Origin of the sequence: Catellatospora tritici (assembly GCF_019083965.1) — a bacterium.
Classification (GTDB): domain Bacteria; phylum Actinomycetota; class Actinomycetes; order Mycobacteriales; family Micromonosporaceae; genus Catellatospora; species Catellatospora tritici.
On record NZ_JAHRCY010000023.1, the window covers coordinates 57,446 to 113,704 of the forward strand.

Annotated in this window: 53 protein-coding genes (2 of these 53 only partly in view); 25 read left to right on the forward strand and 28 right to left on the reverse strand. The window is 70.7% G+C overall.

Translation table 11 applies throughout. From position 1 onward, the window contains the following. The 5 genes from KUA19_RS45105 to KUA19_RS34655 all read right to left on the reverse strand — a co-directional run. On the reverse strand, positions 1-61 hold the 5' end (the start) of the coding sequence (locus KUA19_RS45105) for a peptidase associated/transthyretin-like domain-containing protein (RefSeq protein ID WP_372451953.1). 740 nt of this gene lie to the left of the window's left edge; 61 of the gene's 801 nt are visible here — the first part of the coding sequence; its start codon is at positions 59-61; its stop codon lies beyond the left edge, outside the window. A 154-nt stretch (positions 62-215) separates the two neighbouring features. Next, positions 216-1,619, reverse strand: coding sequence for a Si-specific NAD(P)(+) transhydrogenase (sthA, locus tag KUA19_RS34640; protein ID WP_217403033.1), 1,404 nt, complete (start codon positions 1,617-1,619; stop codon positions 216-218). 204 nt (positions 1,620-1,823) lie between these two features. Next, complete coding sequence (locus tag KUA19_RS34645) at positions 1,824-3,140, reverse strand: L,D-transpeptidase (protein ID WP_217403034.1); 1,317 nt, start codon at positions 3,138-3,140, stop codon at positions 1,824-1,826. A gap of 150 nt (positions 3,141-3,290) precedes the next feature. After that, positions 3,291-4,895: a glycosyltransferase 87 family protein gene (locus tag KUA19_RS34650; protein WP_217403035.1), complete on the reverse strand. Its 1,605-nt coding sequence runs from the start codon at positions 4,893-4,895 to the stop codon at positions 3,291-3,293. 146 nt (positions 4,896-5,041) lie between these two features. After that, a complete protein-coding gene (locus KUA19_RS34655; protein ID WP_217403037.1) occupies positions 5,042-6,328 on the reverse strand; it encodes a hemolysin family protein in 1,287 nt (428 codons plus the stop codon). Between the two features lie 127 nt (positions 6,329-6,455). Here KUA19_RS34655 and KUA19_RS34660 point away from each other — a divergent pair, with 127 nt between their 5' ends. The 5 genes from KUA19_RS34660 (at position 6,456) to KUA19_RS34680 (ending at position 12,568) form a co-directional block, all read left to right on the forward strand. Beyond that, a complete protein-coding gene (locus KUA19_RS34660; protein WP_217403039.1) occupies positions 6,456-7,031 on the forward strand; it encodes a class I SAM-dependent methyltransferase in 576 nt (191 codons plus the stop codon). Between the two features lie 436 nt (positions 7,032-7,467). Further along, positions 7,468-7,830, forward strand: a complete 363-nt coding sequence (locus KUA19_RS34665) for a hypothetical protein (RefSeq protein WP_217403040.1) — start codon at positions 7,468-7,470, stop codon at positions 7,828-7,830. Beyond that, positions 7,827-9,059 (forward strand): hypothetical protein, encoded by a 1,233-nt coding sequence (locus KUA19_RS34670; RefSeq protein WP_217403041.1) that lies wholly within the window; start codon positions 7,827-7,829, stop codon positions 9,057-9,059. The genes KUA19_RS34665 and KUA19_RS34670 overlap by 4 nt, the downstream gene beginning before the upstream one ends. Before the next feature lie 7 nt (positions 9,060-9,066). Beyond that, positions 9,067-10,179 (forward strand): S8 family serine peptidase, encoded by a 1,113-nt coding sequence (locus tag KUA19_RS34675; RefSeq protein WP_254550581.1) that lies wholly within the window; start codon positions 9,067-9,069, stop codon positions 10,177-10,179. A gap of 295 nt (positions 10,180-10,474) precedes the next feature. Further along, a complete protein-coding gene (locus tag KUA19_RS34680) occupies positions 10,475-12,568 on the forward strand; it encodes a PQQ-dependent sugar dehydrogenase (RefSeq protein WP_217403043.1) in 2,094 nt (697 codons plus the stop codon). A gap of 96 nt (positions 12,569-12,664) precedes the next feature. On the opposite strand, the gene KUA19_RS34685 is transcribed toward KUA19_RS34680, so the two are convergent. From KUA19_RS34685 to KUA19_RS34695, 3 genes are all read right to left on the reverse strand, one after another. Then, positions 12,665-12,934: a hypothetical protein gene (locus tag KUA19_RS34685; RefSeq protein WP_217403044.1), complete on the reverse strand. Its 270-nt coding sequence runs from the start codon at positions 12,932-12,934 to the stop codon at positions 12,665-12,667. A 265-nt stretch (positions 12,935-13,199) separates the two neighbouring features. Continuing rightward, the gene (locus KUA19_RS34690; RefSeq protein ID WP_217403045.1) at positions 13,200-14,105 is read right to left on the reverse strand and encodes a metallophosphoesterase family protein; all 906 of its coding nucleotides are present in this window, start codon (positions 14,103-14,105) and stop codon (positions 13,200-13,202) included. Between the two features lie 208 nt (positions 14,106-14,313). Beyond that, the gene (locus KUA19_RS34695; RefSeq protein ID WP_217403046.1) at positions 14,314-14,736 is read right to left on the reverse strand and encodes a DUF350 domain-containing protein; all 423 of its coding nucleotides are present in this window, start codon (positions 14,734-14,736) and stop codon (positions 14,314-14,316) included. Positions 14,737-14,794: 58 nt separating this feature from the next. Between KUA19_RS34695 and KUA19_RS34700 the strand changes: the two genes are divergently transcribed. Next, complete coding sequence (locus KUA19_RS34700; protein WP_217403048.1) at positions 14,795-15,145, forward strand: hypothetical protein; 351 nt, start codon at positions 14,795-14,797, stop codon at positions 15,143-15,145. Next, entirely contained in the window at positions 15,145-16,317 is a 1,173-nt protein-coding gene (locus KUA19_RS34705; protein WP_217403049.1) for a glutathionylspermidine synthase family protein, read from the forward strand. Before KUA19_RS34700 ends, KUA19_RS34705 begins: the two co-directional genes overlap by 1 nt. Here KUA19_RS34705 and KUA19_RS34710 read toward each other — a convergent pair. Beyond that, positions 16,314-17,015: a DJ-1/PfpI family protein gene (locus KUA19_RS34710; protein WP_217403050.1), complete on the reverse strand. Its 702-nt coding sequence runs from the start codon at positions 17,013-17,015 to the stop codon at positions 16,314-16,316. The genes KUA19_RS34705 and KUA19_RS34710 overlap by 4 nt on opposite strands. Before the next feature lie 146 nt (positions 17,016-17,161). Here KUA19_RS34710 and KUA19_RS34715 point away from each other — a divergent pair, with 146 nt between their 5' ends. Together KUA19_RS34715 and KUA19_RS34720 are read left to right on the forward strand one after the other, a co-directional pair. Beyond that, a complete protein-coding gene (locus KUA19_RS34715) occupies positions 17,162-17,746 on the forward strand; it encodes a TetR/AcrR family transcriptional regulator (RefSeq protein ID WP_217403051.1) in 585 nt (194 codons plus the stop codon). Next, on the forward strand, positions 17,743-18,195 hold the full coding sequence (locus tag KUA19_RS34720; RefSeq protein ID WP_217403052.1) for a GNAT family N-acetyltransferase: 453 nt from the start codon (positions 17,743-17,745) through the stop codon (positions 18,193-18,195). The genes KUA19_RS34715 and KUA19_RS34720 overlap by 4 nt, the downstream gene beginning before the upstream one ends. A gap of 3 nt (positions 18,196-18,198) precedes the next feature. On the opposite strand, the gene KUA19_RS34725 is transcribed toward KUA19_RS34720, so the two are convergent. The 5 genes from KUA19_RS34725 to KUA19_RS34745 all read right to left on the reverse strand — a co-directional run bounded on the left by KUA19_RS34725 (position 18,199) and on the right by KUA19_RS34745 (position 22,456). Next, complete coding sequence (locus tag KUA19_RS34725) at positions 18,199-19,002, reverse strand: hypothetical protein (RefSeq protein ID WP_217403053.1); 804 nt, start codon at positions 19,000-19,002, stop codon at positions 18,199-18,201. Positions 19,003-19,079: 77 nt separating this feature from the next. Next, positions 19,080-19,613 carry a GNAT family N-acetyltransferase gene (locus KUA19_RS34730; RefSeq protein ID WP_308167823.1) on the reverse strand — a complete coding sequence of 178 codons (534 nt, stop codon included), beginning with the start codon at positions 19,611-19,613 and terminating at the stop codon, positions 19,080-19,082. A gap of 17 nt (positions 19,614-19,630) precedes the next feature. Further along, the gene (locus KUA19_RS34735) at positions 19,631-20,770 is read right to left on the reverse strand and encodes an LCP family protein (RefSeq protein ID WP_254550567.1); all 1,140 of its coding nucleotides are present in this window, start codon (positions 20,768-20,770) and stop codon (positions 19,631-19,633) included. Between the two features lie 57 nt (positions 20,771-20,827). Continuing rightward, positions 20,828-21,466, reverse strand: coding sequence for an FMN-binding negative transcriptional regulator (locus KUA19_RS34740; RefSeq protein WP_217403055.1), 639 nt, complete (start codon positions 21,464-21,466; stop codon positions 20,828-20,830). 12 nt (positions 21,467-21,478) lie between these two features. Beyond that, complete coding sequence (locus tag KUA19_RS34745; RefSeq protein ID WP_217403057.1) at positions 21,479-22,456, reverse strand: DMT family transporter; 978 nt, start codon at positions 22,454-22,456, stop codon at positions 21,479-21,481. On the opposite strand from KUA19_RS34745, the gene KUA19_RS34750 reads away from it, so the two are divergent. Next, positions 22,455-23,843 (forward strand): aminotransferase-like domain-containing protein, encoded by a 1,389-nt coding sequence (locus tag KUA19_RS34750; RefSeq protein ID WP_217403059.1) that lies wholly within the window; start codon positions 22,455-22,457, stop codon positions 23,841-23,843. The two genes, KUA19_RS34745 and KUA19_RS34750, sit on opposite strands and share 2 nt — an antisense overlap. Positions 23,844-24,061: 218 nt before the next feature. Here KUA19_RS34750 and KUA19_RS34755 read toward each other — a convergent pair whose 3' ends face one another. From KUA19_RS34755 to KUA19_RS34765, 3 genes are read right to left on the reverse strand one after another with little or no spacing between them, the layout of a single operon-like run. Continuing rightward, positions 24,062-24,532 carry an aminoacyl-tRNA deacylase gene (locus KUA19_RS34755; RefSeq protein ID WP_217403060.1) on the reverse strand — a complete coding sequence of 157 codons (471 nt, stop codon included), beginning with the start codon at positions 24,530-24,532 and terminating at the stop codon, positions 24,062-24,064. 23 nt (positions 24,533-24,555) lie between these two features. Further along, entirely contained in the window at positions 24,556-25,473 is a 918-nt protein-coding gene (locus tag KUA19_RS34760) for a GlxA family transcriptional regulator (protein WP_217403061.1), read from the reverse strand. Beyond that, positions 25,470-26,069: a cysteine hydrolase family protein gene (locus tag KUA19_RS34765; RefSeq protein WP_217403062.1), complete on the reverse strand. Its 600-nt coding sequence runs from the start codon at positions 26,067-26,069 to the stop codon at positions 25,470-25,472. Before KUA19_RS34765 ends, KUA19_RS34760 begins: the two co-directional genes overlap by 4 nt. An 87-nt stretch (positions 26,070-26,156) precedes the next feature. On the opposite strand from KUA19_RS34765, the gene KUA19_RS34770 reads away from it, so the two are divergent. After that, positions 26,157-26,960 carry a GNAT family N-acetyltransferase gene (locus KUA19_RS34770; protein ID WP_217403063.1) on the forward strand — a complete coding sequence of 268 codons (804 nt, stop codon included), beginning with the start codon at positions 26,157-26,159 and terminating at the stop codon, positions 26,958-26,960. Here the strand turns inward: KUA19_RS34770 and KUA19_RS34775 are convergent. Then, the gene (locus tag KUA19_RS34775; protein ID WP_217403064.1) at positions 26,957-27,190 is read right to left on the reverse strand and encodes a hypothetical protein; all 234 of its coding nucleotides are present in this window, start codon (positions 27,188-27,190) and stop codon (positions 26,957-26,959) included. The two genes, KUA19_RS34770 and KUA19_RS34775, sit on opposite strands and share 4 nt — an antisense overlap. A gap of 143 nt (positions 27,191-27,333) precedes the next feature. On the opposite strand from KUA19_RS34775, the gene KUA19_RS34780 reads away from it, so the two are divergent. Continuing rightward, a complete protein-coding gene (locus KUA19_RS34780; protein ID WP_217403065.1) occupies positions 27,334-27,579 on the forward strand; it encodes a DUF2630 family protein in 246 nt (81 codons plus the stop codon). 277 nt (positions 27,580-27,856) lie between these two features. Here KUA19_RS34780 and mctP read toward each other — a convergent pair whose 3' ends face one another. Together mctP and KUA19_RS34790 are read right to left on the reverse strand one after the other, a co-directional pair. Beyond that, positions 27,857-29,515 carry a monocarboxylate uptake permease MctP gene (gene mctP, locus KUA19_RS34785; protein ID WP_217403067.1) on the reverse strand — a complete coding sequence of 553 codons (1,659 nt, stop codon included), beginning with the start codon at positions 29,513-29,515 and terminating at the stop codon, positions 27,857-27,859. Between the two features lies 1 nt (position 29,516). Next, on the reverse strand, positions 29,517-29,744 hold the full coding sequence (locus tag KUA19_RS34790) for a DUF3311 domain-containing protein (RefSeq protein ID WP_217403070.1): 228 nt from the start codon (positions 29,742-29,744) through the stop codon (positions 29,517-29,519). 241 nt (positions 29,745-29,985) lie between these two features. Here KUA19_RS34790 and KUA19_RS34795 point away from each other — a divergent pair, with 241 nt between their 5' ends. Then, positions 29,986-30,762, forward strand: a complete 777-nt coding sequence (locus tag KUA19_RS34795; protein ID WP_217403072.1) for a DUF11 domain-containing protein — start codon at positions 29,986-29,988, stop codon at positions 30,760-30,762. A gap of 55 nt (positions 30,763-30,817) precedes the next feature. Next, positions 30,818-31,510: a GAP family protein gene (locus KUA19_RS34800; protein WP_217403074.1), complete on the forward strand. Its 693-nt coding sequence runs from the start codon at positions 30,818-30,820 to the stop codon at positions 31,508-31,510. Between the two features lie 63 nt (positions 31,511-31,573). Here KUA19_RS34800 and KUA19_RS34805 read toward each other — a convergent pair whose 3' ends face one another. After that, complete coding sequence (locus KUA19_RS34805; protein WP_217403075.1) at positions 31,574-32,389, reverse strand: glycosyltransferase family 8 protein; 816 nt, start codon at positions 32,387-32,389, stop codon at positions 31,574-31,576. A gap of 100 nt (positions 32,390-32,489) precedes the next feature. Then, a complete protein-coding gene (locus KUA19_RS34810) occupies positions 32,490-33,407 on the reverse strand; it encodes an SPFH domain-containing protein (protein WP_217403076.1) in 918 nt (305 codons plus the stop codon). Positions 33,408-33,638: 231 nt separating this feature from the next. On the opposite strand from KUA19_RS34810, the gene KUA19_RS34815 reads away from it, so the two are divergent. After that, positions 33,639-34,967 carry a glycosyltransferase family 2 protein gene (locus KUA19_RS34815; protein WP_217403077.1) on the forward strand — a complete coding sequence of 443 codons (1,329 nt, stop codon included), beginning with the start codon at positions 33,639-33,641 and terminating at the stop codon, positions 34,965-34,967. Positions 34,968-35,057: 90 nt separating this feature from the next. Here the strand turns inward: KUA19_RS34815 and KUA19_RS34820 are convergent, their stop codons facing one another. Further along, positions 35,058-38,444, reverse strand: a complete 3,387-nt coding sequence (locus tag KUA19_RS34820; RefSeq protein ID WP_254550569.1) for a glycosyl hydrolase — start codon at positions 38,442-38,444, stop codon at positions 35,058-35,060. Positions 38,445-39,072: 628 nt separating this feature from the next. After that, positions 39,073-39,810 carry a dienelactone hydrolase family protein gene (locus KUA19_RS34825; RefSeq protein ID WP_217403078.1) on the reverse strand — a complete coding sequence of 246 codons (738 nt, stop codon included), beginning with the start codon at positions 39,808-39,810 and terminating at the stop codon, positions 39,073-39,075. A 356-nt stretch (positions 39,811-40,166) separates the two neighbouring features. Between KUA19_RS34825 and KUA19_RS34830 the strand changes: the two genes are divergently transcribed. The 10 genes from KUA19_RS34830 (at position 40,167) to KUA19_RS34875 (ending at position 51,145) form a co-directional block, all read left to right on the forward strand. Further along, complete coding sequence (locus tag KUA19_RS34830; protein WP_217403079.1) at positions 40,167-40,313, forward strand: hypothetical protein; 147 nt, start codon at positions 40,167-40,169, stop codon at positions 40,311-40,313. 175 nt (positions 40,314-40,488) lie between these two features. Then, positions 40,489-41,904: a glycosyltransferase family protein gene (locus KUA19_RS34835; RefSeq protein WP_217403080.1), complete on the forward strand. Its 1,416-nt coding sequence runs from the start codon at positions 40,489-40,491 to the stop codon at positions 41,902-41,904. Positions 41,905-42,262: 358 nt separating this feature from the next. Further along, positions 42,263-43,162, forward strand: coding sequence for a MurR/RpiR family transcriptional regulator (locus KUA19_RS34840; RefSeq protein ID WP_254550570.1), 900 nt, complete (start codon positions 42,263-42,265; stop codon positions 43,160-43,162). Further along, on the forward strand, positions 43,159-43,893 hold the full coding sequence (locus KUA19_RS34845; RefSeq protein ID WP_217403082.1) for a sugar isomerase domain-containing protein: 735 nt from the start codon (positions 43,159-43,161) through the stop codon (positions 43,891-43,893). The genes KUA19_RS34840 and KUA19_RS34845 overlap by 4 nt, the downstream gene beginning before the upstream one ends. Before the next feature lie 28 nt (positions 43,894-43,921). Continuing rightward, positions 43,922-45,310 (forward strand): N-acetylglucosamine/diacetylchitobiose ABC transporter substrate-binding protein, encoded by a 1,389-nt coding sequence (gene ngcE / locus KUA19_RS34850; protein ID WP_217403083.1) that lies wholly within the window; start codon positions 43,922-43,924, stop codon positions 45,308-45,310. Positions 45,311-45,315: 5 nt separating this feature from the next. Continuing rightward, a complete protein-coding gene (locus tag KUA19_RS34855; protein WP_217403108.1) occupies positions 45,316-46,191 on the forward strand; it encodes a carbohydrate ABC transporter permease in 876 nt (291 codons plus the stop codon). Continuing rightward, the gene (locus KUA19_RS34860; protein ID WP_217403085.1) at positions 46,188-47,000 is read left to right on the forward strand and encodes a carbohydrate ABC transporter permease; all 813 of its coding nucleotides are present in this window, start codon (positions 46,188-46,190) and stop codon (positions 46,998-47,000) included. The genes KUA19_RS34855 and KUA19_RS34860 overlap by 4 nt, the downstream gene beginning before the upstream one ends. 131 nt (positions 47,001-47,131) lie before the next feature. Beyond that, positions 47,132-48,364: a glycosyl hydrolase gene (locus KUA19_RS34865; RefSeq protein WP_217403088.1), complete on the forward strand. Its 1,233-nt coding sequence runs from the start codon at positions 47,132-47,134 to the stop codon at positions 48,362-48,364. A 40-nt stretch (positions 48,365-48,404) separates the two neighbouring features. Next, the gene (locus KUA19_RS34870; protein WP_217403089.1) at positions 48,405-49,418 is read left to right on the forward strand and encodes an N-acetylglucosamine kinase; all 1,014 of its coding nucleotides are present in this window, start codon (positions 48,405-48,407) and stop codon (positions 49,416-49,418) included. A 536-nt stretch (positions 49,419-49,954) separates the two neighbouring features. Continuing rightward, entirely contained in the window at positions 49,955-51,145 is a 1,191-nt protein-coding gene (locus tag KUA19_RS34875) for an alginate lyase family protein (protein ID WP_254550571.1), read from the forward strand. Positions 51,146-51,210: 65 nt separating this feature from the next. Here the strand turns inward: KUA19_RS34875 and KUA19_RS34880 are convergent, their stop codons facing one another. The 4 genes from KUA19_RS34880 to KUA19_RS34895 all read right to left on the reverse strand — a co-directional run. After that, a complete protein-coding gene (locus KUA19_RS34880; RefSeq protein ID WP_217403090.1) occupies positions 51,211-52,659 on the reverse strand; it encodes a SigE family RNA polymerase sigma factor in 1,449 nt (482 codons plus the stop codon). Positions 52,660-52,744: 85 nt separating this feature from the next. Beyond that, positions 52,745-53,245 carry a hypothetical protein gene (locus tag KUA19_RS34885; protein ID WP_217403091.1) on the reverse strand — a complete coding sequence of 167 codons (501 nt, stop codon included), beginning with the start codon at positions 53,243-53,245 and terminating at the stop codon, positions 52,745-52,747. Positions 53,246-53,394: 149 nt separating this feature from the next. After that, complete coding sequence (locus tag KUA19_RS34890; RefSeq protein WP_217403092.1) at positions 53,395-55,797, reverse strand: Tex family protein; 2,403 nt, start codon at positions 55,795-55,797, stop codon at positions 53,395-53,397. A 34-nt stretch (positions 55,798-55,831) separates the two neighbouring features. Continuing rightward, on the reverse strand, positions 55,832-56,259 hold the 3' portion of the coding sequence (locus KUA19_RS34895; protein WP_217403094.1) for an MFS transporter. Its footprint extends 760 nt past the window's final position; the window shows 428 of its 1,188 coding nt (coding positions 761-1,188); its start codon lies off the right edge, out of view — the gene reads right to left on this strand; it ends in the stop codon at positions 55,832-55,834.

The following is a 56,259-nucleotide window of genomic DNA, read 5'->3' on the forward strand; positions in this document are numbered from 1 at the left end:
GGTCGAACAGCAGACCCTTGTCGTGTACGGCGCGCACGTACGCGTCGTTGTCCTCGTGCATGAGGATCCCCTTCCATGGGAGCGGTTGTGCCGGTCTGGGCGACCGGCACCCATGAGCAGGAGAGCAATGCACCTGAAGCTCGAAATTCCATCGATACATCGTTGAAAATCGATGTAAGTGGACTGGTCGGCCGTAAAGCCGAGCGGACGGCGGATCAGTCGCGCAGGTTGGCGATGTGGCGCATCTTGTTGGTGGCGTCCAGCGCCGCGACCTTGTACGACTCCGCCAGCGTCGGGTAGTTGAACACCGCGTCGACCAGGTAGTCGACGGTGCCGCCGCAGCCCATCACCGACTGCCCGATGTGCAGCAGCTCGGTGGCGCCGGTGCCGAACACATGCACGCCCAGCAGCTTGCGGTCCTCCGGTGACACGAGGATCTTCAGCATGCCGTGCGAGTCGCCGATGATCTGTCCTCGGGCCAGCTCGCGGTAGCGGGAGACGCCGACCTCGAACGGGATCCGGTTGTCGGTCAGCTCGTCCTCGGTGCGTCCCACGTAGCTGATCTCCGGGATGGAGTAGATCCCGATGGGCTGCAGCGCGGCGATCGGCCCGACCGGCTCGCCGCACGCGTGGTGCGCGGCCAGGCGGCCCTGCTCCATCGAGGTCGCGGCCAGCGCCGGGAAGCCGATGATGTCGCCGACGGCGTAGATGTGCGCGACGGCGGTGCGGAAGTTCTCGTCGACCTTGATGCGGCCGCGCTCGTCGGCCGACAGCCCGGCGGCCTCCAGGTTCAGCGTGTCGCCCATACCCTGGCGGCCCGCCGAGTACATCACCGTGTCGGCGGCGATGGTCTTGCCGCTCTCCAGCACCGCGATCGCGCCCCGCGCGTGCCGTTCCACCGCCGCGACCGCCTCGCTGAACCGGAACGTCACGGCCAGGTCCCGCAGGTGGTACTTGAGCGCCTCCACGACCTCCAGGTCGCAGAACTCCAGCATCCGGGCGCGTTTCTCGACGACGGTCACCTTGGTGCCCAGCGCGGCGAACATCGAGGCGTACTCGATGCCGATGACGCCCGCGCCGACCACGACCATCGAGCGCGGCACCCGGTCGAGTTTCAGGATGCCGTCGGAGTCGATGACGGTCAGGTCGTCGAACTCGACGGTGGCGGGCCGGGCCGGGCGGCTGCCCGCGGCGATGACGATGTGCTCGGCGGAGATGCTGTAGTCGCGGTTGCGCTCCCCGGCCACCCGCACCGTGTGCGGGTCGGCGAACGTCGCCTTGCCCGCGTGCAGCCGGATGCCGTTGCGGGCGAGCTGGCTGCGCACCACGTCGACCTCGCGGCTGATCACGTGCTGGGTGCGGGCGGTGAGGTCGGCGACGGTGATGTCGTCCTTGAGGCGGTAGCTCTGGCCGTACAGCTCGCGCTGGCTCAGGCCGGTGAGGTACACGACGGCCTCACGCAGCGTCTTCGACGGGATGGTGCCGGTGTTGACGCTGACCCCGCCGACCATGTCGCCACGCTCCACGACCGCCACCCTGCGGCCGAGCTTGGCGGCGGCGACGGCGGCCTTCTGCCCGCCGGGGCCGGATCCGATCACGAGCATGTCGACGTCGCGCATGGGCGAAACTGTGGCACGCCAACGTTAACGCCAGGCACCTCCGCGGCGGTGGGATCGCTCGGCGATGGGTTGAGCCGCCCACCGCGCCGTTGCGGCGAGCGGTTCGAGACCCAGTCTGCCCGCCGCCGGGCCGTTTGAAACCCGGCACGAGTCAGGGGGTACGACCCGACGAAAGTCAGGCCGCACCCCCTGCGTGGAATCGGGTTACGCCGTGGGTGAGGCGGCCGGGGCCGGGCTGGCCGACGGCTCGGGCGACGGGCTCGCGCCACCGCCCGCCGTGGCGACGTCGGCGGGCACCGGTAGCGCGCTGCCCTTGACGTACTCGTCCCAGGTCAGGTCCCAGGCGGTGAAGCCGTTGCCCGACTTCAGCTGCCGCTCGGTGCCCTTGACGGTCACCGGGTCGCCGATGTGGGTCAGGTTGAACAGGTACTTGGCGTTGGCCATGGACACGTTCACGCAGCCGTGCGACACGTTGCGCTTGCCCTGGTTGGCCACCGACCACGGCGCGGCGTGGATGTACTCGCCGTTCCAGGTCAGGCGCTGGGCGTATTCGATGTCGACCCGGTAGTGGTCGACGCCGGGCTGGCCGGTGGTGTCGAACACCGTCTTGACCAGCTTGTCCATGATGACCATCGTGCCGGACGAGGACGGTGTGCTCGGCTTGCCCAGGCTCACCGGCAGCGTCTTGAGCAGGGTGCCGTTCTTCATCACCCGCATCTGCTTGTTGGCGTTGTCGACGAACAGCTCGACCTTGTCCTTGCTGATGTTGCCCTCGCCGAAGCGGTCCTGGTCGCCGTAGCGGCCGCCGCCCAGCGGCACGCCCTCGAACGCCACCCGCACCTTGATCTTCGTGCCGGGCTGCCAGTACTCCGGGGCGCGGTACATGACCTGCTGCGGGCCGGTCCAGTGCCAGACGCCGGGCTGCGGCGGGTCGGTGGTGACGAACAGCCGCTTCTCCACCGCCGCGCGCGCCGAGTCGGCGATCGGCTTGGTGAACTCGACCACCACCGGCATGGCCACGCCGTACTCGCGGTCGGCGAACAGGTACAGGCCGCTGCCGCCCCGCTTGCCGGGCTTGCCCATGGTGGTGAACGACGTCTGCTGGGTCACCGTCTGGCCGTCGGGCGCGGCGGCGACCACGGTCGCGGCGTACTTCTTGCCGTACTTGAGCGGCTTGTCCGGCACCCACGAGCTGCCGTCTGCGCGCATCTTCCCGGCGACCTTCGCGCCGCCGGACTCGGTCAGCGTCACCGACTGCACCTGACCACCGGTCAGCTTGGTGCCGATCTCGGTGCTCGCGGGCTGGTTCTTCGCGTCGACCGCCGGGCTCAACGCCAGCGACAGCGGCACCGGCGCGACCGACGGACTGGCCGAAGGCGCCGTCTGCACGAACGTCGGCGGTTTCTCGTCCTCCGCGCTGCAACCGGTCAGCAGCAGCGGCGCCGTCACCAGCAGCGCCAGGGCCGCCACCGCCCGGTGCGCCCACGGCCGGCGAGCCCGCCGTTTGAAACCACCCGTCATCACGTCAACCCCGTAACGCTCGTACCCCCACGACACAACCGCACATGGTGCCGTACGTGAGAGGCTCTCGGGAGGGCTGTTCGGGTCGTCTGCGCTGGCGGGCCGGTCGCCGCACCGTCGCCAGTGGAACTCCCGGCGTGTCGGCGCAGCTCACGGGGTCAGCTCGGCCGAGTAGGCGGCCAGGACGGTGCCGTCGACGGCGTACGCGGTGAGCTCGCCCGCGGCCAGGTTGGCGCTGCGGAACGAGAAGCCACGCTCGCCGAACATGTCCACGATCGGGATCGGGCGCGGGGCGCCGCCGGGAGCCGACCGGTACTCCAGCCGCGCCACGGACCCGTCGACCACCCCGTTGACCCGCACCTTCGTCTTCTCCCGGACGATGCCGAACCGCACCACCGCCCCGGTCGCCGCCGCCGTCTGGGCCGCGTCGGCGCAGGCCGCCTCGGTGCGGCAGAAGTAGAAGTAGCGCGGGTTGGCGGTGTCGCCCTGCGCGTACGCCTTGAAGGTCGGGTCGGCGCCCGCGGGCAGCGGCAGCACCGCGAAGCAGGCCAGCGCCGCCGCCGTCGCCGTCACCGCGCGCAGCCAAACCCGCCCGTGCCGCCGCGCGGTGCTCACCGCCAGCGCCGCCGCGCCGCCCAGCCCGGCCAGGCACGTCACCACCACGCCGAGCGTGCGGGCGTTCTCCAGCAGGAACTGCACCCCCGGGTACGTCGACACCTCACCCAACAGCACCCCCAGCGACAGCGTCATCACCACCGCCAACGCCACCCCGGCCGCCTTGCGCAGCGCGCCCTCGGCCGCCACCAGCAGCATCGCCGCCAGCACCGTCCACAGCTGGTGGTGCGTCCACGAGACCGGCGAGGCGGCCACCGTGGCGCAGCCGACCAGCACCGTCGCCCGCACCGGCTCGCCGTCGAGCTGCAACCGCCGCGCCCGCAGCAGCGCCGTGCCGCACACCAGCGTCACCAGGCCCGCCCACACCAGTGGCAACGTCTGCGGCGCCACCCCGATCCGCAGCAGCATCCCGTGCACCGACTGGTTGCCCAGCGACGCCAGATCCCCGATCCGCGACGTCTGCACCACCGTGCCCGACCAGTACGTCCAGCTGTCACCGGGCAGCAGCACCGCCGCGACCAGCGCACACGCCGCGAACGCCGCCCCGGCCCGCGCCGCGTCCCGCCACCGTCGGGCGAGCAGGAAGAACACCACGAACAGCAGCGGCGTCAGCTTGATCGCGGCGGCCACACCCACCAGCACGCCCCGCCACCGGGCCGGGGTGAGTCCGGCCGCGTCGACCAGCGCCAGCAGCACGATGAACACGCTGACCTGTCCGAAACGCAGATTGCTCTGCGCCGGGGCCGACAGCAGCACCGCGCAGGCCACCGCCGCCACGGCCAGGGCGCGCCGGTGCGCGGGCACCTGCAGCGCCCGACCCACCGACAGCGCCAGCGCGGCGACGGCGGCGCAGGTCAGCGCCAGCCACAGCAGTTGAAGGGCGGTCTCGGACAGGCCGGTCATCGGCCACATCGCCAGGGCGGCGAACGGCGGGTAGGTGAAGGGGCCGCCGTTCTCGGCGACGTAGGCGTACAGCGGGGCGCCGGACTGGGCGGACTTCACGGCGCCGTAGTAGATGTGCAGGTCGGACAGGCGGTCGGGGCGCAGCAGCACCAGGGCACAGGAGATTGCCGCGATCAGCCCGTACAGCACCCACGCCGCCCGCGCGGGCGTCCACCGGTCCGCCACCCACCGCTCCATGGCGCCAGGGTAGGGGACACCACGACCGCAGTCATTCCGTATGCGCCTACCTGGAGGATCGCATCGAGAACTGACGTGGATCCGCCGCCTACGGCCATACCCCGTGAGTTGGCACGGAAGCCTGGGCCGTAGGCGGCGGTCTTCGGTCAGGCGGCTTCGTGGCGGTCGCGGTCCACGGCGCGCAGGCGTATCCGCGTGATGGTGCGGCCCTCGACCTCGACGACCTCGGCGGTCAGGCCGGGCGCCTTGATGGTCTCGCCGGGGCCGGTCGGGATGTGGCCCAGCTTGTCCAGCACCAGCCCGGCGATGGTGGTGTAGTCGACCTCGCCGAGGCGTTCGTCGTCGATGCCGAGATCGGGCAGGTCGTGCAGCGGGAAGGAACCCGGCAGCAGGAACACCCCGTCGCCCTCGCGTACGACAGCCTCGACATCGCGGTCGGTCTCGTCGTAGATCTCGCCCACGACCTCCTCGACCAGGTCCTCCATCGTGATCATGCCGTCGATGGAGCCGTGCTCGTCCACCACCAGGGCGAACTGCTCGCGCTGGTGGCGCAGCTTGCGCATGGCGTCCGACACCGACTGGGTCTCGGGCAGGAACAGCGCCGGGCGGGCGGCCTCGGCGGCGGTGCCCTCGGCGTTGAGCAGGTCGCGCAGGTGCACCACGCCGACGATCGAGTCGAGACCGCCCTCGCCGACCACCGGTGCCCGGGTGTGGCCGGACTCGGCCAGCAGCCGCAGTGCCTCCTGCGTGCTGACGCGGCCCGGCAGGGTGAACACGTCCCGGCGCGGCACCATGATCTCGCGTACGTCCCGCTCGGTGATCTCGAACGCGCCGGAGATGATCTCGCGCTGCTGCGCGGTGAACCCGCGCTGCGCCACCACCAGGTCGCGGATCTCCTCGGCGGAGATCTCCTCTCGGCCCGCCTTGGGGTCACCGCCCGCGATCCGCACGATCAGGTCCGTCGACTTGCCCAGCAGCCACACGAACGGTCGGGACGCGGTCGCCATCCAGTCCAGCGGCCGGGCCGCCATCAGCGCCCAGCCCTCGGCCCGCTGCATGGCGATGCGCTTGGGCGCCAGCTCGCCGATGACCAGCGTAAGGAACGTCAGGATCAGCGTGACCACGATGATCGCGACCGGCTCGGCCGCCTCGCCGAGGAACGCCAACGGCTCGACCAGCGGCTTGGCCAGCGAGGTCGCCGCGAACGCCGAGGCGAGGAACCCCGCCAGGGTGATGCCGATCTGGATCGTCGCCAGGAACCGGTTCGGGTCCCGGGACAGGCGCGCCAGCACCCGACCGCCGCCGGAACTGCGCTCCAGGCGCTGGATCTGCGACTCGCGCAGCGAGATCAGCGCCATCTCGCTGCCCGACAACGCGCCGTTGATCAACATCAGGACAAGCACCAGCAGAATCTGGGTGCTGTAGCCGCCCACAGGCGTTCACTCCTCGGAACGTGAGTACGAAGCCTCAACCGTAGTCGGACCGCGCCACCAGGCCGCGTCGTGGGGTCACCAGGCGCACAGCCCGGCATTCATTGCCGCGACTATCTACCCTGCCGACATGTCCGCGGCAGGAAGTAGGGCCGAGTTCGCCGAGCTGCAGGAGCGGCTGCTGGGCGAACTCACCGGCACGGTGCTGGAGATCGGGGCGGGCCGGGGACGCAGCCTTCCGCTGTACCCGCGCGAAGTCCGCTGGCTCGGCCTGGAGCCGGACCCGCAACGGCGCGCACAGCTCACCCGGATCGCCGCCCGGCACGGGCGGCACGAGCCGGTGCTGGCCGGAGTCGCCGAGCGCATCCCGCTGCCCGATGCGAGCGTGGACGCCGTGGTCGGCCGGACCGTCCTGTGCTCGGTGGCCGACCAGGCGGCGGTGCTGGCCGAGGTGCGCCGGGTGCTGCGGCCCGGCGGCGTCTACGTCTTCTTCGAGCACGTCGCCGCCCCGCCCGGCAGTTGGCTACGCCGGTTACAGCAGCTGTTCGCGCCGCTGAGCCGACGGCTCTACCACGGCTGCGACCCCACCCGCGAGACCTGGCGCAGCCTGGAGACCGCCGACTTCAGCCACCTCGACCTGCGCTGGTACGCCGCCGTGCGCTGGGACCTCGACGCCCGCTACATCGGCGGCACCGCCCACCGCTGACCGGCAGCCCGAACCCGGCACCCCGTCATCTCAAAACAGGCGCTGCTCTGGCTGAGGATCCCGTGGAGTTGTAAGGCATCGATGGGGCCAGCCATGCGGACTCTACGGCCAGGGGGAGTGCGTCACTCCTGCGATGGAACGTTGGCAGCCTTCTACGCGAAGTACCTGCTGCCTGAGGGCTGCTGATCCCAGCGACCGCAAAAAGGGTGGACAGGACGCGAAACTAGGAGTGAGCTGAAGGTCCGGGCAGGACGGTTGAGCCGCCGTCCTGCCCTACTCGTGTCCGGTTCTGCCGGTGGACCGGATTCCTGCCTGTGGACAACATCGACGCTGCCGTCTGAGTTCGATACGCTCCGTGCTGATCCATGGAGGCGGGGAGGGTTTCATGGGCAGCGGGGGTAGTCCCAGGGTGTCCGTAGACCTCGGCGAACTACGGATGTTCGCCGAGTTGCTGAAGTCGGACGTCGAGCACGGGCTGCGGCCCGGAGTGGCGAAAGCCGAGAACGAAGTACACAACGGACTGCGGTTCGGTGCACATACGGTCGGCGGCGAGGTCGTGGCGAGCCGCCAGCAGATGGCGATGGCACTTGAACGTGCGAGAGTCAACAGCGCTCGCCAGGTCGAAGCGGCGCAGGTGTTGGCAGAGGCGATGCAGCAGGTGCTGCAGAACTACTCGACTGCCGACCTGCGCACTGCGGAGCAGATCGAGGCGATCGAGAAAACCCTGCTGGATGCGATCGTCACGGCGAAGCTGATCTTGCCCGCCGCCACGGAACCGCACCGGGGCGAATTCGCATGAGCGAGAAGAAACGACCAGTGATGGCACCGCTGAACCCCGCGGTGGTCAACGGTGAGTTCGTCGCTCCCGTGCGGACCGTCTTCACGACGCAGCCGGAGATCCAGGCAGTGTGCACATTCTGGGGTGCCTTCGATGTTCCGCGAATGTGGGATTCCGTGCGAACCGAGGACGATCCGCTCGCTTGGAAGCAAGCACAGGGCTGGGAGAGCCTCGGACAACTGCTCGCGGAGCATCACGATCGATTGGTGAGGATGCGCAACAGCCTCATCGACGTCTGGGATCCGGAACGTTCTCCAGCGGCAGACGAGTTCTTCAGTTTTCTGGATCGTCTGATTCTCGCGATGCGCGAGAACGCCTATGCCGCTGTGGGTACAGCGCGTGGTCTCGACGGGGTGCTTTCGGCGCTCAAGACGGCCAAGGAACAAGTCGCACCGCTCAAAGAACAATGGGACAGCGTAACGTCCGACTGGCTGCCGGAATGGTGGGATCACGCGGCGGAGAAACTGAATGACCAAGCCCGCCAGGCGATGACCGACGCCGAGGTCGCGGTCGCCGACCACCGCCGTCGGATCATCGTTCCCCAGATCTACGACTACCACGAAGCTCAGTCGGGACCCGAGAAAGAGGTCGACGAGGGCGACGGCGGTGACAAAGGACAGCGGACTGGCGGCCCAACACCGGTCCGGGTCAGCCGACCCAGCGGCCCGCCGCCGGTCCCTGGTTACGACCCCGTGACGCCTGGCGGTCCCGATCTGGAAGCACTTCCTCCACCTGTACCGGCAGTTCCGGGCTCACCGGTGTCGGTCCTCCCCGTTCCGCCTGGCAATCCGTACGCGCCGGGCGGCGGCGCCTATGTGCTGCCGGGGCCGGGAGTGGGCCAAGGGGGATGGATCGCCCCGATGCCGGTGCCCGGGGCAACGGGATTTGCCCAGTCCGCAGGCGGGTCGGGTAGGGGTGCCGCGAGTGCTGGAATGATGCCGTTCGCCAGTCCGGTTGGCGGCCCGAGCCCACAGGGCGGACGTGGTAGTGGCCGCGCTGGACGTCGGGACATGCTTTGGCACGTTGAGCAGGGAGTTCCTGCTGTCATCGAGGGCCTTCCGCCTGCCTCTGTTCCAGCGACTCGGGACGAGGTGGCTGCCCAGGACGAGGCATTTGTCGACTGGTTCGCCGACGTTGCGACACCCTGGAGCCAGGATCTCAAAGTAAAGATCACGAGAAGGACGGACTGAGATCGTGATGACACCGTTCCGTCGCCGGATGTGGGCAATGGCGACGACCTCGTTGATCGTGTGGGGATTCTCGACGATCACAGCGCCAGTGCAAGCGGCCGACGGTATCTCGGATGGCCAGTGGTACCTCAAGTATCTCAACATCGCCGCGGCGCAGAAGATCAGCCAGGGCGAAGGCGTCCGCGTTGCGCTCATCGATACTGGAGTGGACCCGAATCACCCGGACATCAAGGGCTCCGTGGAGCCCGGCATCGACGTGAGCTTTCTGCCGCTGTCTGATGATGGTCTGGTGGACGAGGACGGGCACGGAACCTCCATGGCCAGCCTGATCATCGGGCACGGTCGGATCCAGGGCATCGCCCCGAAGGCCAAGATCGTTTCACTGCGGTATGCGGATTCCGCATCGAGTTCGCCCACCGCCATGGGAACCGCCATCAAGTGGGCGATCGACCACGACATCAAGGTCATTTCTATTTCGGCGGCACACCAGGACCGTGACCTGGTTCTGGAGCAGGCGGTGGAGAAGGCGATTCTCCATGACATCGTCATCGTCGCGGCTGTGGGGAACAAGCCGAGGAAGTCCACGGTGGAGTATCCGGCAGCCTTCCCGGGCGTGGTCGCTGTGTCCGGGATCGGCGTGGACGGCAAGCTTTGGGCGGACTCGGTGACGGGTCCAGAGGTGCTCCTGTCGGCTCCGGCGGAGGCGATCAGCACCGCCTCCAGGAACAACAGGAGAGTCGTCACCGACGGCACGTCGAACTCGACAGCGATCGTCGCCGGGATGGTGGCACTGGTTCGGGCGAAGTACCCGACGATGCCTGCGGCGGAGGTTGTTCGGCGGCTGACCGGCACCGCGACCGACAAGGGCCCGGCCGGCCGCGATTCGATGTATGGATTCGGAGTGCCGAACCTGGTCGCCGCGCTCAGCGAGCCGTACGTCAACTCGCCGGGCACCACCAAGGCGGCCGCAACGCCGAGTGCGGCTGTGCCGACGTGGATCGCGGCGCCGGGTGCAGACTTCCCGGTGCGGACGGTGCTGATCGGCGGGGCGGGGTGCCTGGTGGTCATTCTGGCGGTCGGTCTCGCGATCATGGTGGTCCGGAGACGCAGGTTGGGCTGAACCCGCTGGCCTGAGCACTGACGAGCTCAGCATGACCCAATACCCGCCCCCTACCGCCCTGCGGGCGGCGCGGATGCGACTGGATCTCGCAGTTTCGGGGAAAGTGCACGAAAGAGGGCTTGGATTCGTGCACTTTCCCCGAAACTGCGGCTAGCGGGGCCGGGGTGGATCACGAGGCGGTCGGGGAACGGGGCGGCACGGGCCTTGCGGGCGTGTTATTCGGACAAGTCCGAATTGTGGCGTGTAGCCTGGCGCGGTTATCAGCACCCCCGCGCTGATGGAGATCACGCCGAACATGAATGCTCGAAAGGTCGCCCTCACTGGTGAGGGGGCCCTCCTCGCCCTGGTCATGGCTGTCACCGGGGTCGTGGCGCTGGTGCGCCCGGCCGCCCCGGCCGGGCCGGTGGATCTGTCGCCGCTCGCGCCGACCATCAGCGAGCCCAGCACCGACGGCCAGTTGGTCAGCGGCGCTGACCTGCACATGGAGGCGCAGCCGTTCGCCGATCCGGACGTACGTGACGAGCACCGGTGCACCGACTGGGAGGTGTGGACGGTGCCCCCGGCCCAGGTCGAGCGGGTCTGGGCGGCCGAGTGCATCACCGGCGCCCAGCGCCTGCACGCGCACCTGGGCGACGGCGTGTTCCAGGGCGCGCTGGCCGGGGCGGCGGAGCTGCCGCCGGAGACGGCGTTGCAGGTGCGCAGTCGGCACCGGGACAGCAGCGGTGACCCGCGCGCCGAGTGGGGCCCATGGTCGGTGCGTACGTTCCGCACGGACGCGCAGCTCAAGCCGCTGCCGGGGGCGCCGATCTGGCGTACGTTCCAGGACGGGTACGTGGTGGAGGAGGTGGCGTCGGGGTTCTCGCTGCCGGTGAACATCGCGATGGTGTCGGCGCACGCGAGCGCCCCGAGCAAACCGATGTTCTACGTGACCGAGCTGTACGGCCAGATCAAGGTGGTGCGCGGGGACTTCACCGTCGGGACGTACGCGAAGGATCTGTTGAACTTCGATCCGCGCGGCCGCAAGGTGCCCGGCGACGGCGAGATCGGCCTGACCGGCATCGTGGTGGAGCCGACCAGCGGTGACGTGTTCGCCTCGATGCTGTACCGGTCGGGTTCGGGCGCGCACTTCTACCCGAAGGTGGTGCGGTTCCACAGCGACGACGGCGGCTTCACGGCGGCGAAGGCGACGACGGTGCTCGACATGAAGGACGAGGCGCAGGAGGCCTCGCACCAGGTGTCGAACCTGACCATCGGCCCGGACGGCAAGCTGTACGTGCACATGGCCGACGGGTTCGAGCCGAAGACCGCGCGCAAGCTGGACTCGTTCCGGGGCAAGGTGCTGCGGTTGAACCTGGACGGCAGCGCCCCGGAGGACAACCCGTTCTACGACGCCAAGGACGGGATCAAGGCCAAGGACTACGTGTACGCGTCGGGCTTCCGCAACCCGTTCGGGGGCGCCTGGCGGGCCGCCGATGGGCAGCACTACTCGGTGGAGAACGGGCCGTCGGTGGACCGGTTCGCCCGGGTGACCCGGGGCGCGGACTACGGCTGGTATGCCGGTGACAGTGCGATGCGCAAGAAGGCGCTCTACAACTGGGGTGTCGCGCATGGGCCGGTGAACATCACGTTCGTACAGCAGGACGGTAACCAGACGGCCGGGTTCCCGAAGGACAAGTTCGACCACGCCTTCGTCTCCGAGAGCGGCCCGACGTACGCGACGGGGCCGCAGGTGCGCGGCAAGCGGATCGTCGAGTTCAGCTTCGACGCCGACGGCAAGGTGGGCGAGCCGAAGACGCTGGTGGAGTACAACGGCAACGGTAAGTCCAGTGTGGCGGGGTTGGCGGCGGGGGTGGACGGGCTGTACTTCACCGCGCTGTACCCCGACGACGCGGCCGCGGGGCCGTACGCGGCGAAGGCGAAGATCTACCGGGTGCGCTATGCCAGCGAGGCGGGGGCGGCGCCCAAGCCGGTCAAGCTCGACCCGAAGTTGTGCACCGACGGCGAGCTGACGGTGACCGCGGTGCCGGCACGGACCCGTCTCGATGCCGGGGCGCCGCTGACGATCGCGCTGAAGGTGAAGAACTCCTCGAAGCGGACCTGTTCGCGTGACGTGGGCGCGGATCTGCAGGAGCTGCGGCTGCTCCAGGATGAGCGCGGGGTCTGGTCCTCCGACGACTGCGGTGCGCTGCACGGCAGTCTGCTGGCCAAGTTCCCGCCCGGTTACGAGCGAGTCTTCCAGACGGTGTGGAACGGGAAGTCGAGCACCGATTGCGTGCGCAAAAACCACCACCGGATTCCCGATGGGCCGGTGCCCGACGAGGGGGATTACCAGCTCATCGGCCGGGTCGGCTCGGACCGTAGTAGGCCGGTGACCATCACCCTGAAGTAGTCGTCGCTATTGAAAAGGTGAGTGCTCAACTACATTGGAACGGTGCGGCCCTCGGACCCAGGATGTTCGAGGGCCGCACGCTTACTCACGGTCCGATCAGGCGGCGGCCAGTCGGCACGCGAGGTCGGCCGTCAGTGGGGGCACACCCAGCACGCCGAGGGGCGTGGCGCAGAGGGTGTACGAGATGTCGCCCAGGGTGCAGGCGAGCCCGTACTCGACGCCGCCGTAGCCCTGCGCGGCGAGGAGCGAGGTGCAGTCGGCCGGAGTGGCCTGGGCCGGGCTGGCGACGGCCAGCGAGGCTCCGGCCAGGGCCAGAGTGGCAGCGCCCGCGATTGCGAGACGACGTACGATGCTCTTACGACGCATCGTGACACCTCCATCACTAGTTGTAGCGGATGGATTGAATCTATCGACTGTTACCGAATTCGAACAAGAAGGTTGCGCGCTCGGCCGGGAGAATGAAACAGCGGTCCATTGTGGACCGAGACTGTCGCGTCGGATTCACCCCCGGTGGATTACCTGGTCATGGCAGGTGGCGGCCGAGGGCGGTGAATGGATAGCGCGAATCCGAGGAGGAACCCGGGTCACGGCCGGGCTACCTCGAACGGGGGACGCCGCAGGTGGTGGCCGGTCAGTGACAGCGGCCCGCGCCGGTGTCGGTGAAAGCCGCGCCGGGTTGGGCGACGAACTCCCAGTCGTACCCGTCCGGGTGCAGGGTCAGCTTCAGTACGCCGAACGTGCGGTCGTCGCGGACCTCGGAATTGGCGGCGGCGCGGTCGGGGAACCGGTACAGCGAGGCGCCGCCGGTGCCGACGACGAACTCGCGCACCCCGCCCGCGTCGTCGCGTACGCCGTCGGGGTTCTGCGGGGCAAACCGCTCGTAGTTGTGGTTGTGTGCGGTGAGCAGCAGGTCGACGCCGTGGTCGTACAGCTCGCGGAAGATCGGCAGCAGGCGCTGCTCCGGCTGGTGCATCCCGCCGGAGGTGAACACGGGGTGGTGCCACATCGCGACCGCGCAGCGCGCCTGCTCCCGCCGCAGGACCCGGTGCAGCCAGTGTGCCTGCGGCCCGTCGGCCGAGCAGTCGACGACGTCGCAACTGGAGTTGAGCACCAGCACCAGCCAGTCGGCGACCCGGTAGGAGTACCAGCCCTGACCGGCCGCCCCGGCCGCGGCGCCGAAGTAGTCGTAGTACGGCGCGCCCTGGTCGGTGAGCAGGTCGTGGTTGCCGACGGCGGGCCGGGTGCGATCGCGGTGGCGGCCCCAGTAGGGCGCGTAGCACTGCCGGAACTGACTGCGCGAGCCCGACATGTACGCGTTGTCGCCCAGGGTGAACACCGTGCCGGGGATGTCGTCCAGCAGCTTTGCGGTGATCTTGTCGCCTTCGCTGGTGCAACTGCCGATATCGCCCGCCCCGACCAGCATCGGCGGCTGCGGACCCCGGTCTGCTCCGGTCGTCACGACGAAGACCCCGGCGGCGAGCACGGCACACACGATCGGGGCGAGCCGCGCGACGAGCCGCGCATTCCAGGGCACCACCGCCCGATTATCCCGAAATGTCGGGCCGCACTTGTCGGACGACGCCCGATGGTGCGTGCAGTTTCGGGGAAACTGCACGAATCATGGCCGCCATTCGAGCACTTTCCCCGAAACTGCACGCAACCCGTGCGTCTCGCGCCCCGCCCCCCGTGCGTCCCGCGCTCCGCGCCCCGCGCGGGGGCGGGCCCGGGGCGCCGGGTGGCGGGGGTCAGGAGATCGATGCGCAGACGATCGCGGCTACCGCGACGTTCGTGGCGGCGCTGATCCACACCGCCGGGTGCGGTATGGCGTCGACCAGAATCTCGCCCAGCCTGCCGGGTGTGACGAGATCCACGATCAGGAACGCCACCGCCATCAGTACGAGCCCGAGCACGCCGAAGACGGCGGTCGAGAACAGGCCGACCATCAGGTCGTCGTACGTGGTGATGATCGAGGTGAAGCAGATCGCGCCGATGCCCAGCAGTGCGGAGCTCAGGAAGACCGCGGCGTTGGCGTTGCGCTCGGCCCAGATCTGGTGCCGTAGTCGACCCGGGGTCAGTAGATCGACCAGCAGGAATCCACCCAGCAGAAGCAGCACGCCCACGGCGGCGAAGGCGGTCGCGGCGACCAGTCCGTGCAGTACGTTCGTCACGGCCGCAGACCGTACATGATTACCGCCAGGTTGCGTCTACCTTGTAGCCTGCCCGCTCATGACATCGGGGAAGAAGAAGCGCAGGTCGAGGGCGGTGCGCCAGCGTCGCCAGATCGCGCTGCGCTCGACGTCCGCGTCGAGGCCGAAGCCGGGTCTCAAGCGTTCGCAGTACGTGGCGTTCGGGGTGGTCGGGGCGCTGGCGCTGGCCTGCTGCGGATTCGGGGCGTTCGGCCAGAACCGCCAGTGCGTGGACGCGACCAGGACGGTCGTGGACAACAGCCGGTGCGAGCGCGGGGGAACCGGCGCGCGCTGGTACTACGGCGGCTCCAGCAGTGGTAAGGGTACGAAGGCGACCGGCGGCTCGTACACGCGCGGCGGTTTCGGTGGTCGATTCTTCGGCGGCGGCTGATGCGTCGCGTCACCTGCGCGCCCCGCGAGGGCTGGCGCGAGATCGTCGAGTCGCAGGGGCTCGTTTACGCGATCCCGCGCGGACAGGACGACCTCTACTGGGATGAATCCGCCTATTACGAGTTCGGGCTCGCCGAGGTGGAGGCGCTGGAGGAGGCCGTCGCCGAGCTGCACGAGATGTGTGTCGAGGCGGCCGGGCACGTGGTCGAGTCCGGCCGGTACGCCGACCTCGGCATCACCGACCGGCGGGTGATCGAGCTGATCGAGCGGTCCTGGGCTCGGCGCGATACCGAGATCAGCCTCTACGGCCGGTTCGACCTGCGCTACGACGGCTCGGGTCCGGCGAAGATGCTGGAGTACAACGCCGACACCCCGACCTCGCTGCTGGAGGCGGCCGGGCCGCAGTGGTTCTGGCTGGAGCAGTTGCACCCAGGCTGCGACCAGTGGAACTCGCTGCACGAGCGGCTGGTCGAGGTGTGGCGGCGGCACGCGGGGTCGCTGCCGCGCGGGCCGGTGCATTTCGCGTACACGCTGGCCGACGAGATCGGCGAGGACCTGATGACCGCGGCGTACCTGCAGGAGTGCGCCGAGCAGGCGGGGCTGCACGGCACGCTGCTGCCGGTGGAGGAGATCGGCTGGGATCCGGTGCTGCGGCGCTTCGTCGACGAGCAGGACCGGACCATCAACACGATCTTCAAGCTGTACCCGTGGGAGTGGCTGGTCACCGACGACTTCGGCGGGCACGTGCTGGACCTGGCGCTGGCCGGGCAGGGGCCGAGATGGATCGAGCCCGCCTGGAAGCTGCTGCTGACCAACAAGGCGCTGCTGGCGATCCTGTGGGAGCGGCACCCGGGGCACCCGAACCTGCTCCCGGCGTACCTGGACGGGCCGCGGGAACTGGCGGTGTTCGGCTACGTGGAGAAGCCGCTGCTGGGGCGCGAGGGTGCGGGCGTGCGCATCGTGACCCCGGGCCACACGGTCGGCACGGCGGCGCAGCCGGGTGAGCGCCTGTGCTACCAGGCGTTCCACGCGCTGCCGGAGTTCGGCGGCAACCGTACGGTGCTCGGCGCGTGGGTCGTCGACGGCGAACCAGCCGGCCTCGGCATCCGCGAAACCGCGGGCCTGATCACCGACACCACCGCCCGCTTCCTGCCCCACCTGATCCGAGGTTAAGAAGGGGCCCTTTTACTACGGAAAGCGATAAGAAGGGGCCCTTCCTTGCGCCGGTCAGGGGAGGGTTTCGCTGCGGAGGAGGGTGGTGGCGTGGGCCATCGCCTCGGGTGAGGCGGTGGCGGGGGAGCCCGCCGGGAACGGCGGCTGGGGTCGTACTCGAGGGCGAGTTGGATGCTCTCGGCGACCTCCCGCCCGGCGACGAGGATGGCCAGTTCGAGGGCCATGTCGATGCCCGCGGAGACCCCGGCGGCGGTGATGATGCGCCCGGAGCGCACCACCCGGCGCGGCACGTAGGCGGCGCCGTAGACGGCCAGGGCGTCGTGGGCGGCCCAGTGGGTGGTGGCCTGCCTGCCGTCGAGCAGTCCGGCGGCCCCGAGCAGCAGCGCGCCGGTGCTTACCGAGGCGGTCCAGGTGCTGGTGGCGTGGGCGGTGCGCAGCCAGTCGAGCAGGACCGGGTCGTGGGCGGCGGGGAAGGTGCCGTGCAGGCCGCCGGGGACCACGACGATGTCGGGTTCGGGCAGGTCGGCCAGGGCGAGGTCGGCGGTCATCGTCAGCGAGCCGGTGTCGGCGACGACCGGCCCGGCCTGGTGGGCGAGGAAGACGACCCGGGAGTCGGGCAGGCGCGACAGCACCTCGTACGGACCGACCGCATCGAGGGCGGTGAATCCCGGGTAGAGCAGCACCCCGATCTTCGTCATGGCTCAACTATGGCCCCGTCTGGACAGGCTATGGCCCCGTCTGGACAGGCGCTGCCCGCGCTGTTAGCGTAACGTCTGTTACGTAACGGCTGTGATGTAACGGCCGTGAGGTGGTGTAACGGCTGTGATGTAACGGAGGTGCGCGGATGCCGCGGGTGGTCGACCACGAGCAGCGTCGGGCGGAGTTGTCGCTGGCGGTGTGGCAGGTGGTCGGCGAGCGCGGCCTCGACGGGCTGACCCTGCGGGCGGTCGCCGAGGCGGGCGGGTGCACCACCGGCCGGGTGGCGCACTACTTCGCCGACAAGGAGGCCCTGCTCGCGCATGCCCGCGACATCATGCACCGGCGGATGACCGAGCGCATCGAGGCGCTGCCGGTCGGCGTCGGGCCGCGCGAGCGGCTGCGGGCGGTGCTGCTGGAGGGACTGCCGCTCGACGCCGAGCGGCTGCTGCTGACGACGGTGTGGGCGTATTTCCTGATCGCCGCGCACAGCAGCGCGGTGCTGCGGGCCGAGCACGACCGGCGGCACGCCTCCTGGATCGAGCGGCTGACCGGGCTGCTGCGCGCGGCGTACCCGCGGCCCCCAGCCGATCTCGACCTGCGGGTGCGCGGCCTGGTCGCGCTGCTGGACGGCCTGGCCGTGTACGCGGTCACCACCCCGCACACCTACCCGCCCGAGCTGCTGGTGCGCACCCTGGACAATCACCTGGACCTGCTGGGAGTCATGCCATGACCGTGGACGAGTTGACCGTCGTCGAGACCGCGGGCACCGACCCGCGGGTGGCGCCGCTGGTGGCGGCGATGAAGGCCGAGATGGACCGGCGCTACCCCGAAGAGGTGGGGCTGGACCATCCGCAGGTGCTGACCGATGCGGTGTTCCTGCTGGTCCTGGCGGCCGACGAGCCGGTGGGCACCTGCGCGGTGCAGTTGCTGGGCGCCGAGGCCGAGCTGAAGCGGATGTACGTGCGGCCCGACCAGCGCGGGCGCGGCGTCGCCGGGCTGCTGATGGGCCAGGCCGAAGCGGTGGCGCGGCGGGCCGGGTGCACCCGGTTCAAGCTGGAGACGGGGGTACGCCAACCCGAGGCGATCGCCGTCTACCGGCGCGCCGGGTTCGTCGCCATCCCCAACTACCCGCCGTACGACACCTGGGAGCTCTCGGTCTGCTTCGCCAAGGACCTGTAGCGCTCAGACGGTCGCGGCCACGCGCACCTGGTCGGGCAGCCCGACGTGGGCGGCGATGATCTGCGAGGGCACACCGTCGTCGCGGCAGTCGCGCACCGCCTCGTCGCGCAGGGCGGTCAGCCGTCCGACGTTGTAATCCAGCGCCCACGCCAGCTGCGCCATCCGTTCCAGCAGGATGCTGTCGGCGTCCGACGGCGGGCTCTGCTCGGCCGCGGCCATCGCCGCGCGCACCTCGTCGACGGTGACCCCGGCCAGCTCGGCCACGGTCGTCTCGGGCCAGCCGTGGTGGCGGGCGAGCACCGCCGCGTACAGGATGCGCGAGGCGTCGTTGGTGGCCTGGTAGCCCTCCAGGAAACGCAGCCAGTGCGCGCAGTGGGCGACTCGGTCGGTGGGCGCTTCGGGCAGGAAGCGGTCCAGCCGGGCCGCGGGCAGCAGTCGGGCGGCCTGGTCGTAGGCGCGTTCCAGCAGGTCGTGCAGGTCGGTGACGATCTGCTGGCGTTCGTGGAGGTCCTGTTCGGTGCCGTCGGCGTCGGGCAGGCCCGGCCACTCGACGATGGTGGCGGCGCGGTGCGCGTGGGCGCGGTGGCCGCAGATCACCTCGGCGACGTCGGCCGGGGTCCAGTCATGGTGGTGGACGAGGGCCGCGGCGGCCTCGTCCCGGGCGAGTAGTGCGCGGCGGTACTGCTGGCGGAGGGTGAGGGTGAGGGTGCACACGTCGAGCGCGCTCTGGTCGATGTCCTGGTAGTCGAGCAGGTCGACCCGCCGCCCCAACTCCGGCACACAGATGTCGGCGATCGGGTTGGTCATGCCCCGACCGTAACCGAGGGTGGGTAGGCCGCCTACCCTCCGTGCATCCGGGGTGACATTTCGTACCCCGGAACCGGTCAAAGCGGCTTTACCAGCAGCTCGAACTCCAGATCGGGATGTTTGGGCAGGCCGAAGCGCGGATCGCCATACGGGAACGGGTAGCGCTGCCCGGTCCGGCGGTAGCCGCGCCGCTCGTACCAGGCCAGCAGCTCGTCCCGCTGCACCAGCACCGTCATGTGCATCTCGGTGGCGGCCCAGTCCTGCCGGGCTGTCAGCTCGGCCCGCGCCAGTACGGCGCGTCCTACGCCGCCGCCCTGCAGGTCGGGGCGGACCGAGAACATGCCGAAGTAGGCGTACCCCTCGCGGCGCTGCACGTGGCAGCAGGCGACCAGGGTGCCGTCGCGCTCGAACAGCAGCACCCGGCCGTCGTCGGCGCCGATCATCCCGGTCACCGCGTCGGCGTCGGTGCGCTGCCCGTCGAGCAGGTCGGCCTCGGTGGTCCACCCGGCCCGGCTCGCCTCGCCCCGGTACGCCGACTCGACCAGCGCCACCACCGCGGGCACGTCGGCGGCGGTGGCGTCGCGCATGTGCAACTGCTTGGTCGTCTCCACCCGGTCAACCTACCGAATCAGGCGCGCGGATCGACGTTGACCAGCTTCGGATGCGTCTTGACCCATCCGGCCAGCTGATCCTTGCGCAGCGCCGCGAAGTACGTCGATTGCACCGAGTCCAACGCCTCACCCTGGTACTTGCCGCCGCTGTACACCCCGTGGCCGGGCAGCCCGACCAGGGTGATGTTGGCGGGGGTGAGCTTGCGCAGCGCGTACGCCCAGGCCGACGGGGTGTGCCCGCGTCCGTCGAACACGATCGTCTTGCCCAGCGCCTGCAGGATGGCCTCCAACCGCCCCGGGCTGGTGAGCAGGTCGCCGCTGAACGCCTTGGCCGCCATCGCCTTGATGAGCTGCCGCTGGTGCCGCTGCCGGGTGTACTCGCTGCCGGTGGTGTAGCGCTGGCGTCCGTAGTCCAGCGCCTGCCAGCCCCGCATGTGCATGACGCCCACGTTGTAGGTGGCCCGCGGCCCGCTGTACCCGTGGTCGCACCCGCGGCACGGGGGCCGCAGCTTGCCGTCGGGCTGCCGGTGGATCGACACGACCTTCTGGTCGACGTAGATGTCGACGCCGCCCATCGCGTCGATGAGGTCGCGGTAGCCGGTGAACGTGATGACGGCCCCCGCGTCGAACCGCGCGATCCCGGTGTACCCGCTGACCGCCTTGGCCATCAGCTGGAACCCCTGGGCCATGTCGAACCGGCCGGTGCCGGGCACCCGCCCCCCGAACGTCATCGCGTGGGTCAGCTTGGTGTGCGCCGTGCCGCCGTAGTTCGACGGCTTGAACGCGGGCACCCGCACCACCAGGTCGCGCGGCAGCGAGGTCAGGTAGCCACTGCTCAGGTCGGCGTTCACGTGCAGGATCATGACGGCGTCGCCGTGGATCGGCCAGCTCTTCTGCGCCTCACGGGTGTCGACGCCGACGATCAGGATGTTCAGCGGGCCCTTGATGTCCGCGCCCGCGGGCGGGGTGGGACTCGGGCTGGGGCTGGGCGAACCAGGCGCCGACGGTGTCGGGGCGTCGCTCGGGCCGAACAGGTCGGCCTGCGGGATCGCGTCGTCGACATGTGCGCGCAGCAGGCTCACACCGGCGTAGGCGCCGCCGCCGAGCAGGACGAGCACCACCCCGATGATCAGCAGCAGACGGGTGGAGCGGGCCATCGGTTTCCTCCCGGGGGGTGCACCGCGGGCACGGTGCGGAGGTCAGGAGCCTCGACTCTAGTCACCCGCCCCGGGCCGGAACACCCCCCGCATGGCCTCGGCGACCTCGTGCGCGCCGAGGTCGTCCAAACCGGACGCGACGCCGCGCATGTCGGCGTCGGACCGGTTCTGGCTCAGCTTGAACTTGGCCTCGATCCGGGAGACGAGCAGCTCCACCCCGACGATCGCGCGCAGCTGGCCCTCGACGTAGGCGGCCGGGGCGTCGTCGACCGACCACGGGTGCGCGCGGTCGGACTCGTGCCGGTCGGTCAGCTCGCGCACCAGCGCGCCGACCCAGGCCGGGTCGTCGTGCACGACCAGCTCGCCGTAGAGGTGCGCGGTGACGTAGTTCCAGGTGGGCACCACCCGGCCGTGCTCGGCCTTGGCGGCGTACCAGGAGGGGCTGACGTAGGCGTCCGGGCCGCGCACGATGGCCAGGGCCTGGCCGAGCACCGGGCGGCGCCACTGGTCGTTGTTGCGGGCCAGGTGGCCGCGCAGACGGCCGTGCGGCAGGCCGTCGGGACGGTCGTACAGCATCGGCAGCAGTGTCGCGACCGGGCCCTGCTCGGTGGCGGTGACCAGGTCGACGGCGCCGATCCCGGCCAGCAGTTCGGCGACGGCGGTGTCGTCGGGGGCGAAGTGGGCGGGCACGTACATGACCGGCTCCTCTCAGATGGCCGACGCGGCGGCGGGTCGGACCGTGACGGCGGCGCGGGTGCGCTGGGTGAGCACCACGCAGACCAGCACGGCCAGGGCAGCCACGATAGCGGCCGGGCCGACCGGTTCGCCCAGCAGCAGCGCCGACCACAGCAGCGTCAGCACCGGCTGGGCCAGTTGGACCTGGCCGACCTGGGCGACGCCGCCCCGGGCCAGCCCCGTGTACCAGGCGAAGAAGCCCAGGAACATGGAGATCACGGTGACGTAGCCGAACCCCGCCCAGGCCGTGGCCGAGGCGTGCGGCGGGTGGACGACCGCCGCGAGCGCGGTCACCGGCACGGTGACGGGCAGGGCCACGATCAGAGCCCAGCAGATGGTACGGGCGCCGCCGAGCTCGCGGGCCAGCGCGCCGCCCTCGGCGTACCCGAGACCGCACAGCACCACCGCGACCAGCAGGTACAGGTCGGCAAGCTCGAGCGAACCGCGCACCGTCCCGCCGGCGGCGAGGAACCCGACCACCGCGACCAGCCCGGCCGACGCGGCCAGCCAGAACGCCCGGGGCGGCCGCTCGCCCGCGCGCAGCACCGCGAACACGGCGGTGATCGCGGGCAGCAGCGCGACGACGACCGCACCGTGCGCGGCGGTCTGCGCGGTCAGCGCCAGCGAGGTGAACAGCGGGAACCCGACCACGACCCCGAGGGCGACCACGGCCAGCCGCCGCCACTGGGCTCGGCTGGGCCGGGGCGCGCCGGTCGCCCGCAGGTATCCCCAGGCCAGCAGTCCGGCGCCGACCGCCCGGCCGAACGCGACGAACCACGAATCGAGCTCCTGCACGGCGGTGCGGGTGGCGGGCAGCGACATGCTGAACGCCAGCACGCCGAGCGCGCCCAGCGCCAGCCCGGCGGTGCGGTCCGTAGTGCCTTCCGCCGTGCCTTTCGACGTGCCCGCTGTTACCGGGGCCGCGACAGTAGCGCTACTCTTGTCTCCCATGGGTAACAGTAACGCAGTCGCTCGCGTTATCCAAGATCTGCGCGAGCACGCCACGGCGGCCACCCCCGGGGCGCAGCTGCCCTCGGTGCGCGAGCTCACCGCCCGGCACCAGGCCTCGCCGGTCACCGTCGCCCAGGCGATCCGGCAGCTCGTGGCCGAGGGGGTGGTGGAGGCGCGGCCCGGCAAGGGCACCTACGCCGCGGCCCGGCCCGGCCACGCGCAGGCCGCCGACCTGTCCTGGCAGACCGTGGCGCTGGGCCCCGCGCCGGCCGGGGAGCAGGAGATGCAGGCGTTACTGGCGATACTGCAGCCGGGCGCGATCGCGCTGTCGGGCGGATACCTGGAACCGGCGCTGCAGCCGGTCGCGGCGCTGGGCGCGGCCCTGGCCCGCGCCGCCCGGCAACCCGCCGCCTGGGCGCGGGGGCCGGTCGAGGGGCGCGAGGACCTGCGGGCCTGGTTCGCCCGCGAGGCCGGGGCGGGGCTGCGCGCCGAGGACATGGTGATCTGCCCCGGCGGCCAGGCCGCGCTGTCGAGTGCGTTGCGGGTGCTGAGCAGCCCGGGGGACGTGCTGCTGGTGGAGTCGCCGACATACCTGGGGGCGCTGGCGGCGGCGCGGGCGGCGGGACTGCGGGTGGTGCCGGTGCCCGCCGACGCCGACGGGGTACGCCCCGACCAGCTCGCCACCGCGTTCGCCCGGACCGGCGCCCGCCTGTTCTACTGCCAGCCGCTGTACGCCAACCCGCACGGCGCCACGCTGCGCCCCGACCGGCGCCGCGCCGTCATGGACGCCGTACGGGCCGCCGGGGCGTTCCTGATCGAGGACGACTACGCCCGCGACCTGGCCATCGAGAGCGATCCGCCGCCCCCGCTGGCCGCCGACGACCTCGACGGGCACGTCGTCTACCTGCGCTCACTCACCAAGGCGGCCGCGCCGGGCCTGCGGGTGGCCGCGATCGGCGCCCGTGGCCCGGCCGGGGCGCGACTGCGCGCGGGCCGCCTGCTCGACGACTTCTACGTCTCCGGGCCGCTGCAGCAGGCCGCGGTCGAGTTCGTCACCGCCCCCGCCTGGGGCCGCCACCTGCGCACCCTGCGCTCGGCCCTGCGCGCCCGGCGTGACGCCCTGCTCGACGCGATCCGCCGCCACCTGCCGACCGTCACCCCTGTCGGCGTCCCCCGCGGCGGCCTGCACCTCTGGGTACGCCTGCCCGACGGCACCGACGACGTCACCCTGGCCGCCAAAGCCGCCGCCGAACAGGTCATCGTCTTCCCCGGCCGCCCCTGGTACGCCGCCGAACCCCCCGCCCCCCACCTGCGCCTCACCTACGCCGCCGCCCCACCCGACGACCTCGAGGAAGGCACCCGCCGCCTCGCCCACGCCCTCCGATAACCCGTCGATCATGAACTTATGGGTGTTCGACGGCGTGTCCCCACCCCACGCCCGTGATCAACTCGGCCCGCCCGCGCGGGGCGCGCGGGAGGTGATCGTGCAGTTTCGGGGAAACTGCACGAAAGCAGCCCAAGATTCCTGCACTTTCCCCAAAACTGCACCCGCGGCGCGGCGCGGCGACGCGGTGGGGTGGGGTGGGGTGGGGTGGGGGAACGGGGTCAGGGGGTGGGTTCGGGGTCGGTGAGGTCGGCGAAGGTGCCGGAGAGGTTCGTGACGGCGATGTCGGCGTCGACGGCGACCGCCACGCCGTGCTCGCCCGCGCCGAGCGTGATCTCCCGGCCGCGCAGCCGCTCATCAGCCAGCACCGGCCACGGGCGGGCCGAGCCGTACGGCGTGATGGTGCCCCGCTCGTACCCGGTGGCGGTCTTCGCCTCGGCCGCGTCGGGCATGGACAGCCGGTTGACGCCCAGCAGCGCACGCAGCTTCGGCCACGAGATCACCCGGTCGCCGGGCACCAGCACGAACAGGTAGTCGTCCGCACCGCGTCGCACCACGATCGTCTTGACCACGTCGGGGACGGCCACTCCGCGCGCCGCCGCCGCTTCGGCGAGGCTGCGCACCGGGCCGTGCCGGATCACCCGGTGGTCGACCCCGGATGCGACGAGGGCCTGCAGCGCGGAACCGGTCATGCGAGCACCCTATCGCCCGTGACTCAACCGGCCGCCGGCCCGCGTGAGCGCAGGCGACGCAGCATGCGGGCGTCCTCGAAGCCGACCGTACGGGCGGCCGACTCGACCGTGGCCCCGTGTCCGATCAGGTGCTCGGCCCGTTCCACCCGGAGCAGGTGCTGGTAGCGCAGCGGGGTCAGCCCGGTCGCGGCGGCGAACAGGCGCGTCAGCGTACGGCTGCTGACTCCGCAGGAGGCGGCCAGTTCCGGCAGCGGCAGCCGTTCGGTGAACCGGGTGTCGATCAGGTCCTGCGCCCGGTGGACAGCGTCGCTGAGGTGGCCCCGGTGTCGCAGCATCGCGCTGGCCTGCGGTTCGTCGCCGTTGCGCCGGGCGAAGACGACCATCTCCCGCGCCACCCGGGCCGCGGCGGCCGGGCCGTGCCGGGTCGCCACCAGGTGCAGCGCCAGGTCGATGCCGCTGGCGATCCCGGCCGAGGTGACCACGCGATCGTCCACCGTGTACAGCACGTCGTGCACGACCCACGCCAACGGGTACCGCACGGCCAGTTCCTCCTGCAGGTCGTGGTGCGTGGTGCAGCGGCGCCCGTCGAGCAGCCCGGCCCGGCCCAGCGCGTCGGCGCCCGCGCAGACGCTGGCCACGGTGCCGCCCCGGGCGTGGTGTGCGCCCAGCCGAGCCAGGGTGGCCCCGGTCAGGGGCCCGGTGGTGCGCAGTTCCGGCGAGCGCCACCCGGGCACCACGATCAGGTCGTCGGGGCCGAGGTCGGGCCAGTCCAGGCCCGCGCGTAGCGGTACGCCCTGGTGGGTGGGGACGTCCTCCTGCTCGGCCACGTACGCCAGGCGGTAGCCGTAGCCGAGATCGGCGGCGGTCGAGAAGACCTGGGCCGGACCGGCCAGGTCGAGCAGGTGCAGCCGTGGTACGAGCAGGAAGACGACCTCGGTCATACGCGGGCGGGTTCCCGTTCGGTCAGCTCGGCGGTGGTCGCGATGGTGGCGAAGCGGCCGGACAGGGCGTACTCGGTGCGGGCGGCGATCTCGGCGGCGGGCAGCGTGCGCGGATCGGCCAGAATCTGCTCGTTGTCGGCGTCGGCGGGCAGGTCCCGGTGCGGGATGGGGAAGGTGGCGGTGGCGTCGGTGACGAAGGTGATCTCGTAGCCGAGGTCGGAGCCGACCCGGGTGGTGGTCTCCACGCACTGCTCGGTGCGCAGCCCGCACAGCACCAGGTGCCGCACCCCCGCCGTGGTGAGCAGGTGCGCGAGGTTGGTGGTGGTGAACGCGTTGTGCACGGTCTTGGTCAGTACGGGTTCGCCGGGCAGCGGGTCCAGGCCGTCCATGACTCGGACGTGACCGGAGGCGGGGTCGAACACGCCGCCGGTGCCCGGTTCGCTGTGCAGGACCCATACCACCAGGTCGCCGTTGGCGCGGGCGGCCCGCACCAGCCGGTCGACCCGGTCCACCACGGCCGGGTTGTCGACGAGCCGCCACAGCGGCCGCTGCCGGAAGGACTCCTGTACGTCCACGACGATGAGTGCTCTGGTCATGCCGTCGATCCTTCCCGGGCCCATGCCCTGGTGACAGGCACCATCATGCCCCGCACCGGACCGATCCGGTCACGCTAGCCTGGCCGGGTGCCCACCGTGCGCCCCGCCACCGCCGCCGACCTGCCCGGCGTACGCGCCGTCGCGGACCGCTTCGGCAACCTCGCGCACTGGCCGCGCCGCCCCGACTATCTCGACCGCGAGCAGGACAACGGGCGCCTCTGGGTGGGGGTCCGCGACGGCGCCGTGGTCGGATTCGGGGGTACGACGTCCAGGGGCGCGTTGACCCACCTGGCCGACCTGTTCGTGCTGCCCGAACACCAGTCCAGCGGCGTCGGCCAGGCGCTGCTCGCACGGCTGCTGCCCGCCGGCGCGCCCAGGGTCACGTTCGCCTCGTCGGATCCGCGCGCGATCGCGCTGTACACCCGGCAGGGCCTGCTCCCGCGCTGCCCGGTGCTGTACCTGAGCGGCCGCCTCGCCCCGCTGCCGCCGTCCCCGCCCGCGCTCCGCGTCACCGCCGCCGACCTGACCGACCTCGACGCCGTCGCGTCAGGCGGCGCCCGCCCGGCCGACCTGACCTGGTATGGCGAGCTGCCCGAGGTCTCGGCCTGGCGAACCGGCGACGGCTACGCCCTCGTCCGCACCGTCGGCGACGAACTCCTGCTCGGTCCGGCGGGCGGCGCCACGCCCGAGGACTGCGCCGCCGCCGTGCTCGCCGCGCTGGCCGCACACCGCGACCTGGCGGCGGCACGGCTCACCGTGTTCGGCCCGAACCCGGTGCTGCCGCTGCTGCTGGGGTACGGGTTCCTCGTCACCGACATGGACGTCTTCGCCGCCAGCGAGCCGGACACGCTGCCGCTCGACCGCTACCTGCCGCACCCGGATCTGGGTTAGACCAGCTTGACGGCGGTTCCGGTCATCACGCAGTGGCCGGAGTCGCCGCCCATGACCGTCCTGACGTCGACGATCCCGTCCGCGCCGAAACGTGCCGCCTGGTCGATGAGCTGCTGCACCATCTTCTGCGTGTTGCCGCCGCCGAGCGCGCCGAGGATGGCGTGCGCGACCACCAGGCCGCGTACCTCGAACGCGCGTCCGCCGAGGTCGGGCAGGGTCGAAATGATCACGTTGAACCTCCGGGGGACGGGGACGGGTGCCGGTTCGATTGTGGCTGACGCCCCGGTCCCAGTCGGCGGCCCCGGGAGCGGGCGGGTGGTGCGGGGCCGAGCGAACGGCGGCGCGACAGTGGCGTGCGTGGAAGGCTGGAGTCATGAACGAGAAGCAGATCCTCGAGCGCATCGATTCCCTCGTCGCCGAGGAGCACCAGCTGCGGACCCGGCGCGTGGAGGGGTCGATCGACCCGGAGACCGAGGCTGCGCGCCTGCGTGACCTCGAACAGACCCTGGACCAGTGCTGGGACCTGCTGCGGCGCCGTCGGGCCCGTAGCGACGCGGGCGAGAACCCCGACGACGCCAAACCCGCCGATATCGCCCAGGTCGAAAGCTACCTCCAGTAACCCACGCACCCACTTCGACCCCACCCACCGCCGCGCTCGCGGTTCGTTGCTGCAGTTTCGGGGAAACTGCACGAAAGCAGCGCAAGATTCCTGCACTTTCCCCGAAACTGCAGCATCCGGGGCGGGTCGGCCGGTCGGCCGGTCGGCCGGTCGGTGGGTCGGTGGGTCGGTGGGTCGGTGGGTGGAGTGGGAACACGAAACGGCGATCTCCGGGTGGAGATCGCCGTTTCGTGCCGGAAGTCCGCGCCGGGCCGCGCGGACGGGACCGGGGGTGAGGTCAGGCCACCGCGACCGGTTCGCCCTCGTCGGCGAGATCGCCGCGCTGGGCGTCCCCGCGCGGGGTGTCCTCGTCGACGAAGTAGTCGTCGGGCTTGGTGGCGTCGGTGCCGTCGGCGACCTTCGCCGCCCGCAGCACCAGCGTGAACAGGACCGCGACCAGCAGGTTGACCGCCACCGCGACCAGTCCCGCGTAGATCGTCATGGGGGTGTCGAAGCCCAGTTTGGACAGCGGGAACGCCGATCCGGCGAAGTGCGCGCGCCCGGTCGCCGGGTTGGCGATCTGGTACAGCATCCACATGCCGAATCCCATGCCCGCGACCCAGCCCGCGATCAGGGCGCCGCGGTGCAGCCAGCGGGTGAACAGGCCCAGCGCCACCGACGGCAGCGTCTGCAGGATGATCACACCGCCGATGAGCTGCAGGTCGATGGAGAACTGCGGGTCGAGCAGCACGATGCAGCCCAGCGCGCCGACCTTGACCACCAGCGACGTCACCTTGCTGACCTTGGCCTCCTGGGCCGGGGTCGCGTCGCGGTTGAGGTACTCGCGGTAGATGTTGCGGGTGAACAGGTTCGCCGCCGCGATCGACATGATCGCCGCGGGGACCAGGGCGCCGATGCCGATGGCGGCGAAGGCGATCCCGGCGAACCAGTCGGGGAACTGCTGGTCGAACAGCACCGGCACGATGGTGTTGGTGTCGACCGTGCCCGCCTTGGCTCCGGCCAGTGGCTTGACCTTGGCCGCGACCGCGGCGAAGCCGAGCATCGCGAGCAGCCCCAGCAGCAGCGAGTACGCGGGCAGCGCGGACATGTTCCGCTTGATCACGTTCCGATTGCGTGAGGCGAGCACCCCGGTGACCGAGTGCGGGTAGAGGAACAGTGCCAACGCCGAACCCAGTGCCAGGGTGACGTACTGGAGCTGGTTGTTGGCGTTGAGCAGCAGGCCGTCGCTCGGGGCGGGGCTGGCGTCGTACTTGGCCTTGGCGGCGCCGAAGATGGCGCCCCAGCCGCCGAGCTTGGCGGGCAGCCAGAACACCGCGACCAGGATGACGATGTAGATCAGCGCGTCCTTGACGAACGCGATCAGCGCGGGGGCGCGCAGGCCGGACTGGTACGTGTACGCGGCGAGGATGGCGAAGGCGATGATGATCGGCGCGTGCCGGGCCACGGTGGACTCGCCGGTCACGCCCATCGTCTTGAGCACCGCCTCGATGCCGACCAGCTGCAGCGCGATGTAGGGCATCGTCGCCACGATGCCGGTGATGGCCACCAGCAGCGCCAGCGTCGGCGAGCCGAACCGGGCCCGGACGAAGTCGGCCGGGGTGACCATGCCGTGCCGGTGCGAGACCGACCACAGACGTACCAGGACCAGGAAGAACATCGGGTAGATGATCACCGTGTACGGCACGGCGAAGAAGCCCATGGCGCCGGCGCCGAACACCAGCGCGGGCACGGCGACGAAGGTGTACGCGGTGTACAGGTCGCCGCCGACCAGGAACCAGGTGATCCAGGAGCCGAAGTTGCGGCCGCCCAGACCCCATTCGTCCAGGTGTTCCATGGTGTCGGGGCGCCGCCACCGGGCGGCGACGAAGCCCATCGCGCTCACGCCGACGAACAGCACCGCGAACAGGATGATCTCGGTGAGATGGTCACGCCACATGTCAGCGCCTCCGCGTCATCCGGTAGACCAGCGTGGTGGTGCAGACGCCGACGAGGATGTACGCCAGCTGCTGCCAGTAGAAGCGCGGGAAGCCCAGCAGGCTCGGGTCGGACGTGTTGAAGAACGCGGGGATCAACGGCAGCACGATGGGGACGAGCAGCAGCCAGTTCCACGGGCTGTGATCGCTGCGGGAGCGGTCTGCCAGCCGGTCGGGTGCGGGTTCACCCATGGGGGTCTCCTAGCCGGACGGGATCTACGGTGCCGGGAGGATACGCAGCCGGCGGGTCCGCTGTTCCCCTAACGGACGCCGACACGCGCCGAACGGTTCCTGCGGTGCGCCGAACGGCTGATGTCTGCCTGAGCAAGCTTCCGTGCGCGCGACAGCAGCCTGCTATCAGTTGGCTACGGACAGTAACTTTCGGACGTGGGTCTAGTTGAGCGCAGCAGGGGACGCGGGTCTAGGAGGGCACATGCGGCGGCTGGCCGGGCTGGGTCTGATCGTGTGCGCGGGGGCTCTGGTCGGCACGCCCGCATCCGCCGCGCCCGGTGAGGCCGACCTGGTGGTGGCCGTGGTGAGCCCGCCGGACCCGGTCGTGACGGGGGAGGCGCTCACCTACACGATCACGGTGCGCAACGACGGCCCCGAGGCGGCACACCAGGTACGGCTGAGTGACGCCATCCCGCTGCAGACGACCTTCCTGGGGTTCAGTGCCCCGCAGGGCTGGACCTTCACCGTGCCGCCGGTCGGCGCCGGGGGCATGGTCAGCGCGAACCGGGACACCGTCGTCAGCGGTGAGTCCGCGACCTTCACCCTCACGGTCGCGCTCGGGGAGGCGGCGCTGGGCACCATCGGCGACACCGCGCAGGTGTCGGCCGCGTCCGCCGACGCGGACACGGCCGACAACACCGCCACCGCCGCCACCGATATCGCGGTGACCGCCCCTGTCTGCACGATCACCGGCACCGACGGGTTCGACGTGCTGACGGGCACGGACGGCCCGGACGTGATCTGCGGGCTGGGCGGCAACGACCTGATCTCGGGCGAGGGCGGCGACGACATCGTGTACGGCGGCCCCGGCAGCGACTTCATCGAGGTGGGCAGCGGCGCCGACACGGTGTACGGCGAGGCGGGCAGTGACTTCGTCGACGCGGTGGACGAGGTCCTCGGCAACGACACCGTCGACGGCGGCGTGGGCCTGGACCTCTGTGGCACCGACAGCGGCGACGTCGTCTCCGCCTGCCCCTGAACCTGCCTCGGCAACCGCCCCCGGCGAGGTCGTTGACCAGGTCAGACTGGACGGTGTGAGCGGGACGGGCGACGCGATCGGACAGATGCTGCCGTACGCGGCGGGCGTGGCGGTGAGCCCGTTGCCGATCATCGCGGTGATCCTGGTGCTGTTCTCCAGCCGCGCCCGCACCGGCGGCCCGGCGTTCCTGGCCGGTTCGCTGCTCGGGGTCGCCGTCGCCACCACGGTGTCGTTCCTGCTGGCCGGTGGTGGCACGGCCGCGCCCGGCTGGGAGTCGGCGACCTGGACGCACTGGGTGCGCGTCGGGCTGGGCCTGTTACTGCTGTTCGCGGCGGTACGCCACTGGCAGCGGCACCGGCGCCACGCCCGGACCGGCGGTGAGCATCCGATGCCCCGCTGGATGTCGGGCGTGGACCGCTGGTCGCCACTCAAGACGGCCCTGCTCGCCCTGGTCATGTACGGCCTGGACCCCAAGAACCTGGCCCTGTGCGCCAAGGCGGGCCAGGAGCTGGCCGCACACGATCCGACCTGGCTGGGCGGGCTGCTGGCCCTGGCCGTGTTCACCGCGGCGGCGTGCCTGCCGGTGCTGGTGGTCGTGCTCGGCTACCTGGCCGGGGGCGCCCGCGCGGCCCGGGCCCTGGAGCACTGCCGCACCTGGCTGTCGCGGCACCACCTGCTGGTGATGGCCGCCCTCCTCCTCGCCTTCGGCGCCCTCCTGCTCAGCCACGGCCTCCGCGGCCTGCTGTAAGGAAGGGCCCCTTCTTGCGTTATCTGATGTGGAAGGGCCCCTTCCAAACCCCCGGAGGGGTGGCTAGAGGTACGCGGCGACGCGGGTGGTGAGGGTGTGGTGGCGGGCGTGGCGGAAGCCGGGGCGGAAGCCCTCGGTCCAGGGCTTGCGGGGCCCGGCGAAGTGCATCACGCGTACGTCCTGCGCCGCCCGCTGCCCAGGGGTCATCGGTTCGAGCAGGTAGCTGCACATGTGGTTCCAGCGGGGCGGCAGCCGCAGCCACTGCTCGAAGGCCACCAGGTTGAGCGCGTCCTGATCGGGGAAGCGCAGGCTGCCGCCGTACTCGGCTAGGTAGGCCAGGCAGCGCTCGGTGACCCGCAGCTCGCGCCACCGGTCCATGTTGATCAGGAGCACGCCCGAGTTGAAGTACGGCGCGTCGCCGGGGTGCTGCGGCCCGGCCCCGGGGATGCCGCCCCACATGTCGAACCGGTCGGTGAACGCGTCGCGCACCGCCGCCAGCGGTGCGTCGGCCAGCGGCAGTTGCCACAGCGGCCCGAGTTCGCCGCAGACCTGGACGTCGGAGTCGAGGTACAGCAGCCGCCCCGGACCGTCGACCAGGTCGGGCAGGAGCAGCCGCAGGTACATGCCGGGGCTGAGGTAGGTCAGCGACTCGTGCTCGGCCACCGGCAGCGCCCGGAACGCGTCGCCGGTGGTGAGCAGGTGCAGCCGCCCGCGCCCGGCCAGCTGGCGCCGCAGCGACTGCTCCTGCTCCTTGGCGACGGTGTCGGTGGTCAGCAGCCAGAACGTGATGTCGTCCCGGTCATGGCTGTCGAGCACCGACTCCAGCGCCACCCGGGCGTGCCCGGCGTACCCCTCGTCGAAGGCGAAGGCAATGTCCACCCTGGTGGTATAGCAAAACTTAACCGCATCACTGAATCGCAGTGTCAGTATCTGGCATAGATTCAATGAATATTTTGCACGACAGCGCAAGCAGCTTGCGCTACTTGACCGGCACCACCGTGGTCGGCGGGGCGCCGCAGGTGAAGGCGGCGGGCAGCGACCGGCCCTCCTTGGTCATCCGCTCGACCATGTCCAGGCAGTTCTGGTAGAGCACGCCGGTGGTGTTGTTCGCGGCGGCCAGCAGGTCGTTGGCGCGCTTCTGCGCCTCGGCCGTCTTCTGTCGCTGCTCGGCGATCTGGGTTTCGGCGACCGCGGCCAGGTACTGGTTGATCTTGGCCTGGATGTTGTCGTCGAAGCGGATGGTCGGGATGGTGACGCTGCGGATGATCACACCGGCGGGCATCACCTTGGCCAGCTCGCCCTTGGTGTCGTCGGCCAGCTTCGACAGCGGCGCCTGCTCCTCCCCGGCCTTGGTCAGCGCCCGCAGCGGGTCGTACTGCTCGAAGACGGAGTTGAGCGCGCTGGCCAGCTGCCGCTTGACCACGTTGTCCTGAATGTTGTCGAAGTTGCGGTAGTCGCTGTACAGGTCGACGATGTTGGCCGCCGGGTCGATCTGCCACTGCACGGTGACGTCCACCCGCGCGGTCGCCGCGTTGGCCAGCCGCACCAGCAGGCCCGGGTGGTCACCCTGCTCGCCGGAGAGCTTGAGGGTCTGCACCGTGGCGTCGAACTGCTCGATCTGCGCCCAGGGCGCGACCAGGTGGAAGCCGTTGCGCAGGGTGCCGACCGGCTTGCCGAAGCTGGTCTCGACCGCGACGGTCCGGGTGGGCACGACCTGGGCCATCGTGCCGAAGATGCCAAGCACGCCGATCACGATGGCGGCGATGCCGCCCAAGCGGATGTAGCGCGACCCGGCCTGCGCGGCCTTCGTGGTCTGCCCGCGCGTGCCCGCGGCGGAGACGACCAGCGCGACGACGCCGGCCAGCATGAGGAGGATGAGGAGTACGAAGGCTGACATCGTTCGCTTCCTGAGCATTTCGGGGTGGGGACGGGTGCAGAGTGCCACGTCAGGTCAACCGGATGGCGGTTGAGAGAGCGCGATCACAGTGTGCAGATGAAAGCCGACACCGGTCCCGACCTGCGTGGAAAGCCACATATGGAACCACGGGCCGGGAAACTGTTGAAGCGTTTTCGCAACTCCTTCAGGATCGGATCGACAACCCCACATCGATCCATGAACGGAGACCGGATGCTCGCCCGCGCACCCGGCCGCTTGAGTGTGCTCATCCCCACCTACGGCGACGCGTACGCGTTAGAGCTGGTGCTGCGGATGCTCGACCGGCAGACCCTGGCCCCGGACCGGTTCGAGGTGGTGGTGGTCAACGACGGCTCCGACCCGCTGCCGTACCAGCCGCTGCTGTCCGCCGTACACCCGTATGAGCTGCGCTTCGACACGCTGCCCGCGCACCAGGGTCGCGCCGCCGCCCGCAATCGGGCCGTCGCGCTGGCCACCGGCGACGTGATCTGCTTCCTCGACGGCGACGTGCTGGCCGAGCCCACCCTGCTCGCCCGCCACCTGGAGTTCCACTCCGGTCGCGACGAGCCCGCCGTGCTCATCGGCAAGCGGTACGAGGGCGACTGGGGCGTGCTGGCCGCCGCCGCGGCCGGGGAACCGGTCACCACCGGCCTGGTCAGCGACCGGCACGAGGACTTCCGGTTCCGGGTGCCCGGCCGCGACGAGCGCCCCCGGGCCTGGCTGGCCGGGGCGCCGTGGGCGTTCGCGCTGACCAACAACGTGTCCATGCCCCGCCGGGTGGTGCTGGACGTCGGCGGCTTCGACGAGGCGTACGGCACCCGCTGGGGCTTCGAGGACACCGACCTGGCCTACCGCATCCACCGCCACCTCGGCGGCGACGACGAGCGCTTCTGCTACGACGCGGCCGCGGTCGGCTTCCACCTGCCCGCCGTGCGCGACCTGACCCACCTGCAGGACGACTACCTGACCAACCTGAAGCTGTTCCGGGACCGGCACCGGGACCTGGCCGCGGAGCTGGTCGACCTGCCCGCGCCGACCGAGGTGTCCCGCAAGATCCGCTACTACCGCCGGATGCTCGCGCTCTGCGCTGAGCAGCGCGTGGGCTGGCTGCCCGACGCCTGGCCCCGGGTCGACCATCTGGCCGACCGGGCGGTGCTCTGCCAGGCATTCGGCACCGAACAGGTGGATCTGGGCGCGGGCTCGGCCACGCTCGACCACGGCCGGGACACCTCCGAGACCAACCTGCACCTGCTCGGTGTGTGGACCCCGTTCGCCGACGACGAGTTCGACGCGGTGGTCAGCGTGGACCTGTGGCGGTTCCTGGAGCAGCGGGAACTGTCCCGGTTCCTGCGACAGAGCCTGCGGATCGCCCGCGAGGTGGTGCTGATCTACACCGAGGGCGCCGCGGCCCGGATCGCCGGGCCCGACCTGCCGGTGCTGACCACGCCGGACCTGTTCCTGCCGATGCTGCGCCGCCGCTATCCGCAGGCGGTGCGTGAGCCGGACGGCTCCGGCAGCGTGCTGCGCATTCCACGGGCATGAGAAGCAGGCCAAGGGCATGAGAAGCAGGCCAAGGGCATGAGAAAGGGCCGGGTCAGCGACCCGGCCCTTTCTCCGTGACCGCCTCGAGGACTACGGCGAGTAAACCTCGAACTCGAAGAGGCTGTAGCCCCACGCGGTGGCCCGGGTGGTGGCGTAGACGCGCACGTAGCGGCCGCTGCCGGACAGTCCGGTGAGGTCGTCGGTGCCGCCGTCACCACCGGTCACGGTCCGGATGGTGGTCCAGGTGTTGCCGTCGGGCGAGGTCTGGATCTGGTACGCCGACCCGTAGGCCGCCTCCCAGAGCAGCTTCACCCGGCTGATCGCGTACGTGCCGCCCAGGTCGACGCGGACCCACTGCGGGTCGGCGAACGCGCTGGACCACCGGGTGGTGGCGTTGCCGTCCACCACGTTCGAGCCGGGGTAGTCGGCCGTCTCGGTGCTGGACACCAGCACCGGCTTGTTCAGCGCCACGTTGACCGACGGCTGGGTGGTGGTGCCGGTGTAGGGCAGGGTCACCTTCGACTGGCTGCCGACGCCCAGCGTGGTCGCCGTGTTGCCGATGGCGTTCCACACCTCGACCTTCACCGTGCCGTTGGCCAGGTTCGCGAACGTGCCGGTGGCGGTCTTGATCCCGGACGCCTGGGTGTAGTGCTCGTACCCGGCGACGGGGTCGGTGGCGAAGTAGTTGTACGTCTCCACCCGGTCGAAGCTGCCGTCACCGGTGAAGTCGTACGACACCCGGGCCTGCGAGCCGCTGCCCACCCCGGTGCCCGCGTCCAGGAACATGTCGTACGTGGTGGCCGCGCCCGAGTAGGTGGCGGTCAGCCCGGTCGCGGTGAACACCTGGGCGCTGTGCGGGGTGCCGTCCCAGTTGCCGTTGGCGGCCGCGATGCTGACCGTGGCCGCCGTGCTGGTGGTGCCGGGCAGGCCCCCGCCGACCTGCGGGTAGCGGGTCGCGGCGAAGGTGCCGGGCGGGTTCGGCGACGAGCTGGGGGACGGGCTCGGGCTGGGCGAGGGCGACGGGCTGGTCGACGGCGTCGGGCTCGGCGAGGTCGGCGGCTGCGACGGGTTGGTGCCGCCGCAGGCGTTGCCGCCGCTCCAGGTGAACGCGCCCGAGGTGACCGTCTTGCAGCCGGGCACGGTCAGCGTGGTGCCGTTGGAGAAGGTGACCGTGATCGCGCTGCTGCTGGTGTTCGACGCGACGTACGTGCGTACACCCGCCTTGTTGAACACCTTGGCCAGCGGGTGGCTTGCCGTGATCGTGTTGTCCACGTTGCCCAGCGCGGCCAGGTTGCGGATCCAGTGGTAGGTGTGCGCCTTGCTCTCACCCTCCTCGCTGGTGAACCCGCTGTTGGCGTTGAAGTTGTTCAGCGCGGTCTGGCCGTTGCCCAGGGCCAGGAACTCCCAGATCACGTCCTGCCAGACCGTCGGCGCGCCGCCGTTGTTGGTGACCAGCTCGTTGTAGTTGGTCTGCACGTACGACGGGTAGTCGCCCAGGTAGAAGTGGCCGCCGGTGACGGGCAGCATGTTGATGCCCTGGATCATCTCCGGCTCGGCGCTGAACCAGGTCGCGTAGGCGGCGCCGTCGCCCCAGACCATGCCGACCGCGTTGTGCCCGAAGGCGGCCGGGAAGTTCTGGTTGCGCACGTCGAACCAGTACTCGTTGATCGCCGCGGCCTGGGTGGTGTAGATGAACACGCCCGCGTCGCGCACCGCCGTGTTGCCGGTGGCCTGACCCCACTGGATCAGCGCGTTGGCGAAGTTCATACCCTCCGACGAGGACTCCTGGTTGTTGCCCGAGCCGAACGAGCCGTGCCCGGACGCCCAGTCGTGCCCGGCGAAGATGTCGAAGTCGCGCAGGAACGGGAACCGGTTGTCATTGCGGTCGTAGTTGTTGGCGTCGCGGATCAGCAGGTCCACCATGCCGCCGTACTGGGCGCCGGTGGCCCAGGTCGGGTCGAACTTGGCCAGTGTCGCCGCCGCCGCCACGAAGTAGCCGTAGTGGAAGTGGTGGTCGTTGAGCTCCTGGTCGGAGCCGTACGACGCCGGGTAGCCGAGCAGGGTGCCCCACGACGGGTTGTAGTAGAAGACCCGGGCGGTCTTGCCCGCCGAGGCGGTGAACCAGTCGTTGAGCCGCGTCCGGATCGTCGACAGCGCCGTGTCGCGGATCGAGGTCAGGTTGAGCTGGTCGGCGATCTCGGCGATGCGCGCCGCCCGGCCCAGGCCCTTGCCGGTCCAGTACGTGTCGTCGCCGCGGAAGTCGGCCGGGTTGCCCGCCACCGCGTTGAGGTAGTTGGTCAGCGTGGTCAGGTCCGCGCCGCTGCTGTCGGCGACCGCGGGGATCTCCGGCAGCACGCCGTTGTACTTCATCGAGGTGGTGAAGCTGCCCACGCCGGTGAGGATCTTCATCTGACCGCGCGCCGACGTGTACGTCTGCGCCAGCGGGCTCGCCCCGGTCAGGTAGTTCCACTGGTGCGGGTAGAGCGCGGTGACCGTGCCGGTGCCGCTGCCCTGCCGGGCGGTGGTGGTGAACGTGTACGTCGTGTTCAGCGTCGCCGTCGTCGGGTTGTAGCTGTACGAGACCCGGGTGCCGGTGACGTGGTTGTGGGCGTACTGGCCGTAGGTGGCGGCCAGCGTCGGCTTGTCGGCCCCGGCGGGCAGCACGGCGACGGAGAAGAAGCCCTGCCCGTTCAGGTTCGACGAGATCGAGGTGCCGCTGACCGACCAGGTCGCCCCGGTCGGCGCGTACGCCACGTAGTCGCGGCCGTTGACGGTGAACCCGATCGTGGCGCCGCTGTTGGACCACACCGTCGGCGTCGCCACCGTCGTGACCTGTGCGTTGCCGCCGGTCACCTGGAAGTACGCGAACGGCAGCCCGTGGCCGATGGTCGCCTTCATGGTCCGGGTGCCGTCACTCCAGTACGGCGTGACCGTCCAGTCCGTCCACCCGTCGACCTTCACGTTCGGCGAGGCCAGCCCCGCCACGCCGACGAGGATGTCCTGCGTGTACGGGTAGTGGTACTCGCCGACCCCGGTCGCGGTGCCGCTGATCGCGGGGGTCGTGTTGTAGGAGAACCCGAGGCCGCCCGCGAGCGTGTCATAGGACAGCGGGTGCGCGTGCAGCGGCTCGCTGTAGGAGCAGTCGGTGCGCTTGAAGATCAGCGAGGACCACCAGTCGTTGGTGGGGATCGGTCCGGCCGGGGCGTTGCCGGTGACCCACAGGCGCGGGTTGGTGGAGATGGCGCCGCAGCCGGTCGGCAGCGAGGCCCCGGCGGGCAGCGAGTCGGCATAGCTGCCCGCGCCGACCGTCCCCGCCTGCGCGGGCGTGCCCGCGGTGGCGATGGCGAAGCCGAGCAGTGCGGCGGTGAGGGTGGCGACCGTACCGGCGGCGAGGATGCGCCGGCGGGGGCGGTGGTGCGGGCCGGACCTGCGGCGGGGGGCGCCGCCGGAGGTCAGTGTCCGCGAGGACGGTTGCATGGCATGGCCTCCCGAGCTGAGGGGCGTTGCGTGACAGGGAGAGCGCCCGGAGGGGGCGGGGCAGCGGCCGTCGATCGACCGTGAGAGCGCTCTCTGCGTGCAAACTAGACCGTGCCTACGGGATACGTCAATGTTTCCCCCCGATGGCGCCGCGATTAAGCACGCCCACCCACCCGCCCCCCACCCCATCCGCCGAGATGAGAGCGCTCTCATCCAGCCCCGGTCCCCACCCATGTCGATCATGAACTTATGGCACGGCTCGACGGTGTGTCGGCGGCACAGCATCCTGATCAGCTTCGCGACCCGCGACCCGCGACCCGCGACCCGCGACCCGCGACCCGCGACCCGCGACCCGCGACCCGCGACCCGCGGCGCCTGGCGATCCCACGCCATCCCCCTGGGTCAGCGGGCGCGATCTTGCGCTGCTGATGGGTGCAGTTTCGGGGAAGGCGCTGGTAACGCGGTCAGGATTCGCGCAGGTTCCCCGAAACCGCACTCACGGGGACGCCGTCGGCGTCCGGGCTGGGAGTCGATCAGGAAGTTGTGCCCATGACACGCCGTCGAGCCGTGCCATAAGTTCATGATCAACGAGAAGGGTGGGTGGGGTGGGGCGGGCGGGTGGGTGGGGTTAGGGGGTGTGGGTGGTGGTGAAGGTGAGGATGCGGTGCCAGGCGTCGGTGCAGGCGTCGGCCCACTTGTCGTACGAGCGGTCGAAGAACGAGTGCGGGGCGCCGTCGTAGACGTGCATCTCGTAGTCCTTGCCCGCGGCGGTGAGCGCGTCGGCGAACTTCTCGAACTCGGCCGCCGGGGTGGCGGCGTCGTCACCGGCGATGAGCAGCAGCAGCGGTACGTGCATCTGGTCGACGACGTCGTAAACCCGCTCCGGGCGGCCGTAGAAGCCGATCACGCCGGACAGGCCGAGGTCGGACGCGGACAGGCGCCACGAGCTGCTGCCGCCGTAGCAGAAGCCGACCGTGAACACGGGGCCGTCCGGGTTCGCCGCGCGGACGGCGGCCACCGCGGCCGCGGCGTCGGCCTTGACCTGGTCGGGCGTGAGCGAGGGCAGGTGCTCGGCGTACGGGAAGGACTCGTCGCGCTGGGACACTCCGGCGGTACGGCCGAAGTAGTCCATGGCGACGGTCTCGTACCCGGCCTCGGCGAAGCGCTGGGCGAGCCGGATGTAGAACGGGTGCAGCCCGCGTACGTCGGGCAGGATGATCATGCTCGCGCCGTTGGGGGCGGCCGGGCTGGCCTGGTACGCGGCGAAGCGGTTGCCGTCGGCGGCGGTCAGTTCCAGCGGGCCGTGCCCGGCGACCGCGCCGGCGTCGGGTGCGCTGGGCGGCACGCTGTCGTCAGTGTGGCACATTGCGGGGAATCCTCTCAAAAGGCATGAAGCGGCTGATCAGCATCGGACCGCCGAGGCGGGAGCCTAGCGTGCGATACCGGCGTCGTCAGCAGAATCCGGCGATGGTGAAACAGTGTGATGTGCGGGTATAACGCGCTTTGGGGTGTTAGTACTTTTCCTGAGGATGATGCATTCCGCGAAGTGGCGGATGTTTCGCGGGGTGGCAACCCGGATCCTTGGTAGGGCGAGGGCGTCCGGTCTGACCGAGAAGGCCCTCTGGCGTGCCGCGTGGCGGTGCGCCCCGGAGGAGGAGACGCACTTTGTACGTCACATCTGATCTGGCGCTGTGCCTGGTCGACGAGGCGTCAACCGGTCGCGTGGACGACAGCGACAAGGTCTGGCGTTCCGCGATCCGGGAAGCCATCGCGTGCAACGCGCCGATCGAACATGTCGCGATGCGCGCGAGGACCACGGTCGAGGACGTCATCTCGATCGTGAGCGATGAGCGCGGAATGCTGCCGTGACAGCGTGGTCACGGCACCCGGCCCCGGCCGGTTGAGGCGATCGCACAGCGCCGTGCGACCCCATCCCCACCCCACCCCCCAAGCTTGAACGACAGGGTCCCGACACGCGTCGGGGCCCTGTCGGCGTCTGGATGCTCGTTACCATATCGGGCAAATGGCGCACCAAGGGGGAAACGTGAGCGAGACTCTGCTGGCGCGGCGAGCGGGCTCCGCGCGTACCCCCGAGCAGGTGACGCCGTCGCGACCGCCGCGCGCACTGGTCTGGTCGGTCGGCGTGGGTGGCGTCGCGACCCTGCTGGCCGTGCTGGCCCTGCTGCTGCGGGTGCTGCCCACCGGTTCGCGGCTGGGCGGCTGGACCTACCCGTACGTGCGCGACGCCGGTGCCTGGGCCGTGGTGTGGCCCGCGGCGGTGGTCATCCCGGCCGTGCTCGGCCTGCTGCTGCTCTCGCGGCGGCTGCCCGCCCGGTTCGACGCCGCGACGGTGGCGGGTTGGCTGGTCGCGGCGGTGCCGCTGCAGTCACTGCTGCGCTGGTACGCCCCGTCGCCGCTGGCCGGGATCGTGGTGAGCGACCGCGCCAACTCCTTCTACTCTCCGACGCGGCGCTGGAGCGCGGGGGAGTTCATCAGCGGCTACCACGAGATCGTCGAGCGGCTGCCGCCGCACGCGCGCACCAACATGCCGGGCAAGACGATGCTGTACTACCTGCTCGACGCGTTGGGCCTGAGCCCGCTGGGCATGGGCGTGGCGGTGCTGGTGCTGTCCAACCTGGCCGCGCTGCTGCTGTACCTCATCGTGCGGGACCTGACCGGCGACCGTCGGATGGCCCTGTACGCCCTGGCGCTGTGCCTGTTCATGCCGGGGCGCCTGCACTTCACGCCGATCCTCAACGCGGTCGCGCCGGTGCCGATCCTGTTCGCGCTGTGGCTGCACGTGCGCTTCCTGCGCACGCGCCACTGGGCGTACGCCCTGGGCCTGGGCGCCGCCATCTACCTGACCCTCTTCTTCGAACCGTCGCCGCTGATCCTGGGCCTGGTCTTCGCCGCGCTGCTGGTGTTCGCGCTGCGCGGCGGGTCCGACCGGGTGCGCGCGAACTGGACCGACGCGGCCCGCCAGGTGGTGCTGGCCGTCGCCGGGTTCGCGGTCTGCCTGGTCGCGGTGCGGCTGCTGTTCGGCTACGACATCGTGTCCGGCTTCGAGTACGTGCTGGCCGACGCGAAGCGGTTCAACAACCGGTGGCGGCCGTACGACATCTGGGTCACCCGCAATCTGTGGTATTTCGTGCTCTGCGCCGGGTTCGCCAGCTGCGCGCTGCTGCCCGTGGCCGCGTGGGCCTCGGTGCGGCGGGCGCTGACGCACCCGATGGCGCTGCTGACACTGTCCGGCCTGACCGTGCTGGCGCTGCTGGACCTGCTGGGGATGAACCGGGGCGAGACCGTCCGGCTCTGGATCTTTATCGCGGTATTCCTGCTGTTGCCCGCGGCCTGGCTGTGTGCGCGTACGGCCCGGCTGTGGCCGGTCGCGGTCGTCCTGTCCGCCATGGTCCTACAGACCGCCGCCGGCACCGCCATGCTCGGCTTCGTACAGCTCTGACCTCCTGCCGGGCTGTCGGGCCCGCGTCGGGTGTCGGGCTGTCGTCGGGTGTCGGGCCCGCGTCGGGTGCAGTTTCGGGGAAACTGCCGGAATCTTGGGCCGGATTCGTGCAGTTTCCCCGAAACTGCGCGAACCCGCGGGCCCACGAACCCGCGGGCCCACGAACCCGCGGCCCACGAACCCACGAACCCACCGGCCCATTGGGGTGACCTGGGTTCGGTAATTTGTAACACCCGATCACGTTGCAGGGAAGCAAAATTTTTGTCGACTGATGTTGACACATCGGAGGGTGGGTCGTAATTTTCTTCACCAATGGCTAGCGGTGAAGGGAATTCTTGTGCAGGGTGTCATCGGACGAATGCGGATGGAGCTGCCCAACCTGCCCGACGCGTTGCAGCGGGTGGCCGAGCAGATCCTGGAAGACCCGGCGCTGGCCGCGCAGGCGTCCATCGTGGACCTCGCCGAGCGCTCCGGCACCTCCACCGCCACGGTGACCCGGTTCTGCCGGGTGCTGGGCTTCCGCGGGTACGCCGCGCTGCGGGTGGCGCTGGCCACCGAGAGCGGGCGCGCGGCCCAGGCCCGCTGGGAGACCGACATCGACCGCGACATCGAGCCGGGCGACTCGCTCGACCGGGTGCTCGGCGTCATCGCCAGCGCCGACGCCCGCGCCATCCAGGAGACCGCCGCCCGGCTGGACATGGCCGCGGTGGCCCGGGTCGCCGAGACGATCGCGCACGCCAACCGGGTCGAGCTGTTCGGCCTGGGCAGCAGCGGCACCGCCGCCCGCGAGATGGCGTTCCGGCTGGAGCGCATCCGGGTCCCCTGCTGGCACCGCGAGGACTCGCACAAGGCGCTGACCAACGCCGCGCTGCTCGGCCCCGGCGACGTCGCGATCGTGCTGTCGCACAGCGGCCGCACCCGCGAGGCGATCGAGGTGCTGGCCGAGGCGGGCGAGCAGGGCGCGCTGACCGTCGCGGTCACCTCGTTCGACAAGTCGCCGCTGGCCGAGGCGGCCGACGTGGTGCTGACCACGGCCGTACACGAGACGACGTTCCGGCTGGCGGCGCTGTCGGCGCTGCACGGGCAGCTGGTCGCCCTGGACCTGATCTATGTGGCGGTCGCGCAGCTCACCTACGAGCGCACCTCCGAGGCGTTCGAGGTCACCGCCCGCGCGGTGCAGGCGCACCGCCTGCACGACGAGCCGACCTCGCACCGGCGCAGCCGGCGCCAGCAATCATCCGAGCAGGGAGCAGCATGAACGCGCAGACGTACCTGGAGACCGTCACCGAGCTGGTGGCCAAGGTGGGCAACGGGCAGGCGGCCGCGGTGCAGCGGGCCGCCGACCTGATCACCGAGAGCCTGGCGGCGGGCGGGGTGGTGCAGGCCTTCGGCAGCGGCCACTCCGAGGCGGTGGCGATGGAGATCGCCGGGCGCGCGGGGGGCCTGGTGCCGACCAACCGCATCGCGCTGCGCGACATCGTGCTGTACGGCGGCGAGCCCCGTGAGGTGCTGGAGGACCAACTCCTCGAACGGCGCGTGGAGGTGGCGCATCGCCTCTACGAACTGGCCCCGATCGAGCCCGCCGACGTGTTCGTGCTGGCCTCGCAGTCGGGCATCAACGGCGTGATCGTCGAGCTGGCGCTACTGATCAAGGAGCGCGGGCACAAGCTGATCGCGGTCACCTCACTGGAGCACACGGCGGGCTCGGAGCCCCGGCACCCCTCGGGGCGGCGGCTGGCGGAGATCGCCGACGTGGTGCTCGACAACGGCGCGCCCTACGGCGACGTGGTGCTGGCCAACCAGACGGGCGCGGTCTCGTCCGTGACCGCGGCGGTGCTGGCGCAGATGGTCGTCGCCGAAGTGGTGGAGCGCCTGGAGCGGGCGGGGCAGACCCCGCCGATCTACCTGTCGGCCAACATCGCCGGCGGATATGAGCACAACCTGCAATTGGAGGCGCGATACGCCGGGCGCATCCGGCGTATCGCCTAAACCACCCCTGTGTACGAAGGGCGATACCGTGAACCCTACAAGACGAGGCCTGCTGGTCGGGACGGCTGCCGCAGCCGCGACGACGGCTTTGGGTGGCTGCGCCACCTCAGGCAGTGATGCCGACAGCGCCGGTAAGGGCGCCGTCAGCGCCGAGAACCCGCTGGGCGTGCCGGCGGACGCGAACCTGGAAGTCGTGATCTTCAAGGGCGGCTACGGTGACGCGTACGCCGTCGACGCGGGCAGCAAGTACAAGCAGAAGTTCCCCAAGGTGACCGTGGACCACAAGGGCATCCAGGGCGTGGGCGAGGTGCTGCAGCCGCGGTTCGTCGCCGACAACCCGCCGGACGTGGTCGACAACAGCGGTGCCGGTCGGTTGGACCTGGCCACCCTGGTCGCCGCGGGCAAGCTCAAGGACCTGACCGAGCTGCTGGACGCCCCGAGCCTGGACGACCCGAGCAAGAAGGTCCGCGAAACCCTCATGCCGGGCGTGATCGAGGACGGCAGCTTCGACGGCAAGCCGCTGGTGCTCAACTACTCCTCGGTCGTCTGGGGCATCTGGTACTCCAAGTCGCTGTTCGCCAAGCACGGCTGGACGTTCCCGAAGACCTGGGACGAGATGCTGACGCTCAACGACGAGATCAAGAAGGCCGGGCTGCACGCCTGGACCTGGCAGGGCAAGTATCCGGAGTACCTGAACGACCCGCTGGTGTCGCTGGCGGCCAAGGCGGGCGGGTTCGAGCTGGTCAAGGCGATCGACAACCTGGAGCCCGGCGCCTGGAAGAGCCCGGCGATGACCGCGGCCGCCGAGGCGATCTACCAGCTGGCGGTACGCGGGCACATCATGCCGGGCTCGGAGGGCCTGTCCCACACCGAGGCGCAGAACGCCTGGTGCAAGGGCCAGGTCGCGTTCATCCCGTGCGGGTCCTGGCTGGAGGGCGAGCAGCAGGCCGTCACCCCGGCCGGGTTCGACATGGTGATGGCCCCGGTGCCGTCGCTGACCAGCTCCGACAAGCTCGGCGACGGCGCGGTCATGGCGACCAGCTCCGAGTCGTTCCTGGTGCCCGCCAAGGCCAAGAACGCCCAGGGCGGCCTGGAGTTCCTGCGCATCCTGTTCTCCAAGCAGGTCGCGCGGGGCTTCGCCGAGAGCGCCAAGTCGCTGCCGGTGGTCGCCGGGGCGACCGACGGGCTGACCCTGTCCAGCGGTCTGGGCTCGGTCGCGCAGGCGGTCGCCGGTGCGGGTGCGAACGTGTTCAGCTACAAGTTCCGCACCTGGTACGCACCGCTGTCCAAGGCGGTCGACGACGCGACCGGCGAGCTGGCCACCAAGCGGATCAACCCCGCGCAGTGGGCCGAGCGGGTGCAGAAGGCCGCCGACGCGGTCGCCGCCGACAGCTCCATCGCCAAGCACAAGCGGTGAGCGGCATGCGGCACGGCAAGTACCGGTTCCTGCTCGGGGCGCTGACGCTGCCCCTGGCGCTGTACGGCCTGCTCGTGCTGTGGCCGTACCTGCAGGCCTTCTACCTCGCCTTCACCGACTGGACCGGTGTCACCAGCGAGGTGAACCTGAACGGGATCGACAACTTCACCCGCATGTGGAGCGACCCGCTGTTCCTGGCGGCGCTGCGGCACAACGGGTTGATGCTGCTTGTCGTGCCGCTCGCCGTCATCGTGGTGGCGCTGGGCCTGGCCGCCGGGACCCGGGGCACCCGGGTCTACCGGGTGGTCTACTTCTTCCCCCAGCTGCTGTCGGTGGCGATCATCGCGGTGCTGTGGCAGTTCGTGTACACCCCCAACAGTGGGCTGCTCAACGGCCTGCTGTCAGGGCTGGGCCTGGACTCCTGGCGCCGCTCCTGGCTGGCCGAACCGGACCTCGCGCTGTGGTGCGTGATCGCGGTGCTGGTCTGGTCGGCGATCGGCTTCTACGTGGTGCTGTTCGCCGCGGCGATGGAGTCGGTTCCGGCCGACATCATGGAGGCCGCCTCGATCGACGGGGCGGGGGAGTTCACCGCGTTCCGGTCGATCACGCTGCCGCTGATCTGGGACAGCGTCCAGGTCGCCTGGATCTACCTGGGCATCCTGGCGCTGGACGGGTTCGCGCTGGTGCAGATCATGACCGTCGGGCCGGGCGGGCCGGACAACAGCACCGAGGTGATGGGGCTGACCCTCTACCGGTCGGCGTTCACGTACGGCAAGTTCGGCTACGCCTCGGCGATGGGGGTGGCGATCTTCTTCCTGTCGCTGACCCTGGCCGTACTGATGCTGAAGTTCACCAGGCGGGAGCGGGTGGAGCTGGCATGAGGACCATCCGGCACACCGTACTGACGCTGTGGGCGCTGGTGTTCACGGTGCCGCTGCTGTGGGCGTTCATGTCGTCGGTGAAGACCGACGGCGAGATCTTCGACAGCCCGTGGCAGCCGCCGTCCACGCCGCACTTCGAGAACTGGTCGCGGGCCTGGGAGCAGGCCTCGATCGGGCGCTACCTGGGCAACACGGTCATCGTGGTCGGCGGCTCGCTGGCGCTGACCATGCTGCTGGGCGCGCTGGTGGCGTACTGCCTGGCCCGGTACGAGTTCCCGGGCAACCGCACCATCTACTACACGCTGGTCGCGGGGATGCTGTTCCCGGTGTTCCTCGCCCTGGTGCCGCTGTTCTTCGTGGTCAAGCAGTTGGGCATGCTCGGCACGTACCACGGGCTGATCCTGGTCTACACCGCGTACGCGCTGCCGTTCACCGTGTTCTTCCTGCACGGCTTCTTCCGCGCCCTGCCGGGCGCGGTCGCCGAGGCCGCGTTCATCGACGGCGCCTCGCACGCCGGGGTGTTCTTCCGGGTCATGCTCCCGATGGCCCGGCCCGGCATGGTCAGCGTCGGCATCTTCAACTTCCTCGGGCTGTGGAACCAGTACCTGCTGCCCAAGGTGCTCAACACCGATCCGGACGACTACGTCATCACCCAGGGCCTGGCCGCGCTCGCGCAGAGCCGCGGGTACGGCAGCGACTGGAGCGGCCTGTTCGCCGGGCTGGTCATCGCGATCCTGCCGGTGCTGATCGCGTACGTCTTCTTCCAACGGCAGATCCGGGCCGGCCTGACCGCGGGGGCGGTCAGGTAACCACCACCGGCCCGTTATGCGGGCACGGTTCGGCAGACGCCGCGGCGGGCGTGCCCCGCCGTTGTCGGACCGTGCCCTTTTGCTCCAACAGCTCAGGCAGCACGTCAGCGCAGTTCAGAAAGGAGAGCACCATGTCCATCAAGCGCCCCGTGGCCGCCGGTTTCGCGGCAGCCGTGGTCGCCCTGGCCGCCGGCACCGTCGCCGCCGTGGCCTCGGGCGGCACGGCAGTCGCGGCCCCCACCTCGTGCCAGGCCCTGTTCGACGACTTCTCCTACAGCGGCGCGTCGGACCCGCTGATCCAGTCTCACGGCTGGACCGTGCGGACCAGCTCGGGCGGCCCCGGCATCCCCGGCGCCTCCTGGCCCGCCTCGAACATCTCGTTCCCGACCGTGGACGGCGCGAAGGGTCTGCAGCTGCAGGCCTCGACCGACGGCACGGCCGGGGGCACCAGCCAGGCCGAGTTCCTGGCCGGGCAGCGGTTCTTCGAGGGTACGTACGCGGCGCGCGTCAAGTTCGCCGACGCGCCCGTGTCCGGCAACGACGGCGACCACCTGGTGGAGACGTTCTTCACCATCACGCCGCTCAACGCCCCGATGGACCCGAACTACGGCGAGATCGACTTCGAGTACCTGCCCAACGGCGGGTGGGGCGAGCCGTCGAACATCCTGTACGAGACCACGTGGGAGACGTACAACCCCGAACCGTGGCAGGCCGTCAACGTGCACGGCCAGCAGAGCATCTCGTACAACGGCTGGCACGACCTGGTGTTCACCGTCTCGGGTGGGCATGTCATCTACTACGTGGACGGCGTGCAGGTGGCCGACCACAGCGGCATCTACTACCCCGAGACCAACATGTCGGTGAACTTCAACCTGTGGTTCATCGACTCGGCCGCCCACACCGGCGGCTCGGCCACCTACCGGCAGCAGGTCGACTACTTCCTGCACACCGCCGGTGAGGTGCTCACCCCGGCCCAGGTCAACTCGCGCGTGGGGTCGTACCGCGCGTCGAACATCGCCTGGACCGACACCGTCGGCACCGGCGGCGGCACCTGCCCGACCGCCTCGCCGACCGCGGGGCCGAGCAACCCGCCGACCAGCCCGTCCCCGTCGCCGAGCAAGTCGGCCTCGCCGTCGCCGTCGGCGTCGCCGAGCCCCGGCGGCACCGGCTGCGCCAGCGCGCCGCTGTGGAACATCAACAGCGTCTACCTGGCCGGGGCGCAGGTGAAGTGGGAGAAGAGCGCCAACGGCAACCCCAGTGGCCCGAAGTCTGGCCAGGGCGTGCACCTGTGGAAGGCCCGCTGGTGGACCCAGGGCTCCGAGCCCGGCTGGACCCAGCAGTGGGAAGACCTCGGCCGCTGCTGATCCGGCCCGCACACTGCACTGACTGAAAGGAGCAGCGCCCGTGACGTACGTACTCGGCCTCGACGTGGGCGGGACCGCGTCCCGGGCGCTGCTCACCACCCTCGACGGCGCCCGCGTCGGCTTCGGCCGCGCGGGTGCCGGCAACCCCGTCGCCATCGCGCTGGACGAGGCGGTCACGCAGGTCGCCGCCGCCGCCCGAGACGCGCTGTCCGGCGCGGACGGGGCGCGGATCCAGGCTGCGGTGATGGGGATCGCCGGGGCGGGACGGTTCACCGACCCGGCCATCGCGACCGCATTCGCCACCGGGTTCGCGCAGGCCGGAGTGCCGGTAACGGTACGGCCGGTCGGTGACGTCGACGTCGCGTACGCGGCCGGGGCGACCGTCCCCGACGGAACCGTCCTGATCTGCGGCACCGGCGCGATCGCGGCCCGGATCGAGGGCTGGGAACTCGACTCCACCGTCGACGGGCTCGGCTGGCTGCTGGGCGACCTCGGTTCGGGCTTCTGGCTCGGCCGGGCCGCCGCCGCGACCACCGCCCGCGAGCTGTACGCGGGCCGCTCAGACTCGTGGTTGGTCCGCCAGGTCACCGCCGCGCTACGCGGATCCTGCCCGGACCCGGCCCCCCACCGTTCATCCCCGCCACCTTCCGCCGAGCCCGGCTCGGGGACGTCGCCTGAGGACCGCGCCGCCGAGGGAGCCGCCATGCGGCGTAGACCCTCCCGCCAAGACGCCGATGACCTGGTCAACGCGGTGCACGAGCGGCCGCCCCGGCAGCTGGCGCAGCTCGCGCCGCTGGTCACCGAGGCCGCTGGGGCCGGGGACCGGCTGGCGCTGGCCATCGTGGCCGAGGCCGCCGGGCACCTGGTCGACTCGGCCTGCGAAGTGCACGCCGGTGGGCCGGTGGTGCTCGCGGGCAGCGTTTTGCGGCATGCCGCACCGGTACGCGACGCGGTGCGCTCGCTGCTGGAACTCCGCCTGCCCGGCACCCCGGTCTCGGTCGCCGGACCAGGCGAGGTCGGCGCCGCCCGCCTGGCTGCCGCCTCGCTGACCTGACCCGCCGCGCCGCCCACTCGCCTCGGCGCCATCGCCCGCCCTGCCTGCAGCGCGATCGCTCGTCCTGCCTGCAGTTTCGGGGAAAGTGCTGGAATCTTGGCCAGTTTTCGTGCAGTTTCCCCGAAACTGCAGCGTCGTGGCGGGAGCGGAGCGGGTGATGGCCGTGGCGATCGCGATTTGCGGGCTGGACCCGTCGCCGGCGGCCGGGGGTCCGCCGTGCCATAGCGCTCTGGAGCGCATTTGCTCTGCACCCATCGGCTTGCTCTGCACCCATCGGCTTGCTCTGCACCCATCGGCTTGCTCTGCACCCCGAGATGCAATGGGGGTGCGTATGCGGGTGCAGAGCAAGGCTTTGTAAGCAGAGCAAAGGCGAGCCCAGGTGAGATGCCGGCCGACCCGTGGCGTGCGACCACTGCGGCGCTGGTGGCATATCGAGGATGTTGACAGCGTCAGATCGGACCGCTTTAGTAAGTAAAGTTACCTGTCAAATCTTGCTCGGCCGCTCCCGAGTCCTGTGTACCCGATGGGAGTCCGCTATGCCCCATGCCCTCACGCGCCGCATCCCGCTTCTGCTCGCGCTCATCGCGCTGCTCGCCGGTCTGGTTGCCGTGGTGTCGGCGCCGCGTCCGGCGCAGGCCGCGCCCGCCACGTTCGCCCACCCGGGCGTGCTGGTCAGCCGAGCGCAGCTCGACTTCGTACGCGGGAAGGTCAACGCCAACGCCCAGCCGTGGCGGGCCGCGTACGACCAGATGTTCGCCAGCCGTTACGCGTCGCTGACCCGGGCGGCGCATCCGCGCTCGGTGGTCGAGTGCGGGTCGTACTCCAACCCCAACTACGGGTGCACCGACGAGCGTGAGGACGCGATCGCGGCGTACACGATGGCTCTGATCTGGTACATCACCCGCGACAGCCGGTACGCGACCAAGGCGATCGAGATCATGGACGCCTGGTCGGCGGTGATCACCGACCACACCAACAGCAACGCGCCGCTGCAGACAGCCTGGGCCGGGTCGACCTGGCCGCGCGCCGCCGAGATCATCCGGTACACGTACACGAGCTGGCCGAACGTGAACCGGTTCGCCACCATGCTGCGCAACGTGTACCTGCCCGAGGTGGTCAACGGCAACACCACCAGCAACGGCAACTGGGACATGTCCATGATGGAGGCTACGCTCGGCATCGCGGTGTTCCTGGAGGACCGGACCAGCTACGACAAGGCGGTCACCCGGTTCCGCAACCGCATGCGCGCCTACTTCTACCTGGCCACGGACGGCTCGGTGCCGTACGGCCCCGGTGGTGGCATCGACACCCCGAGCGAGATCATCAGCTACTGGCAGGGGCAGAGCACCTTCGTGGACGGGCTGTCCCAGGAGACCTGCCGCGACTTCACCCACACCGGCTACGGCATCGCCTCGGCGAGCCACATCGCCGAGACCAGCCGCATCCAGGGCCAGGACCTGTGGCCGGAGTTCACCGACCGGCTGCGCCACACGCTCGGCTTCCACGCCAAGTACCAGCTCGGCACGGCGGTGCCGTCGTGGCTGTGCGGGGGCTCGCTGACGCTGGGCCTGGGGCCGGTGACCGAGGTCGGCTTCAACGCGCTCAACTTCCGCCTCGGCATCGGCATGACCAACACCCAGACGCTGACGCTGAACCAGCGTCCGGCCGGTACCAACAACCTGTTCGTGGCCTGGGAGACGCTGACCCACGCGGCCAACCCGGCCTGATCCAGGCGGCCGGGGTGCCCCCGCTCGATGTCGGGGCGGGGCCACCCCGGGCCGGCGCCGGCTTGTCACTGCCGTATCTGTAGCGCCCAGTCGCCGCCGAGGTGCTCCGGCGTGACGGTGACGGTGATCGCCGAGCCGGACGGGAACACGAGTCCGCTCTGCCGCCAGTGGTCGTCGGCGAGGTTCGTGATGAGGTACTGGTTCGACGCGGTCCCGTAGTCGTACCAGGACAGGGTCGTTACCGGCGCTCCGTTGACGCTGATGCGCAGCAACCCCGGGGTCTGCGACCAACCGGTCAGCGTGAGCTGCCCGCCGTGCCAGTTCGTGGTGAGGCCGGTCGGACCGCCCGCCCTTAGCGTGACCGTGTCCGGATCCTCGCTGAGCCGGGGAAGCGGCGCGAGCGCCGCCGGGCGCTCTGGCAGCGGGTACTGGTCGAAGGGCACCGCCTCGGCGACGAGGAAGGCCATCGTGCCGTGGGGCAGCTCGCCGACCTTCGCGATGTCGCGGTAGGGGTTCTGGGCGTCGAAGTCCTTCGCGGCGACGGCGGTCAGGCTGATGGTGGCGGGTTTGCCCACCCGTACGCCCCAGAGCGTCGTCATGTCCTCGGGCGGGATCGTGGTGCTGGAGCCGAAGTTCAGGCTGTTGTCCGGGTCGCAGTGCATCATGAGCGGCTGTCGGTCGTTCAGCGAGAGCACCAGCACCACGTCCGGCGCGTGGTCCGCTGTGCAGTCGGGGTAGAACCAGGCGTCCAGTGTCGACGGAGTCCAGGTGAAGGTGGCGGTGCCCCCGGTCAGCGGGGCGAGGCCACGAGCCGTGATGTGGCGGCCGCGGTAGTACTCGGGAATGGCCGACAGCGTTTCCTGCGGTGAGCGCGGCGGGCTCGGTGCCACGGCGTAGCCGGTGACGGCGGCGATGACGACCAGGCAGGCCGCGGCCAGCGTGGCGAGCCGGCCGCGGCGGCGTTGCGCGATCCGGCCGCGTACCGCGGCCAGGCGCTCGTTGCCCGCGGGGACGTCGTCGTCTGCGGGCAGTGGCAGCGACTGCAGTGATGGGTCCAGGCGCAGGCTGCTCAGTGCCCGCGAAGCGTGTGCCTTGACCGAGCCGGGGGAGATGCCCAGCGTGCGGGCGATCTCGGCCTCGCTGAGGTCCTCGAAGTAGCGCAGCACTACGACGAGTTTCTGCTGCCGGGGCAGTTTCGACAGGGCCCGCCATACCTGGTCCCGGTCGTCCACCGCGGCCTGCGGTGAGGGGCCGGACCGCTCGGGCAGGTGCTCCGTGGCGCGCTCACCGTGCCAGCGGCGGCGCCACCAGGAGTTGTAGGTGTTGGTGAGGATCCGGCGCACGTAGGGCTCGGGATCGCCGTGCACGCGCTTCCAGGCCGACCATGAGCGGGCCAGCGCGGTCTGCAGCAGGTCCTCGGCCAGCGCGTGGTCGCCGGTGAGCACGTACGCGATGCGCAGCAGGTGGCGTGATCGCGCCGTGACGAACTCGTCGAACTCCACCGTGCCGGTCATCCCCGTACGCCTCCCATTCCTGCGGTCAGCACTGTGTACGGGATGGACCGCGGCGCCGGTTGACAGCGGGCGAGGATTTCCGGTGTCAGCTCTGGTTGAGGTCGAAGTAGGCGAGCCCGTGGGCGGCGTCGAGGTAGAGGGCGCCGTACCACGGGCCCATGAGGTGGGCCCGCTCGTAGGCGGGGCTGCGGGACCAGGCGGTGCCGGTGGGGACGAACGGGGCCAGCTTCGGGTGGATCTGCGGGGCCTCGGTGACGGGTTCCCAGCCGTAGGCGCTCGCCAGCGTCCGGGCGACGTCCGGGTCGAGGCGTAGGACGACCTCGTGGTACCAGTCGGACAGGCCGGGCGCGCGGGAGCAGGCGTTCGCGGCCGGCCGGGCGATCCAGTGCGCCTCGGCGGGGGTGCCGATGCCGGACAGGGCCTGCAGCCATACGGCGGTGTCGGTTTTGACGGTGATCGCGTCAGGGGTGGCGCAGGCGGCGGGCAAACCCTGGTCAGCGGCCTGTTCCGCCGCGTCGAGGGCGGAGCATCCGGCCAGCGCGGCGGTCAGGACGAGCGCGGTCAACCGCAACCATGATCGAGTCACGCTACGCACCGTAGCGGGTACGCGCCCGCACCGCTGTCCCGCCGAGTGGCGGGTGGGCCGAAGATCGTCCGAGTTGCCGGGCAATCGGGGGTATGCGGGTCGCGATACCCCCGATTGCCCGGCAACTTGCGCCGCGGTTTTGGGGCCTGTCAGCGGAGCTTGTCGAGGCCCGCGCGGCGCAGGGCCTCGGCCATGGCGTTGTTGGCGATGGGCTCGTTGCGCTGCTGGCGGGGCTGCCCGCCGCCGCGCTGGCCGCCCCGGTCGCCGCCGCGCTGACCGCCGCCGCCACCGCCACCGCCACGGTTGTCGCCACCGCGGTTGTCGCCGCCGCGCTGGCCGCCGGGGCGGTTGCCGCCGCCGGTCGGGGTCGCCTCGTCGTCCAGGCGCAGGGTCAGCGAGATGCGCTTGCGCGGGATGTCCACGTCCAGCACCTTCACCTTGACCACGTCACCGGACTTCACCACGTCGCGCGGGTCCTTGACGAACGTGTGCGACAGCGCCGACACGTGCACCAGGCCGTCCTGATGCACGCCGATGTCGACGAACGCGCCGAACGCGGCGACGTTGGTGACGACGCCCTCCAGCAGCATGCCGGGCTGCAGGTCGCCGATCTTCTCGACACCGTCCTTGAACGAGGCGGTCTTGAAGGCCGGGCGCGGGTCGCGGCCGGGCTTCTCCAGCTCCTTGATGATGTCGGTGACGGTCGGCAGACCGAAGACGTCGTCTGCGTACTCGGCGGGCTTGAGGGTGCGCAGCAGCGAGCCGTTGCCGATCAGCTTGGCCATCTCGACGCTGTTCTGCTTCAGGATCCGTTGCACCACCGGGTACGCCTCGGGGTGCACGCTGGAGGCGTCGAGCGGGTTGTCGCCGTTGGGGATGCGCAGGAAGCCCGCGCACTGCTCGAAGGCCTTGGGGCCCAGCCGCGCCACGTTCTTGAGCGCGGTACGGGACCGGAACGGCCCGTTGGCGTCGCGGTGCAGCACGATGTTCTCGGCCAGGCCCGCGCTGATGCCGGAGACCCGGGCGAGCAGCGGCGCGGAGGCGGTGTTGACGTCGACGCCGACGCCGTTCACACAGTCCTCGACGACGGCGTCCAGCGAGCGCGACAGCTTCACCTCGGACAGGTCGTGCTGGTACTGCCCGACCCCGATCGACTTCGGGTCGATCTTCACGAGCTCGGCGAGCGGGTCCTGCAGGCGGCGGGCGATGGAGACCGCGCCGCGGATGGAGACGTCGAGGCTGGGCAGCTCCTGCGAGGCGTACGCGGAGGCGGAGTAGACCGACGCGCCCGCCTCCGATACGACGATCTTGGTGAGGTTGAGGTGCGGCGCCAGCTTGATCAGGTCGGTGGCGAGCTTGTCGGTCTCGCGGGAGGCGGTGCCGTTGCCGATCGCGATCAACTCGACCTTGTACTCGGCGCACAGCTTGGCCAGCGTCGCCAGCGACTCGTTCCAGCGGTTCGCGGGCACGTGCGGGTAGATGGTGTCGTACGCGACGACCTTGCCGGTGGCGTCGACGACGGCGACCTTCACGCCGGTGCGGAAGCCCGGGTCCAGGCCCATGGTGGCGCGGGTCCCGGCGGGGGCGGCCAGCAGCAGGTCGCGCAGGTTCATCGCGAAGACCCGCACCGCCTCCTCCTCGGCCGCCTGCCACAGTCGGGTGCGCAGGTCCAGGCCCAGGTGGACCAGGATGCGGGTGCGCCAGGCCCAGCGGACGGTGTCGTTGAGCCACTTGTCGGCCGGGCGGCCGCGGTCGCTGATGCCGAACTTGGCCGCGATGCGCTGCTCGAAGATGGTCGGCCCGGCCGGGGCGCCCTCGGGCGCGGGCTCGTCGGGCTCGGTGACGAGGTCGAGGACCTCCTCCTTCTCGCCCCGGAACATCGCCAGGATGCGGTGCGAGGGCAGCTTGCTGTACGGCTCGGAGAAGTCGAAGTAGTCGGAGAACTTCGCCCCCTCCTCGGTCTTGCCGTCGCGGACCTTGGAGACCAGGCGGCCCCGGATCCACATCTGCTCACGCAGTGCGCCGATCAGGTCGGCGTCCTCGCCGAAGCGCTCGACCAGGATCGACCGGGCGCCCTCCAGCGCGGCCGCGACGTCGGCCACGCCCTTGTCGGCGTCGACGTATCCGGCGGCGGTGGCCTGCGGGTCCTGCGACGGGTCACCGATCAGGGTGTCGGCCAGCGGCTCCAGTCCGGCCTCGCGGGCGATCATGGCCTTGGTGCGGCGCTTGGGCTTGAACGGCAGGTAGATGTCCTCCAGCCGCGCCTTGGAGTCCGCCGCCATGATCAGCGCTTCGAGGGCGTCGTCGAGCTTGCCCTGGGAGCGGATCGACTCCAGGATCGTGCCGCGCCGCTCCTCCAGCTCGCGCAGGTAGCGCAGCCGCTCCTCCAGCGTGCGCAGCTGTGCGTCGTCCAGTGCCCCGGTCACCTCCTTGCGGTAACGCGCGACGAACGGGACCGTCGCCCCGCCGTCGAGCAGCTCGACCGCCGCGATGACCTGGTTCTGCCGTACGCCGAGTTCCTCGGCGATGCGCTGTGCAATGGACGTCGTCACGCCGCCATTCTGCCCGCCCCTGACCTGGAAAGGGTCACAGGGGGACCGTGGCGGGGAAGCCGGTGCGTCGCCCGGCCGCCACACCGACCAGCCCGATGCCCACGAGCACCCCCGCGACCAGCGGCAACGCGCCCACCCCGAACGAGTCCAGCACCAGGCCGCCGAAGAGGGCGCCACCGCCGATGCCGAGGTTGAACGCCGACGCGTTCAGGGCCGAGGCGGTGTCGGTGGCGCCGGGCGGGGCGGCCCGCAGGGTGGCCGCCTGCACGCCCAGCGCCAGCGAGTTCAGGGCCATCCCGGCCAGGCAGCAGCCGACGACGGCCAGGGCGACCGAGCCGCGGCCGACGGCCAGCAGCACCAGTGCTCCGGTCAGGACGACGCTGCCGCCGAGCATGCCGACGCGGGGCCGCTTGTCGATGAGCAGCCCGGCCAGGAACAGCCCGATCGCCCCCGCGACGCCGT

What these genes read in the sequence shown, in the direction of transcription:
- KUA19_RS34645 (WP_217403034.1), bottom strand. Translation starts at nt 3,140, where the DNA reads ATGACGGGTGGTTTCAAACGGCGGGCTCGCCGGCCGTGGGCGCACCGG.
- KUA19_RS34705 (WP_217403049.1), top strand. Translation starts at nt 15,145, where the DNA reads ATGCGTCGCGTCACCTGCGCGCCCCGCGAGGGCTGGCGCGAGATCGTC.
- KUA19_RS34860 (WP_217403085.1), top strand. Translation starts at nt 46,188, where the DNA reads ATGAGGACCATCCGGCACACCGTACTGACGCTGTGGGCGCTGGTGTTC.
- KUA19_RS34880 (WP_217403090.1), bottom strand. Translation starts at nt 52,659, where the DNA reads ATGACCGGCACGGTGGAGTTCGACGAGTTCGTCACGGCGCGATCACGC.
- KUA19_RS34780 (WP_217403065.1), top strand. Translation starts at nt 27,334, where the DNA reads ATGAACGAGAAGCAGATCCTCGAGCGCATCGATTCCCTCGTCGCCGAG.
- mctP (WP_217403067.1), bottom strand. Translation starts at nt 29,515, where the DNA reads ATGTGGCGTGACCATCTCACCGAGATCATCCTGTTCGCGGTGCTGTTC.
- KUA19_RS34650 (WP_217403035.1), bottom strand. Translation starts at nt 4,895, where the DNA reads ATGGAGCGGTGGGTGGCGGACCGGTGGACGCCCGCGCGGGCGGCGTGG.
- KUA19_RS34745 (WP_217403057.1), bottom strand. Translation starts at nt 22,456, where the DNA reads ATGGGAGACAAGAGTAGCGCTACTGTCGCGGCCCCGGTAACAGCGGGC.
- KUA19_RS34685 (WP_217403044.1), bottom strand. Translation starts at nt 12,934, where the DNA reads ATGCGTCGTAAGAGCATCGTACGTCGTCTCGCAATCGCGGGCGCTGCC.
- KUA19_RS34725 (WP_217403053.1), bottom strand. Translation starts at nt 19,002, where the DNA reads ATGACCAACCCGATCGCCGACATCTGTGTGCCGGAGTTGGGGCGGCGG.
- KUA19_RS34720 (WP_217403052.1), top strand. Translation starts at nt 17,743, where the DNA reads ATGACCGTGGACGAGTTGACCGTCGTCGAGACCGCGGGCACCGACCCG.
- sthA (WP_217403033.1), bottom strand. Translation starts at nt 1,619, where the DNA reads ATGCGCGACGTCGACATGCTCGTGATCGGATCCGGCCCCGGCGGGCAG.
- KUA19_RS34710 (WP_217403050.1), bottom strand. Translation starts at nt 17,015, where the DNA reads ATGACGAAGATCGGGGTGCTGCTCTACCCGGGATTCACCGCCCTCGAT.
- KUA19_RS34660 (WP_217403039.1), top strand. Translation starts at nt 6,456, where the DNA reads ATGTCCGCGGCAGGAAGTAGGGCCGAGTTCGCCGAGCTGCAGGAGCGG.
- KUA19_RS34755 (WP_217403060.1), bottom strand. Translation starts at nt 24,532, where the DNA reads ATGACCGGTTCCGCGCTGCAGGCCCTCGTCGCATCCGGGGTCGACCAC.
- KUA19_RS34795 (WP_217403072.1), top strand. Translation starts at nt 29,986, where the DNA reads ATGCGGCGGCTGGCCGGGCTGGGTCTGATCGTGTGCGCGGGGGCTCTG.
- KUA19_RS34680 (WP_217403043.1), top strand. Translation starts at nt 10,475, where the DNA reads ATGAATGCTCGAAAGGTCGCCCTCACTGGTGAGGGGGCCCTCCTCGCC.
- KUA19_RS34715 (WP_217403051.1), top strand. Translation starts at nt 17,162, where the DNA reads ATGCCGCGGGTGGTCGACCACGAGCAGCGTCGGGCGGAGTTGTCGCTG.
- KUA19_RS34810 (WP_217403076.1), bottom strand. Translation starts at nt 33,407, where the DNA reads ATGTCAGCCTTCGTACTCCTCATCCTCCTCATGCTGGCCGGCGTCGTC.
- KUA19_RS34670 (WP_217403041.1), top strand. Translation starts at nt 7,827, where the DNA reads ATGAGCGAGAAGAAACGACCAGTGATGGCACCGCTGAACCCCGCGGTG.
- KUA19_RS34865 (WP_217403088.1), top strand. Translation starts at nt 47,132, where the DNA reads ATGTCCATCAAGCGCCCCGTGGCCGCCGGTTTCGCGGCAGCCGTGGTC.
- KUA19_RS34855 (WP_217403108.1), top strand. Translation starts at nt 45,316, where the DNA reads ATGCGGCACGGCAAGTACCGGTTCCTGCTCGGGGCGCTGACGCTGCCC.
- KUA19_RS34845 (WP_217403082.1), top strand. Translation starts at nt 43,159, where the DNA reads ATGAACGCGCAGACGTACCTGGAGACCGTCACCGAGCTGGTGGCCAAG.
- KUA19_RS34765 (WP_217403062.1), bottom strand. Translation starts at nt 26,069, where the DNA reads ATGACCAGAGCACTCATCGTCGTGGACGTACAGGAGTCCTTCCGGCAG.
- KUA19_RS34820 (WP_254550569.1), bottom strand. Translation starts at nt 38,444, where the DNA reads ATGCAACCGTCCTCGCGGACACTGACCTCCGGCGGCGCCCCCCGCCGC.
- KUA19_RS34675 (WP_254550581.1), top strand. Translation starts at nt 9,067, where the DNA reads ATGACACCGTTCCGTCGCCGGATGTGGGCAATGGCGACGACCTCGTTG.
- KUA19_RS34700 (WP_217403048.1), top strand. Translation starts at nt 14,795, where the DNA reads ATGACATCGGGGAAGAAGAAGCGCAGGTCGAGGGCGGTGCGCCAGCGT.
- KUA19_RS34790 (WP_217403070.1), bottom strand. Translation starts at nt 29,744, where the DNA reads ATGGGTGAACCCGCACCCGACCGGCTGGCAGACCGCTCCCGCAGCGAT.
- KUA19_RS34825 (WP_217403078.1), bottom strand. Translation starts at nt 39,810, where the DNA reads ATGTGCCACACTGACGACAGCGTGCCGCCCAGCGCACCCGACGCCGGC.
- KUA19_RS34875 (WP_254550571.1), top strand. Translation starts at nt 49,955, where the DNA reads ATGCCCCATGCCCTCACGCGCCGCATCCCGCTTCTGCTCGCGCTCATC.
- KUA19_RS34735 (WP_254550567.1), bottom strand. Translation starts at nt 20,770, where the DNA reads ATGGCCCGCTCCACCCGTCTGCTGCTGATCATCGGGGTGGTGCTCGTC.
- KUA19_RS34815 (WP_217403077.1), top strand. Translation starts at nt 33,639, where the DNA reads ATGCTCGCCCGCGCACCCGGCCGCTTGAGTGTGCTCATCCCCACCTAC.
- KUA19_RS34750 (WP_217403059.1), top strand. Translation starts at nt 22,455, where the DNA reads ATGGGTAACAGTAACGCAGTCGCTCGCGTTATCCAAGATCTGCGCGAG.
- KUA19_RS34760 (WP_217403061.1), bottom strand. Translation starts at nt 25,473, where the DNA reads ATGACCGAGGTCGTCTTCCTGCTCGTACCACGGCTGCACCTGCTCGAC.
- KUA19_RS34840 (WP_254550570.1), top strand. Translation starts at nt 42,263, where the DNA reads ATGCGGATGGAGCTGCCCAACCTGCCCGACGCGTTGCAGCGGGTGGCC.
- KUA19_RS34740 (WP_217403055.1), bottom strand. Translation starts at nt 21,466, where the DNA reads ATGTACGTGCCCGCCCACTTCGCCCCCGACGACACCGCCGTCGCCGAA.
- KUA19_RS34665 (WP_217403040.1), top strand. Translation starts at nt 7,468, where the DNA reads ATGTTCGCCGAGTTGCTGAAGTCGGACGTCGAGCACGGGCTGCGGCCC.